Annotated in this window: 49 protein-coding genes, 1 tRNA gene and 1 pseudogene (2 of these 51 running past the window's edge); 29 read left to right on the top strand and 22 right to left on the bottom strand. The window is 72.1% G+C overall.

The genetic code is table 11. The features are described 5' to 3' along the window. Both galK and ABZO31_RS13320 read left to right on the top strand, forming a co-directional pair. Positions 1-995: the 3' portion of a galactokinase gene (gene galK / locus ABZO31_RS13325; protein ID WP_406861386.1), read on the top strand. Its footprint begins 175 nt before the window's first position; only the last 995 of its 1170 coding nucleotides appear in the window; the start codon falls outside the window, past its left edge; it ends in the stop codon at positions 993-995. Between the two features lie 260 nt (positions 996-1255). After that, complete coding sequence (locus ABZO31_RS13320; RefSeq protein WP_406865344.1) at positions 1256-2017, top strand: LuxR C-terminal-related transcriptional regulator; 762 nt, start codon at positions 1256-1258, stop codon at positions 2015-2017. On the opposite strand, the gene ABZO31_RS13315 is transcribed toward ABZO31_RS13320, so the two are convergent. After that, positions 1976-2473: a MarR family winged helix-turn-helix transcriptional regulator gene (locus ABZO31_RS13315; protein WP_406861385.1), complete on the bottom strand. Its 498-nt coding sequence runs from the start codon at positions 2471-2473 to the stop codon at positions 1976-1978. The two genes, ABZO31_RS13320 and ABZO31_RS13315, sit on opposite strands and share 42 nt — an antisense overlap. A gap of 142 nt (positions 2474-2615) precedes the next feature. Here ABZO31_RS13315 and ABZO31_RS13310 point away from each other — a divergent pair, with 142 nt between their 5' ends. Next, complete coding sequence (locus ABZO31_RS13310; protein WP_406861384.1) at positions 2616-3437, top strand: trans-aconitate 2-methyltransferase; 822 nt, start codon at positions 2616-2618, stop codon at positions 3435-3437. Positions 3438-3505: 68 nt separating this feature from the next. Here the strand turns inward: ABZO31_RS13310 and ABZO31_RS13305 are convergent, their stop codons facing one another. Together ABZO31_RS13305 and ABZO31_RS13300 are read right to left on the bottom strand one after the other, a co-directional pair. After that, a complete protein-coding gene (locus ABZO31_RS13305) occupies positions 3506-4174 on the bottom strand; it encodes a TetR family transcriptional regulator (RefSeq protein ID WP_406865343.1) in 669 nt (222 codons plus the stop codon). Continuing rightward, entirely contained in the window at positions 4174-5142 is a 969-nt protein-coding gene (locus ABZO31_RS13300; RefSeq protein ID WP_406861383.1) for an acyl-CoA desaturase, read from the bottom strand. Before ABZO31_RS13300 ends, ABZO31_RS13305 begins: the two co-directional genes overlap by 1 nt. A 240-nt stretch (positions 5143-5382) precedes the next feature. On the opposite strand from ABZO31_RS13300, the gene ppc reads away from it, so the two are divergent. Beyond that, positions 5383-8112, top strand: a complete 2730-nt coding sequence (gene ppc, locus ABZO31_RS13295; RefSeq protein WP_406861382.1) for a phosphoenolpyruvate carboxylase — start codon at positions 5383-5385, stop codon at positions 8110-8112. An 83-nt stretch (positions 8113-8195) separates the two neighbouring features. Here the strand turns inward: ppc and ABZO31_RS13290 are convergent, their stop codons facing one another. From ABZO31_RS13290 to ABZO31_RS13255, 8 genes are all read right to left on the bottom strand, one after another. Continuing rightward, entirely contained in the window at positions 8196-8906 is a 711-nt protein-coding gene (locus ABZO31_RS13290) for an LPXTG cell wall anchor domain-containing protein (RefSeq protein WP_406861381.1), read from the bottom strand. A 166-nt stretch (positions 8907-9072) separates the two neighbouring features. Continuing rightward, positions 9073-9534 (bottom strand): hypothetical protein, encoded by a 462-nt coding sequence (locus ABZO31_RS13285; protein WP_406861380.1) that lies wholly within the window; start codon positions 9532-9534, stop codon positions 9073-9075. A 25-nt stretch (positions 9535-9559) separates the two neighbouring features. Next, complete coding sequence (pth, locus tag ABZO31_RS13280) at positions 9560-10156, bottom strand: aminoacyl-tRNA hydrolase (RefSeq protein WP_406861379.1); 597 nt, start codon at positions 10154-10156, stop codon at positions 9560-9562. A gap of 93 nt (positions 10157-10249) precedes the next feature. Then, positions 10250-10849, bottom strand: coding sequence for a 50S ribosomal protein L25/general stress protein Ctc (locus ABZO31_RS13275; RefSeq protein ID WP_406861378.1), 600 nt, complete (start codon positions 10847-10849; stop codon positions 10250-10252). 304 nt (positions 10850-11153) lie between these two features. Beyond that, a complete protein-coding gene (locus ABZO31_RS13270) occupies positions 11154-12128 on the bottom strand; it encodes a ribose-phosphate diphosphokinase (RefSeq protein WP_406861377.1) in 975 nt (324 codons plus the stop codon). A gap of 122 nt (positions 12129-12250) precedes the next feature. Beyond that, a complete protein-coding gene (gene glmU / locus ABZO31_RS13265; protein ID WP_406861376.1) occupies positions 12251-13681 on the bottom strand; it encodes a bifunctional UDP-N-acetylglucosamine diphosphorylase/glucosamine-1-phosphate N-acetyltransferase GlmU in 1431 nt (476 codons plus the stop codon). Positions 13682-13850: 169 nt separating this feature from the next. Next, a tRNA-Gln gene (locus tag ABZO31_RS13260) sits at positions 13851-13921 on the bottom strand. A 6-nt stretch (positions 13922-13927) separates the two neighbouring features. Next, positions 13928-14800, bottom strand: coding sequence for a hypothetical protein (locus ABZO31_RS13255; RefSeq protein ID WP_406861375.1), 873 nt, complete (start codon positions 14798-14800; stop codon positions 13928-13930). A 115-nt stretch (positions 14801-14915) separates the two neighbouring features. On the opposite strand from ABZO31_RS13255, the gene ABZO31_RS13250 reads away from it, so the two are divergent. Then, entirely contained in the window at positions 14916-16235 is a 1320-nt protein-coding gene (locus ABZO31_RS13250) for a sensor histidine kinase (protein ID WP_406861374.1), read from the top strand. Positions 16236-16283: 48 nt separating this feature from the next. On the opposite strand, the gene ABZO31_RS13245 is transcribed toward ABZO31_RS13250, so the two are convergent. After that, entirely contained in the window at positions 16284-16775 is a 492-nt protein-coding gene (locus ABZO31_RS13245) for an SUKH-3 domain-containing protein (RefSeq protein WP_406861373.1), read from the bottom strand. 10 nt (positions 16776-16785) lie between these two features. Continuing rightward, positions 16786-17301: a YwqJ-related putative deaminase gene (locus tag ABZO31_RS13240; protein ID WP_406861372.1), complete on the bottom strand. Its 516-nt coding sequence runs from the start codon at positions 17299-17301 to the stop codon at positions 16786-16788. A gap of 244 nt (positions 17302-17545) precedes the next feature. Here ABZO31_RS13240 and ABZO31_RS13235 point away from each other — a divergent pair, with 244 nt between their 5' ends. The 3 genes from ABZO31_RS13235 (at position 17546) to ABZO31_RS13225 (ending at position 22002) form a co-directional block, all read left to right on the top strand. Then, positions 17546-18523, top strand: coding sequence for an SMI1/KNR4 family protein (locus tag ABZO31_RS13235; RefSeq protein ID WP_406861371.1), 978 nt, complete (start codon positions 17546-17548; stop codon positions 18521-18523). Between the two features lie 5 nt (positions 18524-18528). Further along, positions 18529-20940 carry an SUKH-4 family immunity protein gene (locus ABZO31_RS13230; protein ID WP_406861370.1) on the top strand — a complete coding sequence of 804 codons (2412 nt, stop codon included), beginning with the start codon at positions 18529-18531 and terminating at the stop codon, positions 20938-20940. A 147-nt stretch (positions 20941-21087) separates the two neighbouring features. After that, complete coding sequence (locus ABZO31_RS13225; protein WP_406861369.1) at positions 21088-22002, top strand: DivIVA domain-containing protein; 915 nt, start codon at positions 21088-21090, stop codon at positions 22000-22002. A gap of 17 nt (positions 22003-22019) precedes the next feature. Here the strand turns inward: ABZO31_RS13225 and ABZO31_RS13220 are convergent, their stop codons facing one another. Beyond that, positions 22020-23594 carry an MFS transporter gene (locus tag ABZO31_RS13220; protein ID WP_406861368.1) on the bottom strand — a complete coding sequence of 525 codons (1575 nt, stop codon included), beginning with the start codon at positions 23592-23594 and terminating at the stop codon, positions 22020-22022. A 371-nt stretch (positions 23595-23965) separates the two neighbouring features. Between ABZO31_RS13220 and ABZO31_RS13215 the strand changes: the two genes are divergently transcribed. The 3 genes from ABZO31_RS13215 to mfd all read left to right on the top strand — a co-directional run bounded on the left by ABZO31_RS13215 (position 23966) and on the right by mfd (position 31055). Next, positions 23966-24754, top strand: a complete 789-nt coding sequence (locus tag ABZO31_RS13215; RefSeq protein ID WP_406861367.1) for an ABC transporter ATP-binding protein — start codon at positions 23966-23968, stop codon at positions 24752-24754. Further along, positions 24751-27321, top strand: a complete 2571-nt coding sequence (locus tag ABZO31_RS13210; RefSeq protein WP_406861366.1) for an ABC transporter permease — start codon at positions 24751-24753, stop codon at positions 27319-27321. The genes ABZO31_RS13215 and ABZO31_RS13210 overlap by 4 nt, the downstream gene beginning before the upstream one ends. 197 nt (positions 27322-27518) lie before the next feature. Next, positions 27519-31055, top strand: a complete 3537-nt coding sequence (gene mfd / locus ABZO31_RS13205) for a transcription-repair coupling factor (protein ID WP_406861365.1) — start codon at positions 27519-27521, stop codon at positions 31053-31055. Positions 31056-31105: 50 nt separating this feature from the next. Here the strand turns inward: mfd and ABZO31_RS13200 are convergent, their stop codons facing one another. From ABZO31_RS13200 to ABZO31_RS13190, 3 genes are all read right to left on the bottom strand, one after another. Further along, complete coding sequence (locus ABZO31_RS13200) at positions 31106-32374, bottom strand: SGNH/GDSL hydrolase family protein (RefSeq protein ID WP_406861364.1); 1269 nt, start codon at positions 32372-32374, stop codon at positions 31106-31108. 84 nt (positions 32375-32458) lie between these two features. Then, a complete protein-coding gene (locus ABZO31_RS13195) occupies positions 32459-32905 on the bottom strand; it encodes a protein-tyrosine phosphatase family protein (RefSeq protein ID WP_406861363.1) in 447 nt (148 codons plus the stop codon). A gap of 210 nt (positions 32906-33115) precedes the next feature. Then, entirely contained in the window at positions 33116-33307 is a 192-nt protein-coding gene (locus ABZO31_RS13190) for an antitoxin (RefSeq protein WP_406861362.1), read from the bottom strand. A gap of 132 nt (positions 33308-33439) precedes the next feature. On the opposite strand from ABZO31_RS13190, the gene ABZO31_RS13185 reads away from it, so the two are divergent. Continuing rightward, on the top strand, positions 33440-34165 hold the full coding sequence (locus tag ABZO31_RS13185) for an HNH endonuclease family protein (protein WP_406861361.1): 726 nt from the start codon (positions 33440-33442) through the stop codon (positions 34163-34165). 69 nt (positions 34166-34234) lie between these two features. After that, positions 34235-34981, top strand: coding sequence for an N-acetyltransferase (locus ABZO31_RS13180; RefSeq protein ID WP_406861360.1), 747 nt, complete (start codon positions 34235-34237; stop codon positions 34979-34981). Positions 34982-35139: 158 nt separating this feature from the next. Here ABZO31_RS13180 and ABZO31_RS13175 read toward each other — a convergent pair whose 3' ends face one another. Beyond that, the gene (locus ABZO31_RS13175; protein ID WP_406861359.1) at positions 35140-35898 is read right to left on the bottom strand and encodes a hypothetical protein; all 759 of its coding nucleotides are present in this window, start codon (positions 35896-35898) and stop codon (positions 35140-35142) included. Between the two features lie 149 nt (positions 35899-36047). Next, the gene (locus tag ABZO31_RS13170; RefSeq protein ID WP_406861357.1) at positions 36048-36830 is read right to left on the bottom strand and encodes a DUF4352 domain-containing protein; all 783 of its coding nucleotides are present in this window, start codon (positions 36828-36830) and stop codon (positions 36048-36050) included. A 241-nt stretch (positions 36831-37071) separates the two neighbouring features. Between ABZO31_RS13170 and ABZO31_RS13165 the strand changes: the two genes are divergently transcribed. From ABZO31_RS13165 to ABZO31_RS13155, 3 genes are all read left to right on the top strand, one after another. Beyond that, the gene (locus ABZO31_RS13165; protein ID WP_406861356.1) at positions 37072-39147 is read left to right on the top strand and encodes an N-6 DNA methylase; all 2076 of its coding nucleotides are present in this window, start codon (positions 37072-37074) and stop codon (positions 39145-39147) included. Between the two features lie 113 nt (positions 39148-39260). Next, positions 39261-39818, top strand: a complete 558-nt coding sequence (locus tag ABZO31_RS13160; protein WP_406861354.1) for a hypothetical protein — start codon at positions 39261-39263, stop codon at positions 39816-39818. Further along, positions 39815-41335, top strand: a complete 1521-nt coding sequence (locus tag ABZO31_RS13155; RefSeq protein WP_406861352.1) for a protein kinase domain-containing protein — start codon at positions 39815-39817, stop codon at positions 41333-41335. The genes ABZO31_RS13160 and ABZO31_RS13155 overlap by 4 nt, the downstream gene beginning before the upstream one ends. A 65-nt stretch (positions 41336-41400) precedes the next feature. Here the strand turns inward: ABZO31_RS13155 and ABZO31_RS13150 are convergent, their stop codons facing one another. Next, the gene (locus ABZO31_RS13150; RefSeq protein ID WP_406865342.1) at positions 41401-41799 is read right to left on the bottom strand and encodes a MarR family winged helix-turn-helix transcriptional regulator; all 399 of its coding nucleotides are present in this window, start codon (positions 41797-41799) and stop codon (positions 41401-41403) included. Between the two features lie 170 nt (positions 41800-41969). On the opposite strand from ABZO31_RS13150, the pseudogene ABZO31_RS13145 reads away from it, so the two are divergent. Continuing rightward, positions 41970-43096 (top strand): annotated as a pseudogene (locus tag ABZO31_RS13145) (NADH:flavin oxidoreductase). Between the two features lie 14 nt (positions 43097-43110). Here the strand turns inward: ABZO31_RS13145 and ABZO31_RS13140 are convergent. Next, positions 43111-43932 carry a class I SAM-dependent methyltransferase gene (locus ABZO31_RS13140; protein WP_406861350.1) on the bottom strand — a complete coding sequence of 274 codons (822 nt, stop codon included), beginning with the start codon at positions 43930-43932 and terminating at the stop codon, positions 43111-43113. A gap of 271 nt (positions 43933-44203) precedes the next feature. Between ABZO31_RS13140 and ABZO31_RS13135 the strand changes: the two genes are divergently transcribed. The 8 genes from ABZO31_RS13135 (at position 44204) to ABZO31_RS13100 (ending at position 49379) form a co-directional block, all read left to right on the top strand. Next, positions 44204-45148 (top strand): hypothetical protein, encoded by a 945-nt coding sequence (locus ABZO31_RS13135; RefSeq protein ID WP_406861348.1) that lies wholly within the window; start codon positions 44204-44206, stop codon positions 45146-45148. A gap of 134 nt (positions 45149-45282) precedes the next feature. Then, on the top strand, positions 45283-45498 hold the full coding sequence (locus ABZO31_RS13130) for a DUF4287 domain-containing protein (protein ID WP_406861346.1): 216 nt from the start codon (positions 45283-45285) through the stop codon (positions 45496-45498). Positions 45499-45661: 163 nt separating this feature from the next. Further along, the gene (locus tag ABZO31_RS13125; RefSeq protein WP_406861344.1) at positions 45662-46621 is read left to right on the top strand and encodes a DUF4331 family protein; all 960 of its coding nucleotides are present in this window, start codon (positions 45662-45664) and stop codon (positions 46619-46621) included. Between the two features lie 81 nt (positions 46622-46702). Further along, positions 46703-47170 carry a GNAT family N-acetyltransferase gene (locus tag ABZO31_RS13120; RefSeq protein WP_406861343.1) on the top strand — a complete coding sequence of 156 codons (468 nt, stop codon included), beginning with the start codon at positions 46703-46705 and terminating at the stop codon, positions 47168-47170. Positions 47171-47709: 539 nt separating this feature from the next. Continuing rightward, entirely contained in the window at positions 47710-48261 is a 552-nt protein-coding gene (locus ABZO31_RS13115; protein WP_406861342.1) for a hypothetical protein, read from the top strand. 14 nt (positions 48262-48275) lie between these two features. Continuing rightward, complete coding sequence (locus ABZO31_RS13110) at positions 48276-48758, top strand: DUF6924 domain-containing protein (protein WP_406861341.1); 483 nt, start codon at positions 48276-48278, stop codon at positions 48756-48758. Further along, entirely contained in the window at positions 48755-49069 is a 315-nt protein-coding gene (locus ABZO31_RS13105) for a hypothetical protein (RefSeq protein WP_406861340.1), read from the top strand. Before ABZO31_RS13110 ends, ABZO31_RS13105 begins: the two co-directional genes overlap by 4 nt. 34 nt (positions 49070-49103) lie before the next feature. Further along, entirely contained in the window at positions 49104-49379 is a 276-nt protein-coding gene (locus tag ABZO31_RS13100) for a hypothetical protein (RefSeq protein ID WP_406861338.1), read from the top strand. Between the two features lie 1084 nt (positions 49380-50463). Here the strand turns inward: ABZO31_RS13100 and ABZO31_RS13095 are convergent. Next, entirely contained in the window at positions 50464-53046 is a 2583-nt protein-coding gene (locus ABZO31_RS13095; RefSeq protein WP_406861337.1) for a YfhO family protein, read from the bottom strand. A 135-nt stretch (positions 53047-53181) separates the two neighbouring features. On the opposite strand from ABZO31_RS13095, the gene ABZO31_RS13090 reads away from it, so the two are divergent. The 4 genes in view from ABZO31_RS13090 to ABZO31_RS13075 are tightly spaced (at most 58 nt apart) and all read left to right on the top strand, a layout consistent with a single transcriptional unit that may run on beyond the window. Further along, positions 53182-54147, top strand: a complete 966-nt coding sequence (locus ABZO31_RS13090; RefSeq protein WP_406861336.1) for a glycosyltransferase family 2 protein — start codon at positions 53182-53184, stop codon at positions 54145-54147. Beyond that, positions 54147-54581 carry a GtrA family protein gene (locus tag ABZO31_RS13085; RefSeq protein ID WP_406861335.1) on the top strand — a complete coding sequence of 145 codons (435 nt, stop codon included), beginning with the start codon at positions 54147-54149 and terminating at the stop codon, positions 54579-54581. The genes ABZO31_RS13090 and ABZO31_RS13085 overlap by 1 nt, the downstream gene beginning before the upstream one ends. Before the next feature lie 58 nt (positions 54582-54639). Beyond that, positions 54640-55308 carry a SurA N-terminal domain-containing protein gene (locus ABZO31_RS13080; RefSeq protein ID WP_406861333.1) on the top strand — a complete coding sequence of 223 codons (669 nt, stop codon included), beginning with the start codon at positions 54640-54642 and terminating at the stop codon, positions 55306-55308. Positions 55309-55328: 20 nt separating this feature from the next. Beyond that, on the top strand, positions 55329-56254 hold the 5' portion of the coding sequence (locus ABZO31_RS13075) for a nucleoside triphosphate pyrophosphohydrolase (RefSeq protein WP_406861332.1). Its footprint extends 70 nt past the window's final position; 926 of the gene's 996 nt are visible here — the first part of the coding sequence; the start codon lies at positions 55329-55331; its stop codon lies beyond the right edge, outside the window.

Genomic DNA, 56254 nt, shown 5'->3' with positions numbered 1-56254 from the left:
CCCGGCGCGACGACGGGGTGCTGCGGCTGCACTCGGAGGACCTGCCCGGCGGGATCGTCCGGCTCGACGCGGCCGCGCTCGTGCCCGGCGCCGACCTGGGCTGGGCCGCGTACCCCGCCGGCGTCGTCTGGGCGCTGCGGCAGGCCGGGCACCCGGTCGGCGGCGCGGACGTCCACCTCGCCTCCACCGTGCCCACGGGCGCGGGCCTGTCCTCGTCCGCCGCCCTGGAGGTCGTCACCGCCCTCGCCCTGGACGAGCTGTACGGACTCGGGCTGAGCCGCCCGGAGCTCGCGCGGTTCGCCCAGCACGCCGAGAACGCCTTCGTCGGCGTGCCCTGCGGGGTGATGGACCAGATGGCCTCCGCCTGCGCCGTCGAAGGGCACGCCCTCTTCCTCGACACCCGCGACCTGTCGTACCGCCAGGTGCCGTTCGACCTCGGCGCGTTCGGGCTGCGGCTGCTCGTCGTGGACACCCGCGTCAAGCACGCCCTCGGCGACGGCGCGTACGCGGAGCGGCGCGCCGGCTGCGAGGCCGGCGCGCGGGCGCTCGGCGTGGCCGGCCTGCGCGACATCCCGCACGCGCATCTGCCCGCCGCCCTCGACCGGTTGGAGGACGAGGCCGTGCGCCGGTACGTGCGGCACGTGGTCTCGGACAACGAGCGGGTGCTCCGCACGATCGCGCTGCTCGACTCGGGTGAGGTCCGCGCGGTCGGCCCGCTGCTCACCGAGGGGCACGTCTCGCTCCGCGACGATCTGCGGGTCTCCTGCCGGGAGTTGGACCTCGCCGTCGAGGCCGCGAACGCGGCGGGGGCGCTGGGCGCGCGGATGACCGGCGGCGGTTTCGGCGGTTCGGCGGTCGTCCTCACGGAGGCGTCGGGCGCGGACGGGGTGGCCGCGGCCGTGGAGAAGGCGTTCGCCCGGGACGGTCTCACCGCGCCCGGGATCTTCGAGGCGCTGCCCTCGGCGGGCGCACGCCGCCTGCGCGCCGTCCTGTGAGCCCCACCGCCCTCAAGTACCACAGCGCGCCACGAGATTGGCCGACTTGAGCGAAACCTTCGCTACGCGTGGCCCCCGCCCGTACTCTGATGCGCAGCACCGGTGGGGGCCGGTGCTGATCAGGGGACGAGAAACCGTCGGGTACGACGCCCGGGGCGGGGTAACAGTCACTGCACGGCGGCGGCCGTGCGCTTCGTGGCGGACCCGCTCCCGGCGTCGTGCCCGCGCCGGTCTTCGTTCCTCGACACTTGGGGGTGTCCGTGGTCCGTATCCGGGTCCTGGTGGTGGACGACCACCGCATCTTCGCCGAGTCGCTCGCCGCGGCCCTCGCGGCGGAGCCCGACGTCGACGTCGCCGCCGCGGGAAGCGGTCCGGCGGCGCTGCGCTGCATGGACCGGGCGGCCGCCGAGGGCCGCCGGTTCGACGTGCTGCTCGTCGACGCCGACCTCGGCGTCACCGCCGCGCCCGCCGTGGCGCGCGCCGTGCCCGACGACGCCGAGGCGGCCGTCGACGGGATCTCGCTGGTCGGCGGGGTGCGCTCGGCGCAGCCCGCGGTGCGCACGGTGGTGCTCGCCGAGAAGGACGATCCGCGCCGGGCCGCGCTCGCGCTGCAGGCCGGGGCCTCCGGCTGGGTCGCCAAGGACTGCTCGCTGCAGCGGCTGCTCGCCGTGATCCGCGGCGTGCTGCGCGACGAGACGCACCTGCCGCCGGCGCTGCTCACCGGCGTGCTGCGGGAGCTGACGGCGGCGCGCAGGCACCGGACGGAGAGCGAGCGTCTGGTGGAGTCGCTGACCCCGCGGGAGCGGGAGGTGCTGCGCTGCATGGTGGCGGGCCTGGGACGCAAGGCGGTCGCCGAGCGGCTGTTCCTGTCCCCGCACACCGTCCGTACCCACATGCAGAACGTGCTGGGCAAGCTGGGCGTGCACTCCACGCTCGCGGCGGTGGCGCTGGCCCGCAGGGCGGGCGTCGGACCGGCCGAGCTAGCCGGGGACGTTGTCGAACGGGGCGGTCAGCTGGCGTAGCAGACCGGCCAGTTCGCCGCGCTGGGTGCGGGAGAGCTGGGCGAGGATCGCGCGCTCCTGGGCCAGCAGTCCGGCCAGGGCCTCGTCGGCCCGGTCACGGCCCTCGGCGGTCAGCCGGACGAGGACGCCGCGCCGGTCGCTGGGGTCCGGGAGCCGCTCGACGAGGCCCTTCTTGGCGAGCCGGTCGATGCGGTTGGTCATCGTGCCCGAGGTGACCAGGGTCTGGGTGAGCAGTTGGCCCGGGGAGAGCTGGTAGGGGGCGCCGGCCCGGCGCAGCGACGTGAGGACGTCGAACTCCCAGGGCTCCAGGTGGTGCTCGGAGAAGGCGAGCCGACGGGCGCGGTCGAGGTGCCGGGCGAGCCGCGAGACGCGGCTGAGCACCTCGAGCGGTTCCACGTCGAGGTCCGGGCGCTCGCGGCGCCATGCAGCGACCAGACGGTCGACCTCGTCCTCCATGACGATCAGTGTAGAGGGTCTGTTGACATAAAGTCTCTTGATATCGAGATACTTTCGCGGGACCATGAGCGAAACCGATGGGCAGGAACCGGCCCGGCGGAACCATCCGCCCGGCACGCCCTGCCGGCCAGGAGGCAGCGCCATGCATTCCGCACCCACGTGGGACCCGCAGCAGTACCTCCGCCACTCCGGGCACCGCACCCGCCCCTTCCTCGACCTGCTCGCCCGCGTCCCCGACCTGCCCGCGGCCGGCCGCCCCGCCCGGATCGCCGACCTCGGCTGCGGCGCCGGCAACGTCACCGCCCTGCTCGCCGACCGCTGGCCCGACGCGCTGATCACCGGCTTCGACAACTCGCCCGAGATGCTCCAGCGCGCCGCCAAGGAGTACGCGGGCCCCACCCCCGGCGGCGGCCGGCTCGACTTCCGGCCCGGCGACCTCGCCGACTGGACGCCCGAGGAGCCGTACGACCTGATCGTCTCCAACGCCGCCCTCCAGTGGGTGCCCGGCCACGCCGACTCCTTCCCCGGCTGGCTCGACGCCCTCGCCCCCGGCGGCGTCCTCGCCTTCCAGGTCCCCGGCAACTTCGTCGCGCCCAGCCACCGCCTGCTCCGCGACCTGTGCACCCGCCCCGAATGGCGGGACCGCCTCGGCGACTACCTGCGCGGCCCCGCGAGCGTCCTCGACCCCGCCGAGTACCTCACCCGCCTTCTCGGCCTCGGCTGCGAGGTCGACGTCTGGGAGACCACCTACTGCCACCTGCTCACCGGCGAGGACCCCGTCCTCGACTGGGTCAAGGGCACCGGTCTGCGGCCCGTGCTCACCGCCCTCGGCGACGACCCCGAGGCCGTCGACGCCTTCCTCGCCCAGTACCGGGACCTGCTCCGCGCCGCCTACCCGCCCGGCCCGCACGGCACCGTCTTCCCGTTCCGCCGCCTGTTCGCCGTCGCCCGGAAGGCCGGCTGACGAGCCCGCCCGCGTACCACGAAGGGGCCGCCGCACCCCATGGTGCGACGGCCCCTCCCGCGTAAGGCTCAGCTCTTGCGGTGACCTATCAGCCGCGGCTTCTGCTCCATGCCGTCCAGGCCGTGCCACGCCAGATTGACCAGATGCGCGGCCACCTCGGCCTTCTTGGGCTTGCGGACGTCCAGCCACCACTGGCCGGTCAGCGCCACCATGCCCACCAGCGCCTGCGCGTACAGCGGCGCCAGCTTCGGATCGAAGCCCCGGGCCTTGAACTCGAGCCCCAGAATGTCCTCCACCTGCGTGGCGATATCGCTGATCAGCGACGCGAACGTGCCCGTCGACTGCGCCACCGGCGAGTCCCGCACCAGGATCCGGAACCCGTCCGTGTACCGCTCGATGTAGTCGAGCAGCGCGAACGCCGCCTGCTCGAGCAGCTCACGCGGATGCCCCGCGGTCAGCGCCCCCGTCACCATGTCGAGGAGCTGACGCATCTCCCGGTCCACCACGACCGCGTACAGGCCCTCCTTGCCGCCGAAGTGCTCGTACACCACCGGCTTGGAGACGCCGGCCTTGGCCGCGATCTCCTCCACCGACGTGCCCTCGAAACCCTTCGCCGCGAACAGGGTGCGCCCGATGTCCAGCAGCTGTTCCCGGCGCTCCGCGCCGGTCATGCGGATCCTGCGCCCCCGCCGGGGCTTGTCGCTGCTGGAACTGCCGTCGATCGCCACATCCTCCATCATGCCGAATCGGCGGCCGCGGCCTGGCGGCGGGCTTCGATGCGGGACTTCGCCGGCCACCGCACGTCGTACGCCCAGCCCAGCTGCTCGAACCAGCGGATCAGCCGCGCACTGGAGTCGACCTGCCCGCGCAGCACCCCGTGCCGCGCCGACGTCGGGTCCGCGTGGTGCAGGTTGTGCCACGACTCGCCGCACGACAGCACCGCCAGCCACCACACGTTGCCCGAACGGTCCCGCGACTTGAACGGCCGCTTGCCCACCGCGTGACAGAACGAGTTGATCGACCAGGTCACGTGGTGCAGCAGCGCCACCCGCACCAGCGAGCCCCAGAAGAACGCGGTGAACGCGCCCCACCACGACATCGTCACCAGGCCGCCCACCACCGGCGGGATCGCCAGCGACAGGACCGTCCACAGCACGAACTGGCGCGAGATCGCGACCAGGGCCGGATCCTTGATCAGGTCGGGGGCGTACTTGTGCTGCGGGGTGCGCTCCTCGTCGAACATCCAGCCGATGTGCGCCCACCACAGGCCCTTCATCAGCGCCGGCAGCGTCTCGCCGAACCGCCACGGCGAGTGCGGGTCGCCCTCGGCGTCCGAGAACTTGTGGTGCTTGCGGTGGTCGGCCACCCAGCGCACCAGGGGCCCCTCCACGGCCAGCGACCCCATGATCGCCAGCGCGATCCGCAGCGGTCGCTTCGCCTTGAACGAACCATGCGTGAAGTAGCGGTGGAAGCCGATCGTGATGCCGTGGCAGCCGATGAAGTACATCGCCGTCATCAGGCCCAGATCGAGCCAGCTCACCCCCCAGCCCCAGGCCAGCGGCACCGCCGCGACCAGGGCCACGAAGGGAACCGTGATGAACAACAGCAGCGCGATCTGCTCGACGGAGCCTTTGCGGTCCCCGCCGAGCGTGGCGGAAGGCAGATCCGGGGCGGGGGTTTCGAGTACCTCGGGGCTAGAGGTCATGGAGAGGTCCCTCTGGGGGGTGAAGGGGAAGAGCCGGACGCCTGGCCACGGCCCTGGCTACGGGTCCGTAACCTACGGCGACGTAAGTATGGCAGCGCCGAGGCGCGCGGCAAGAGGCACAAGCGGGCCCGTGCGCCGCGCGGCGCCACCGCCCACCTATCCTGGGTACGTCGGACAGCGCGGTCCGCAGCCTGTAGGAAACCCTCCAGACGTGCTCAAACAGTGCAAGGAGCCGCACCTGTGAGCAGTGCCGACCAGACCTCCACCGCCCGCGCCGAGCTGCGCGCCGACATCCGCCGACTGGGCGACCTGCTGGGCGAGACACTCGTCCGGCAGGAGGGCCGCGACCTTCTCGACCTCGTCGAGAAGGTCCGCCACCTCACCCGCGAGGACGGCGACGCCGCCGCCGCGCTCCTCGGCGACACCGACCTGGAGACCGCCGCCAAGCTCGTCCGCGCCTTCTCCACCTACTTCCACCTCGCCAACGTCACCGAGCAGGTGCACCGCGGCCGCGAGCTGCGCGAGAAGCGCGCCGGCGAGGGCGGCCTGCTCGCCCGCACCGCCGACATGCTCAAGGACGGCGACCCCGAGCACGTCCGCGCCACCGTCAAGAACCTCAACGTGCGCCCCGTCTTCACCGCGCACCCCACCGAGGCCGCCCGCCGCTCCGTGCTCAACAAGCTGCGCCGGGTCGCCGCCCTCCTCGAGGCCCCCGTCGTCGAGGTCGACCGCCGCCGCCTCGACCAGCGGCTCGCCGAGAACATCGACCTCATCTGGCAGACCGACGAACTCCGCGTCGTCCGCCCCGAGCCCGCCGACGAGGCCCGCAACGCCATCTACTACCTCGACGAGCTGCACGCCGGCGCCGTCGGCGCCGTCCTCGAGGACCTCGCCGCCGAACTGGAGCGCGTCGGCATCGAACTGCCCGCCGGCACCCGCCCGCTCACCTTCGGCACCTGGATCGGCGGCGACCGCGACGGCAACCCCAACGTCACCCCCGCCGTGACCTGGGACGTCCTCATCCTCCAGCACGAGCACGGCATCAGCGACGCCCTCGAACTCATCGACGAACTGCGCGCCCTGCTGTCCAACTCCATCCGCTACACAGGCGCCACCGAGGAACTCCTCGCCTCCCTCCAGGCCGACCTCGACCGCCTCCCCGAGATCAGCCCCCGGTACAAGCGCCTCAACGCCGAAGAGCCCTACCGGCTCAAGGCCACCTGCATCCGGCAGAAGCTCGTCAACACCCGCGACCGGCTCGCCCAGGGCACCCCGCACCAGCCCGGCCGCGACTACCTCGGCACCGCCGAGCTCGTCGCCGACCTCAGCCTGATCCAGGAGTCGCTGCGCGCCCACCGCGGCGGACTGCTCGCCGACGGCCGCCTCGACCGGGTCATCCGCACCCTGTCCGCCTTCGGCCTCCAGCTCGCCACCATGGACGTCCGCGAACACGCCGACGCCCACCACCACGCGCTCGGCCAGCTCTTCGACCGGCTCGGCGAGGAGTCCTGGCGCTACGCCGACATGCCCCGCGAGTACCGGCAGCGGCTGCTCGCCAAGGAGCTGCGGTCCCGCCGCCCGCTCGCGCCGACGCCCGCCCCGCTCGACGCGGCAGGCCAGAAGACCCTCGGCGTCTTCCACACCGTCAAGGAAGCCTTCGAGCGCTTCGGCCCCGAGGTCATCGAGTCCTACATCATCTCGATGTGCCAGGGCGCCGACGACGTCTTCGCCGCCGCCGTCCTCGCCCGCGAGGCCGGACTGATCGACCTGCACGGAGGCTGGGCCAAGATCGGCATCGTGCCGCTCCTGGAGACCACCGACGAGCTCAAGGCCGCCGACGTCATCCTCAACGACATGCTGGCCGACCCCTCCTACCGCCGCCTCGTCTCCCTGCGCGGCGACGTCCAGGAGGTCATGCTCGGCTACTCCGACTCCTCCAAGTTCGGCGGCATCACCACCAGCCAGTGGGAGATCCACCGCGCCCAGCGCCGGCTGCGCGACGTCGCCCACCGGTACGGCGTACGGCTCCGGCTCTTCCACGGCCGAGGCGGCACCGTCGGCCGCGGCGGCGGCCCCTCGCACGACGCGATCCTCGCCCAGCCGTGGGGCACCCTCGAGGGCGAGATCAAGGTGACCGAGCAGGGCGAGGTCATCTCCGACAAGTACCTCATCCCGTCCCTCGCCCGCGAGAACCTCGAACTGACCGTCGCCGCCACCCTGCAGGCCTCCGCCCTGCACACGGCGCCCCGCCAGTCCGACGAGGCCCTCGCCCGCTGGGACGCCGCCATGGACACCGCGTCCGAGGCCGCCCACACCGCGTACCGCACGCTGGTCGAGGACCCCGACCTGCCCGCGTACTTCTTCGCCTCCACCCCCGTCGACCAGCTCGCCGACCTCCACCTCGGTTCGCGCCCCTCGCGCCGCCCCGACTCCGGCGCCGGACTCGACGGACTGCGCGCCATCCCGTGGGTGTTCGGCTGGACCCAGTCCCGGCAGATCGTCCCCGGCTGGTACGGCGTCGGCTCCGGTCTGAAGGCCCTGCGCGAGGCCGGTCTGGACGCCGTGCTCGGCGAGATGTACGAGAAGTGGCACTTCTTCCGCAACTTCCTCTCCAACGTCGAGATGACGCTGGCCAAGACGGACCTGCGGATCGCCCGCCACTACGTCGACACCCTCGTCCCCGACGAGCTGAAGCACGTCTTCCGCACCATCGAGGCCGAGCACGCGCTCACCGTCGAAGAGGTCCTGAAGGTGACGGGTGGTGAGAAGCTGCTCGACTCCAACCCGGTGCTCCAGCAGACCTTCGCCATCCGCGACGCCTACCTCGACCCGATCTCCTACCTCCAGGTCTCGCTGCTCGCCCGCCAGCGCGCCGCCGCCGCACGCGAGGAGGAGCCGGACCCGACGCTGTCCCGCGCGCTGCTGCTGACCGTCAACGGCGTCGCCGCGGGCCTGCGCAACACCGGCTGACCTCGTTGTGACACGCGAAGTGCCCCCACCGGCCCGGCCGGTGGGGGCACTGTCGTCCCACGGGCCGTGCGGCCCTACGGGGTTCAGCCCTGCGCGGCCTTGCGGCGACGCGTCACCAGGAAGCCACCGACGCCCGCCAGGGCCACGGCGACCGCAGCGATGATGCCGACCGGGGCGCTGGAGCCCGTCTCGGCCAGGTTGCCGTCCTCGTCCTTCACGTCACCGTTCCCACCGGTGCTCTGCTCGCCGGCGCCCGGAGCGGTCGGGGAGGGGGACGAACCCGGCTCCTCGCCCGGCTTCGTCGGCTCCTCACCCGGCTTGGTGGGCTCCTCGCCGGGCTTCGTGGGCTCCTCGCCCGGCTTGGTGGGCTCCTCGCCCGGGGCGCACTTGGTCTTGAAGACCTTGTGCTTGGCCTTGCCGTTCTCGTTGTCGAAGTTCCAGAACAGCTTGTACTGGCCGGTCGCGAGGGTCATGTCCTCGGTGCGCTCGTGGCCCGAGCCGTCGAGGGTCAGCGAACCCTCCTTCACCGTGGTGCCCTTGTCGAGGTCGTTGACGGCCCAAGCCTCGATGTGCCAGGTGACCTTCTGGGCGCCGTCGAACTTGAAACTGTCGATGTAGAAGGTGCAGACCTTCGGCTCGTTCTTGTGAAGCTCCTCGCCCGTCTTGGAGTCGTGGATCTTCACGTTGCCGTTGTCGCCCTTGGGCTTACCGGTCGCGGAGGCGGTGGGGGCCAGCAGCACGGTCGCCGACAGAGCGGCGACGACGGCGCAGGCGGGAATGAGGGTACGTCGCATATGGGATGTCCATCTGGAGTGACGAGAGATGCCGTGGGAGGTGGCGGGGGCAGGATATCCGCCTGCTTATGTCACTCTTAACCCAAGGCTTCATAACAATTCTGGCCAGCTGGCCAGAACGGAATCCTGCGGATCACGGAAAACGCTTGCCCGCGGAGCGCTTTGCTCAGAGCGCGAAGAACGTCCCCAGCAACAACGCCCCGCCCAGCGCCGCCGAGGACCACGCCGTACGCGTCATCCGCAGCCCGCCGCCTATCACCAGCGACGCCAGCAACAACGCCCCGCCCAACGGGACCCAGGCGTGCAGACCGCCGCCCCAGCCCGTACGCAGCGCCTCGTCCGTACCCGGCTTCACCACGACCGTCAGCGTCTGGCCCTTCGACACGGCCACCGAACGCTCCATCGTCGCCGTGGTCCGCTTCGAACCCGCGTCCGCCGGCACGTACCGGCCACTGCACGTCTCGTCCGTGCACCCCGTCACCGTCAACGTGCCGTGCTCCCGCCCCTTCGACAGCAGCACATGCTGCGCCGACCCCCACGACGACCACGCCCCCGCCACCACGAGCAGCAAGGCGACCACCGCCATGGCGGTGCGACGGGCGTGCCGGACGAGGACGGTGCGCTTCATGGGGCGCGATCGTACAGCCGTACGCCTACGAGTTGTACGCCGACTGCGCCCGCTCCAGGCCCTCCGCCACCAGGCACTCCACGGAATCCGCGGCCCGGTCCACGAAGTACCCCAGCTCTTTGCGCTCCGTCGACGAGAAGTCCTTCAGAACGAAATCCGCGACCTGCATCCGACCCGGCGGACGACCGATCCCGAACCGCACCCGGTGATACTCCGCCGAGAACGCCTTCGTCATCGACTTCAGGCCGTTGTGCCCGTTGTCCCCGCCGCCCAGCTTCAGCCGCAGCGTCCCGTAGTCGATGTCCAACTCGTCATGGATCGCCACCACATGTGCCACCGGCACCTTGTAGAAGTCCCGCAGCGCCGACACCGGACCACCCGACAGATTCATGTACGACATCGGCTTCGCCAGGATCACCCGCCGGTTCGCCGGCCCCGGCGGACCCATCCGGCCCTCCACGACCTGCGCCTGCGCCTTCTGCGCCCGCTTGAACTTCCCGCCGATGCGCTCCGCCAGCAGATCCACCACCATGAAGCCCACGTTGTGCCGGTTGGCCGCGTACTCAGGCCCCGGATTGCCGAGGCCGACGATCAGCCAGGGGGCGTTCGCGTCGTCCGTCATCTGCGTCTCCGCGTCTCCAGAAGAAAAGGACAGAAAGAAACGGGGTGACCGGCCGTGGCCCGTCACCCCGTCACGTCAGGCAGAGCCTACGGCTCAGGCCTCGGCGCCCTCGGCGGCCTCGCCCTCGGCGGCCTCGGCGGCCGGCTCCTCGGCCTGCGCGGCCAGGACCTGCAGGACGACGGCGTCGGCCTCGGTCACCAGGGTGACGCCCTTGGGCAGGGTGATGTCCTGCGCCAGGACGGAGGCACCGGCCTCCAGGCCCTCGACGGAGACCGTGACGGCCTCGGGGAGGTGGGTGGCCTCGGCCTCGACGGAGAGGGTGTTGAGCACGTGCTCCAGCAGGTTGCCGCCGGCCTTCAGCTCGCCCTCGGCGACGACCGGAACCTCGACGGTGACCTTCTCGCCCTTCTTCACCAGAAGCAGGTCGACGTGCTCCAGGAAGCCCTTCAGCGGGTCGCGCTGCGCGGCCTTCGGGATCGCCAGCTCCTGGCCCTTGCCGTCGATGTCCAGCGTCAGCAGGACGTTCGGGGTACGCAGGGCGAGCTGCAGCTCGTGGCCCGGCAGGTTCAGGTGGATCGGGTCCGAGCCGTGGCCGTACAGGACACCGGGGACCTGGCCGCTGCGACGGATCTTGCGGGCGGCGCCCTTGCCGAACTCGGTGCGGACGGTGACGGCGAGCTTCACGTCGGACATGTGGCACTCCTCGTAGAAGGTGACGGAACGATGGTCACCCGGCCACGACTGGCGATGGCCTGCTACGAAGAGCGCGTCGATAACGGACCGCCGAACCGCGAACGCGGACGGCCTCCCTCGCCGAGCAACCTCAGCAGTCTACCGGGCAGGGCGCGAGGCACCCAATTGGATCACGCGGGGATATGCGGGAAGGGATGCGTAAGGACAGGCGTAAGGACAGGCGTAAGGGCCGCCCCCAGAGGGAGCGGCCCTTACGAACTCACAGCCGGCGGCCGAAATCAATCGGTCAGTGCCGGCAGTGCGGTCAGTGCTCCTCGAACAGGCTCGTCACCGAACCGTCCTCGAACACCTCACGCACCGCACGCGCGATCGTCGGCGCGATCGACAGCACCGTGATCTTGTCGATCTCCAGCGAACCCGGCACCGGCAGCGTGTCCGTGAACACGAACTCGCTCACCTTCGAGTTCTTCAGGCGGTCCGCCGCCGGACCCGACAGGATGCCGTGCGTCGCCGTCACGATGACGTCCTCCGCACCGTGCGCGAACAGCGCCTCCGCCGCCGCGCAGATCGTGCCGCCGGTGTCCACCATGTCGTCGACCAGGACACAGACCCGGCCCTTCACGTCACCGACGACCTCGTGGACCGTCACCTGGTTGGCGACGTCCTTGTCACGACGCTTGTGCACGATCGCCAGCGGCGCGTCCAGACGGTCGCACCAGCGGTCGGCCACCCGCACACGGCCGGCGTCCGGGGACACGATCGTCAGCTTCTCGCGGTCGACCTTGGAGCCCACGTAGTCCGCGAGGACCGGCAGCGCCGACAGGTGGTCCACCGGGCCGTCGAAGAAGCCCTGGATCTGGTCCGTGTGCAGGTCCACGGTCAGGATCCGGTCCGCACCCGCGGTCTTCATCAGGTCCGCGACCAGACGCGCCGAGATCGGCTCACGGCCACGGTGCTTCTTGTCCTGACGGGCATAGCCGTACGACGGGACGATCACGGTGATGCTCCGCGCGGAAGCCCGCTTCAGAGCATCGATCATGATCAGCTGCTCCATGATCCACTTGTTGATCGGAGCCGTGTGGCTCTGGATCAGGAAGCAGTCCGCGCCACGCGCCGACTCCTGGAAGCGGACGTAGATCTCACCGTTCGCGAAGTCGAAGGCCTTGGTCGGAACGAGACCGACACCCAGCTGGTGCGCGACCTCCTCGGCCAGCTCGGGGTGGGCGCGGCCGGAGAAGAGCATCAGCTTCTTCTCGCCGGTCGTCTTGATCCCGGTCACAGCACTGTCTCCTCAGACGTGTTCTCCGGCCGCGATACACGAGCGTCCCTTGCGCGTGAGCGAGCCAGCCGAATTTGTGTGCACGTATCACGGTACGCCGAGTTCGGCGTACCCGTTTCCGGTCAGCTTTCGCCGTCGGACTCCTCCACGGCCGCCTGAGCGGCCTGAGCGGCGGCGCTGCCCGGACGCTTCCGCGCCACCCAACCCTCGATATTCCGCTGCTGGCCACGGGCGACGGCCAGGGCACCCGACGGCACATCCTTCGTGATCACGGACCCGGCAGCGGTGTACGCGCCGTCCCCGACCGTGACAGGAGCCACAAACATGTTGTCCGAACCCGTACGGCAGTGGGAGCCGATCGTCGTGTGGTGCTTCTTCTCGCCGTCGTAGTTCACGAACACGCTCGCGGCGCCGATGTTCGAGTACTCGCCGATCGTCGCGTCACCCACGTACGACAGGTGCGGCACCTTCGTGCCCTCGCCGATCGCCGCGTTCTTCGTCTCGACGTACGTCCCGATCTTGCCCTTGGCACCGAGGTTCGTCCCCGGCCGCAGATAGGCGAACGGACCGACGGAAGCGCGCTCGCCGATCACGGCGGAATCGGCGACGGTGTTGTCCACCCGCGCGCCGGCGCCGACGGTGGTGTCGTGGAGGCGCGTGTTCGGCCCCACCTCGGCGTCCTCGGCGAGGTGGGTGGCACCGGTCAGCTGCGTCCCCGGGTGCACGATCGCATCCCGCCCGAAGGTCACGGTCACGTCGACGAACACGGAGGCGGGGTCGACGACGGTCACGCCGGCGGTCATGGCCGCCTCGAGCACCCGCCGGTTCAGCAGCGCACGCGCCTCGGCGAGCTGCACCCGGTTGTTGATCCCCAGGATCTCCCGGTGATCACCGGCGACGGACGCGCCGACGCGGTGCCCGGCCTCGCGCAGGATCGACAGCACGTCGGTGAGGTACTCCTCGCCCTGGCTGTTGTCCGTCCGCACCTTGCCGAGCGCGTCGGCGAGCAGTGGCCCGTCGAAGGCGAACACGCCGGAGTTGATCTCGCTGATCGCCCGCTGCTCGTCCGAGGCGTCCTTGTGCTCCACGATCGCGGTGACGGCGCCGGAGGCGTCGCGCACGATCCGCCCGTAGCCGGTCGAGTCCGGCACCTCGGCGGTCAGCACGGTGACGGCGTTGCCGTCGGCGGCGTGCGTCGCGGCGAGGGCCCGCAGGGTCTCGCCGGACAGCAGCGGGGTGTCGCCGCACACGACGACGACGGTCCCGTCGGGCGCCTGCCCCAGCTCTTCGAGCGCCATGCGGACGGCGTGCCCGGTGCCGTTCTGCTCGTACTGCACGGCGGTACGGGTGCCGGCGTAGTGTGCGTCCAGATGCGCGGTGACCTGCTCGCGGGCATGCCCCACGACGACGACGAGGTTCTCGGGGTCCAGCTCCCGAGCTGCGGAGACGACGTGTCCGACGAGCGAGCGCCCGCAGATCTCGTGGAGGACCTTGGGAGTCTTCGACTTCATGCGGGTGCCCTCACCCGCTGCGAGTACGACGACGGCGGCCAAGGGGGTCCTCCCTGTTCGAGCGGAGCCGAGAACTTGGGGGAGGTTGGCGCTCACGGGTGTGCCCTTCGGCTTCGGGTGGTGGACATCCGAAGGATACCGGGGGGTACCGGAGCGGAAATGAGTGCGGGTCCCGACCTGGGGAGGTAGGGACCCGAACCGAGCATGTGGGCTCCCGGGGGAGGACTCGAACCCCCATGATCAGAACCAAAATCTGACGTCTTGCCCTTAGACGACCCGGGATTACCGCTATGCCCGATTCTGATGATCGGGCGCGGATGCAGCCCCTACTATGCCGCACCACGCCCCCTCGATGCGACGGTAGAGGTCTGCGCTGTTGCGAACTCTCACCACGAGGCAACCCCGGTAGTCCTCGCCGACGTTCTTGCGAACAGTCTTGGGGTTGTGGCGCTTCAGCGTCGTCTTGCCCAGCTCGGAGACGTCGATGCTGACGAGGTCGGCCCAGTGCTGTTCGGCGGCGCGGACGTCCGCGTTCTCGTGGACCATCACGTAGAACGTGCGTCGTTCCGGCTCGATGCCGACGAGGTCGAGCCAGCGGACGAAGGTGCGGATCATGGTCGGGTCGCTGTTCACGAACGTCACCCGCTCGCGGCGGGCGTGCGGTTTGTCCTTCGTGCCCTCTGCCCAGTACAGGCAGACGCCGGCGATCATGAGCTCCCGGTCGGACAACTCGCCGATCTGGGCGGCGGCTGCTTCCTTCGCATTGCGGCGCTCTTCCTCGCGTCGGCGCAGGGTGGGTTCCCAGCCGCGCTTCGCGATCTCGGACGCCCGCTCGCGCGTGCGGCGCGGCGGTTTCGGCAGATCCCGTACCCACAGGGATATCGAGCTCTTCGAGCAGCCCAGCTCCAGCTGGATCTGGTCGTAGGTGAGGCCCTGGAGGCGCAGCTCGCGCGCCTTCGTGCGGAGGTCGTCCTTCGCGTTCGGGCGCTTCGTCCAGGCCGGCGGGGGTTCGCCCTTCACGAGGCGGTGGAGGAGGTCGTTGTTGAAGACTTTCAGGCGGTCGTGGATCTGGCGCAGGCTGAGGCCCTCGCGGCGGAGGGCGACGGCCTGCTCGCGCAGGGCGTCGAAGTCGGCGGCGTACCGACTTGTCTCGGTGCTCATGCGGACACCTTCGTCCGGAATGCGGACGTCCGGGTCGAAAACGTGGGCGATTCACCAGTTCGAGTGGGTGGCGAGTCCCGGAAAACCGCTGGCCCGCCCCCGTACGCTGGGTGGCATGACCGCAATGGGGGCACACCAGGACGCGGCGGGCGGGTCCGCGCGGGGCTGGTTGTGGTGGGGGAGACGTCGGAGTGCGGTGCTGGACGTCGGGCTGGGCCTGGTGTCGGCGCTGGAGTGCGGGCTCGAGGGGGTCGGGTTCGCGGGGGACGCGGGGCTGCCCGTGCCGGTGGGGGTGTTGTTCGGGCTGGTCGCCGGGTCCGTGCTGACCCTGCGGCGGCGGTGGCCGATCGTCGTGGTGCTGGTGTCGATCGCGACGACGCCCGCCGAGATGGGCTTCCTGATGGGGCTCGTCGGGCTGTACACGCTCGCCGCGTCCGAGGTGCCGCGGCGGATCACGGCGCTGCTCGCGGGGATGTCGTCGGCCGCGGTGTTCCTGGTGACCGTGGTGCGGATGCGGCAGGAGATGCAGCAGGCGGAGGGCTTCGATCCGAGCGGCTGGTACATCCTGCTGCTGTCGCTCGTCCTCACGCTGGGGCTGAACGCCCCGCCATTGTTGCTGGGTCTGTACGTCGGTGCGCGGCGCCGCCTCATGGAGTCGCTGCGGGAGCGGGCGGACAGCCTGGAGCAGGAGCTGTCGCTGCTCGCGGACCGGGCCGAGGAGCGGGCGCAGTGGGCGCGCCAGGAGGAGCGGACGCGGATCGCCCGCGAGATGCACGACGTCGTGGCGCACCGCGTCTCGCTGATGGTCGTGCACGCGGCGGCGTTGCAGGCGGTGGCGTTGAAGGATCCGCAGAAGGCCGTCAGGAACGCCGCTCTGGTGGGTGACATGGGCCGGCAGGCGCTGACGGAGCTGCGCGGGATGCTGGGCGTGCTGCGGGAGGAGGCTCCCGCGGAGGGGCCCGAGCCCGTACCGCTGGCGGCGGTGGGCCGGGCGGCCGCGGCGGCGGCCGCGGAGGCGGCGTCGGAGGACGGGCCGTGTCTGGACGCCCTGGAGGAGCTGGTGGAGCAGTCCCGGCTGGCCGGGGTGGTCGTGGAGCTGGCGGTGCTCGGCGAGTCGCGCCGGTACGCGGCGGAGGTGGAGCGGACGGCGTACCGGGTCGTCCAGGAGGCGTTGACGAACGTGCACAAGCATGCGGCGGGTGCGCGGGTCGTGGTGCGGCTGGCGCATCGGGAGGCCGAGGTCGCCATGCAGGTGGAGAACGGTCCGTCGGACGCGGGGGCGGCGGACGCGCAGTTGCCGAGCGGCGGGAACGGCCTGGTGGGGATGCGGGAGCGGGTGAACCGGCTGGGCGGGGTGTTCGTGTCGGGGCCGACGGACGCGGGCGGCTTCCGGGTGTCGGCGGTGCTGCCGACGGTGCGGGAGGCGGTGGCGTAGGACGGGGGGCCGACACTGTGCGGGCCGGCACCGTGCGGGCCGCGGTACTCAGCCGCTCGTCGTCAGTCGTGTCGGCTGGGTGCCGGTGATCAGCCCCGTCAGGGCGGTGTCGATGTCCCGGCCGAGGTACCAGTCGCCGGTGTGGTCGAGGCTGTAGACGCGGCCCTCGCTGTCGATGGCCAGCACCGCCCGGTGTTCGCCCTCCTCGCCGAGCGGGGCCAGTTCCGTCTCGAGGGCGCGGCCGAGGTCGCCGAGGGTGCGGGCGAGGTGGAGGCCGGCGAGGGGGTCGAGGTGGACGGCGCCGGGGGCGATGTGCCGGCCGGGTCCGGGGCCGGTGATCCGGAGGCCGCCGAATTCCGCCCAGGCTTCGACGGCGGCCGGGAAGACGGCGTGCCGGTGACCGGCCGGGGAGACGTGGGCGCGCAGGGCGTCGGCCCATTCCTCGGCCTGCTTGATGTCCCATCGGCCGGGTTGCCAGCCCGCGTCGCGGAGGGCCGCGTCGACGTTGACGGGGAAGCGGGTCGTGTTCAGGTCGGGCATGCGGTGCGGGTCAGCCGTTCTGGGCGGTGGGGTCGACGGGGCGTACGCCGAAGTGGGCGAGCATCGCCGTGCAGGAGCGGCAGGGGGCCGCGTAGCTGCCGTGCAGCGGGTCGCCGTCCTCGCGGATGCGGCGGGCGGTGAGTTTGGCCTGCTTCAGTGAGCGCCTGGCTTCTCCCTGGGTGAGGGGTTTGCGCTGGGCGCGTCTGGAGCGGCCGTTCTCGGCGGAGGTGAGGTGGCGGGAGAGCAGGATGGCTTCGGGGCAGCGGCCGGTGAAGCGTTCCCGCTGGCCGCTGGTGAGGGTGTCGAGGAAGTCCTGGACGAGCGGGTGGAGGGCGGGTGCCTGGTCGCCGCGTCCGGCGGTACATGTCAGGGTCTCGCCGCGGACCGAGAGCGCGGCGCCGACGGTGGGCAGGATGCCGTCGCGGCGGTGTCGCAGTACGGGAGCGCGGGTGGTGTCGCTGGCGCTCCAGCTGAGGCGTGGGTCACCCTGCGTGGGCACCGTGGCCGGTGGTCGTGCTGTCTGCATCGTGCTCGTCTTCCCCTCCTGCAATCCCCCGAGTTGCGTGAACAGCCTGCCAAATGGGTTGCCGGGTGTGGAAGCTGGGTGGACGAAAGCACCCTTCGGCGTGTCGCACTCATGACGCCTGTGTCATGCCGTCGTGACACTTGGTCACGACGGGGTCCGGTGGTGTTCCGGCCGGGGCGGCGGCCTGGTGGCACCGCATAGGCTGTGCCAAATCAGCCAGCAGCCAGCGCAGGGGGCAACCGCCATGACGACAGGTCGGCTCGGGCAGGACGCCGCGCCACCGAACGCGGCCTACGCCGGGCAGGTCGTGCATTTCCCGGATCCGGTCCGGGCCTCCCGGCATCCTCGTGGGGTGCGGGTGGACGAGCACGGCTACCCGGTTTTCTCTCCGTACGCCCGTGCGGCCGCGGAGATCGCGGAGCCGCCGGAGGGCTTCGGCGTGGACGAGCTGCGGCTGACGGACTACGTGTCCGCGAACGCGGCGCTGGCGGCGTCGGGGCATGAGCTGTGGGACACGATCCCGGCGGTGGCGACGCCGCACGGCTGGACGTGGCATCACGTGGCGGGCAGCCGGCGGATGGAGCTGGTGCCGGTCGAGGTGAAGGCGCTGCTGCGGCACCACGGCGGTGTGGCGACGGCGGCGGTGGACCACGACAAGCGGGGCACGCGGCCGCTGCAGGAGACCCGGCCGGCGCACTTCGGGCTGCCGAAGGCGCGGATGTCGGTGTCGGAGCAGCAGTTGCAGGGTGTGGAGGAGGACCTGGGGTACCGCCTGCCGGGCGCGTACCGGTCGTTCCTGAAGGCCGCGGGCGGGTGTGCGCCGGTGGGCGCGGCGCTGGACGCGGAGCTGGGTCTGCTGGTGGACCAGCCGTTCTTCACGGTGCGTGAGGAGGCGGGGGTCAACGACCTGGTGTACGTCAACAAGTGTCTGCGGGACCATCTGACGAAGGACTTTCTGGGCGTCGCGTTCGTCCAGGGCGGTCTGCTCGCGGTGAAGGTGCGCGGTGAGGGCGTCGGTTCGGTCTGGTTCTGTGCGTACGACGACGCCCGGGACCGGGACGGTCTGAGTGTGCAGGACCGGGCGGAGCGGCTGCTGCTGCCGTGCGGCACGGATTTCGACGACTTCCTGGCGCGGCTCGCGGGCAATCCGCCGGAGCTGGAGACGGTGGCGAACCTGATGGTCGACGGCGGCTTCGCGCAGGTCGTCGCGGTGGGGGAGTGAGCTCGATGGTGACGTTCGCGCAGGCGCAGGAGCGCGCCGAGGAGTGGATCAACGGCGACCTGCCCGCGTATCAGCACCGCGAGGTGCGGGTGCGGGAGTTCGAGCTGGGGTTCGTGGTGTGGGCGGAGGACCGTGAGGACGGTCCGACGTCGGACGGCGGCCGGCAGCGGCTGGTGATCGCCCGGGACAGCGGTGAGGCGACGCTGTGGCCGGGGCTGCCGGTGGGTGAGGTGATCCGCCGGTACGAGGAGGAGTACGGCGCGTCGGCCGCGGCGCGCGCGGAGGCGCCGGCGCCGCCGCAGCGGGTGGATCTGAACCAGACGTCGTTCCTGCTGACGCCGCCGGAGTGGCTGCAGGAGGCGGCGGACCGGGCGGGGATTCCGGACGGGCGGAGTGCGGACGGCGGTGCGTCGTCGCCGTCGCCGACTCCTGCGCCGGCTCCTGCGCCCGTGGCCGGTACGCCGCCTCCGGCGCCGATGCCGGCTTCGGCGACGCCGCCGCCCGCTCCGTCCGCGCCGTCCGCCGGCGGCAGCGGTGCGTGGGCGGACGTGAGCCCGTCCGGCGGCGACGACGTGTCGGTGCCGCTGCCGGCGACGGTGTTCGCGCCGCCGCTGTCGGGTGCGGACGACGACGACACCCCGCCGCCGGTGACCGGAGCGGACGCGCCGACGGCGCTGATGTCGGGCGGCAGCCAGCTGCCGAGGACGCAGATCGCCCAGCAGGCGCTGCAGCCGGACGGGATGCCGCCGGGTGTCCCGCAGGCCGGTCCGCCTGGGGGTCCCCAGGGTGGTCCGCAGGCCGGTTCGATCCCGCCGCCTCCGCCCGGTGCGCCGGGCGTTCCTGGTGCGCCGGGAGCCGACGCGTACGTACCGACGCAGCTGGTGTCGCAGCTGGGCCCCAACGGCCCGACGCCGCCCGGCGCTCCGGGTACGCCTCCGCCGCCGGCGCCTCCGGGTGCCCCGGGCGGTGGCGCGACCCCGGCGCAGCCGGTGCACCACGCCGCGACGATGCTGGCGCATCCGAACCAGAGCATGGGCGGGGCCACCCCGCCTCCGCCGCCGGGTCCGCCCGGTGTTCCGGGTCAGCCGGGTACGCCTCCGCCGCCGGCGCCTCCGGGTGTCCCGGGCGGTGGCGCGACTCCGCCGCAGCCGGTGCATCATGCGGCGACGATGCTGGCGAGCCCGAGCCAGGGCGGTCCTGGTACGCCTCCGCCGCCGGGTCCGCCCGGTGTTCCGGGTCAGCCGGGTACGCCTCCGCCGCCGGCGCCTCCGGGTGTCCCGGGTGGCGGTGCGACTCCGCCGCAGCCGGTGCATCACGCCGCCACCATGCTGGCGAGCCCCAGCCAGGGCGGTCCCGGTACGCCTCCGCCGCCCAGCCCGCCGCCGGGTGCTCCCGGCATGCCCGGGCCCGCCGGCGCCGCGCCGTTCCCGCCGCAGCCGACCGGTCAGCCGACCGTCGGCCCCGGCTACCAGGCGGTGCTGCGCTACCGCGCGCCCGACGGCTCGGAGGCGCAGATCATCCGGCGTTCCGCGCCCGGCACCCCGCACCCGGAGTGGCAGATCCTGCACGAGCTGCGGGCGATGAACGTGCCGCCGCAGCAGGTCCTGGAGCTGCACACGGAGCTGGAGTCCTGCGAGCTGCCCGGCGGTTACTGCGCGCGGATGATCCGGGAGACCTGGCCGCAGGCGCGGATCACCAACATCGCCCCGTACGGCCGGGACCACGCGGGCAGGCAGCAGGGCATGCAGCAACTGCTGACCCATCAGGGCGAGTTGCACCAGGTGGCGGACGGTCCGGCGCGCCCCGCGCCGGTGCGCGCGCCGCTGCCGCAGGTGCCGCCGGCGCCGCCGGTCCCGCCGGAGGGCGTGGCGCAGGAGCTGGCGGGCGCGTTCGGGCCGGCGATCTGCCGGTTCGACCAGCGGGCGGTGTCCCGGCAGGGCGTGCCCGAGGTGGTGGCGGTGACGCTGGTGTGGGCGGGTCTGCCGGCGGACTTCGGTCCGTTCTTCTGGGCGCAGCCGGCCCAGCCGGTGGTGCCGACGCTGGCGGAGCTGGCGGCGCAGCGGCAGATCCAGCCGCCGTCGGACGCGGGCTCGTACCTGGTGCTCGGTTCGGACTTCGGCAAGGCGATCTGCGTCCAGTACGGCACGGCGCACATCGTGGCGGTGCCGGTGGAGCCGGGTCCGGACGGGCGGTGCCTGCCGCCGCAGTTCGTGAACACGGGGCTGCCGGAGTTCACCCGCTGCATGGCGCTGCTGGGGCGGATGTGGCGGCTGCGGTTCGGGCTGACGCCGGAGCAGGCGGGCCGGTGGACGGTCGACTTCCAGGCGCAGCTGGCGATGCTGGACCCGGCGGCGCTGGCGTCGCCGGAGAACTGGTGGTCGGTGCTGCTTGAGCAGATGTGGGACGGGCTCCTCTGAGTCCACCCGTTGGGAGTACGCCGAAGGGCCCGGTCCGGGGTACGGATCGGGCCCTTCGGCGTACCGGTCGTGTCGGGGCCGGGGACGTCCCGGTGTGATCCCGCAAGATCGGAGGAGGGGGTTCCGCGTACGAGAGGGGCTCCGCCGATGAGGAAGCCGCATGCCTTCGCCGTCGCACGACGTGGCTATCGCCCGGGTCAGGTGGACCGTTTCCTCGCCGGGCTCTGCGACGACCGGGACGCCGCCTGGGAGCGGGCCGCCCGGCTGACAGTGCTGGCGCGGGAGATGGAGGAGGAGGCGGCGCGGCTGCGCGAGCGCGTCGACGGGCTGGGGGAGCAGCGGTACGAGGCGCTGGGCGAACGGGCCCGGCTGCTGCTGGCGTTCGCGGAGCAGGAGGCGGCCGAGCTGGTCGCGGCGGCGACCGAGGAGGCGCGGGCGCTGCGGGACGAGGCCGGGGCGGCGGCTGAGCGGTGCGCGGACACGGTCCGCGAGGAGGCGGACGACGCGGTCGCGGCGGCGGAACGGGCGGCGGAGGAGCTGCTGCGGGTCGCACGCGGCGAGGCGGAGGCGGTACGGGCGGGGGCCCGCGGCGACCTGGTCGCGCTGCGGGAGGAGGCGCGTACGGCCGTCGGGGACGCGCGGCTGCGGGCGGCGGCGCTGGTGGACGCCCGCGAGCAGGAGCAGGCGGGCCGGCGGGACGAGGAGGAGCGGGCGGCGGCCGCGCGCGAGGAGGAGCGGGAGGCCCGGCACACGGAGCGGGTCGCGGCGGCGCAGGCCGAACTTGCGGAGGCGGAACGGGCCTTCGCGGAGGCGGAGGAGAGCGCGCGGCGCCGCCAGGAGGCGGCGGAGGCCCGCGCCGCGGAACTCCTGGTGGGCGCGCGGGCGACGAGCGAGCGGATGGAGCAGGAGACGGACCGCATCCTCGCCGAGCACGCCACCGCCTCCGAGGCCACCCGCGCCCACATGACCCATGTCCGCAACAGTCTGGCGTCCTTGACGGGCCGGGCGGCGAGGGACGCGGAGGAAGCCGCGGGAGAGGCTGCGGAGGCGCCGGAGGAGTAGGAGTAGGGGGCGGGCGGCTACTTCGGGGACTGCTCGGGGCTCTCGGTCCCCTCCGGGTTCAGGACCGGGAAGCGGCGCGGGGCCAGGGTGAGGAGGGCCAGCAGGGACAGGGCGGCGGCGACGGCGGCGCCGATGTGGACGTAGTCGACCGCGGCGTCGACCGCGCGCCGCAGGTGGTCCGCCGCGGAGGCGGTGAGCGCGCCGGGGGTGTCGAGCGCGCGGGCGAGGGAGTCGAGGTCGCCGGCGCTGCCGAGACGGGCGGCGAGGACCGCGTTGGCGATCGCGCCGAACAGGGCCGCGCCCACGCTCTGCCCGACCTGGCGGCAGAACAGTACGGACGCGGTGGTCGTGCCGCGCTCCTCGTACGGGACGGTGGACTGCACGCCCACGATCAGCGGCAGCTGGAAGAAGCCGAGGGACGCGCCGAGCAGCAGCATCAGCAGCGCGGGCTGCCAGGGCTCGCCGGGGAACGGCAGCATCGGGAACGCGAGCAGCACGAGCAGCGCGGACGTCATGCCGAGGACGGCGGTGAGCCGGAAGCCGATCCGGCTGTAGACGCGGTTGGCGAAGGCGGCGGTGACCGGCCAGCTCAGGGTCATCGCGGAGAGCACGAACCCGGCGGCGATCGGGCCGAGGCCGAGGACGGCCTGGGCGTACGTGGGCAGGAAGACGGTCGGCGCGACCATCAGCAGCCCGAGCGCGCCGAGCGCGAGGTTGACCGCGGCGATGGTGCGCCGGCGCCACACCCAGCCGGGGATGATCGGCTCGGCGGCGCGCCGTTCGACGACGACGGTGACCGCGCCGAGGACCAGCGCGCCGGCGAACAGGGCGAGGGACGGCGTGGAGAGCCACGGCCAGGCGACGCCGCCCTGGACGAGCGCGGTGATCAGCAGCGCGCCGGTGGCGAAGACGGCGAGGGCGCCGGGCCAGTCGACGACGGTCCGGCCGGGGCCGGTCGCTGTGGGGCGGGCGGGTTCGACGAGGTGGCGGGCGACGAGCCAGAGCGCGACGAGCCCGACGGGGATGTTGACGAGGAAGATCCACCGCCAGTCGGCGTACCCGGCGAGCAGGCCGCCGGCGGCCGGTCCGGCGACGGAGGAGGTCGCCCAGACGGTGGAGAGCTTCGCCTGGATCCTGGGGCGTTCCTTCAGCGGGTACAGGTCGGCCGCGATCGTCTGGACGGTCCCCTGGAGCGCCCCGCCGCCGAGGCCCTGCACGATGCGGAAGGCGATGAGGGAGGCCATGTTCCAGGCGGCCGCGCAGAGCAGGGAGCCGAGGAGGAAGAGGACGATGCCGGTGATGAGGACCGGCTTGCGGCCGAAGGTGTCGGAGAGCTTGCCGTAGACCGGCAGGGTGACGGTGACGGCGAGCAGGTAGCCGGAGAACAGCCAGGAGAACACGGAGAGTCCGCCCAGGTCGCCGACGATCTGCGGGACGGCGGTGGCGACGACGGTGCCGTCGAGGGCGGCCAGCCCCATGCCGAGCATGAGCGCGGCGACGACGGGGCCGCGGCCGCGGGGGGCGGCGGTGGTGGTCGCGGGCGTGGTCGCGGGCGTGGTCGCGCCGGCGGTCGTGGGCGTCGGCTCGGCCAACGGAAGATCCCCCTTTGCATTCCCTATGCATCTATCTCGTCGGGGGACACCCTCTCACTTGCACCTGACGCTGCGGGAGGGGGCAGAGTCGGGTCGTCCGCCCCCGAGACGGTCTCCGCCCACGGGCGGAGAACCCCTAGGGGCGACTCCGCCCTTGCGCCCAGGGGGTGTTCGTCCCGGCGGATGAGGTGCCGGGGGCGGCCTGGTTCTTAACTGGTTCTTACGGGGGCGACCTGAGGAAAACCGCAGGGCGAGTGTGCGGGGAACCCCAGCGCGCCGGGGGCGGGCGCTCGACAGACTCGAATCAGCGCTGAGTTATGTACGCCACTGACTGAAACATGTGCGCGACTCACTGAAATAGGAGACATACCGTGACTTCGGCTGTGACGATCCCCAGGCACGGGGGTACTGGAGAGAAAACGGCCGTGGCCGCGCGGGCGCGGCAGGTCGTCAAGGCGTACGGGCAGGGGGAGACCCGGGTAATCGCGCTGGACGAGGTCGACGTGGACATCCACCGGGGGCAGTTCACCGCGATCATGGGCCCGTCGGGGTCCGGCAAGTCGACGCTGATGCACTGCCTGGCCGGTCTGGACACGGTGACGAGCGGGCGGATCTTCCTCGACGAGACCGAGATCACCGGTCTGAAGGAGAAGAAGCTGACACAGCTGCGGCGGGACCGGATCGGCTTCATCTTCCAGGCGTTCAACCTGCTGCCGACCCTGGACGCGCTGGAGAACATCACGCTGCCGATGGACATAGCGGGCCGCCGGCCGGACCGGGAGTGGCTGGACCGGGTGGTCTCCACGGTGGGGCTCGCCGGGCGGCTCAAGCACCGGCCGAACCAGCTCTCCGGCGGTCAGCAGCAGCGCGTCGCCGTGGCGCGGGCGCTCGCGGCCCGCCCGGAGATCATCTTCGGTGACGAGCCGACCGGAAACCTCGACTCGCGGGCGGGCGCGGAGGTACTGGGCTTCCTGCGGCAGTCGGTCGACGAGCTGGGGCAGACGATCGTCATGGTCACCCACGACCCGGTGGCCGCCTCGTACGCGGACCGGGTGCTGTATCTCGCGGACGGCCGGCTCGTCGACGAGATGCTCAAGCCCACCGCGGACGCCGTCCTGGACCGGATGAAGGACTTCGACGCCCGGGGGCGTACGTCATGACCGTCCTGAAGACGTCCCTGCGCAACTTCTTCGCGCACAAGGGCCGTATGGCGCTCTCCGCCGTCGCCGTCCTGCTGTCCGTGGCGTTCGTCAGCGGCACGCTGGTGTTCACGGACACCATGAACACCACCTTCGACAAGCTGTTCGCCTCGACCGCCTCCGACGTCACCCTCAGCGCCAAGGCCGCGAGCCCCGACGAGATTCCCGGTGCCGGCCGGCCCGAGGGCTTCCCGGCCTCGCTGGTGGACCGGGTGCGTCGGGCCGAGGGTGTGCGGGAGGCGACGGGCTCGGTGGTCTCGCTGAGCGTCACCGTCGTCGACGCGAAGAACAAGAACCTGGGCCCGACCAGCGGCGCGCCGACCATCGCCGTCAGCTGGAACCAGAACGAGCTGCGATCGGTCGGGCTCACCTCCGGGCGGGTGCCGAGCGGCCCCGGCGACGTGCTGATCGACGGCACGACGGCGGAGAAGCACAAGCTGAAGCTCGGTGACGAGCTGCGCACGATCGCCGCAACCGGCGACTTCCGGGCGCGGATCTCGGGCATCGTCGACTTCAAGGTCACCAACCCGGGCGCGACCGTCGTCTACTTCGACCCGGCCACCGCACAGCGTGAACTCCTCGGCAAGGAGGGTCTGTTCACGCAGATCGCCGCCGAGGCGAAGCCCGGTGTCCCGGACGAGCAGCTGAAGCGGAACATCGCGGCGGCCGTCGGTGACGGGTACAAGCTGCAGACCGCGGCCGAGGCCGCCGACGAGGGCCGCAAGGAGGTCTCCGGGTTCCTCGACGTGATGAAGTACGCGATGCTCGGCTTCGCCGGGGTCGCCTTCCTCGTCGGCATCTTCCTCATCGTCAACACCTTCTCGATGCTGGTCGCCCAGCGCACCCGCGAGATCGGTCTGATGCGGGCCATCGGCGCCGGCCGCAAGCAGGTCAACCGGTCCGTGCTCGTCGAGGCGCTGCTGCTCGGCGTCGTGGGTTCGGCCGCCGGTGTCGGCGCGGGCGTGGGGCTGGCCGTGGGGCTGATGGAACTCATGTCCTCCATGGGGATGAACCTGTCCACGCAGGACCTGACGGTGAAGTGGACCACCCCGGCGGTGGGCCTGGTTCTCGGCATCGTGGTCACCGTCCTCGCCGCGTACATACCGGCGCGGCGGGCCGGCAAGGTCTCCCCGATGGCGGCCCTGCGGGACGCGGGCACCCCCGCCGACGGGCGGACCGGAACGCTCCGCGGGGTGCTGGGGCTGCTGCTGACCGCGGGCGGCGGAGCCGCGCTCTGGGCGGCGACGCAGGCCGACAAGGCCGGTACGGGGTCGCTGTGGCTGGGCGTGGGGATCGTGCTCTCGCTGATCGGCTTCATCGTGGTGGGGCCGCTGCTGGCCGGCGGGGTCGTGCGGGCGATCAGCGTGGTCGTGCTGCGGGCCTTCGGGCCGGTGGGGCGGATGGCCGAGCGCAACGCGCTGCGCAATCCGCGCCGTACCGGAGCGACGGGCGCGGCCCTGATGATCGGCCTGGCGCTGGTGGCCTGTCTGTCCGTGGTCGGCTCCTCGATGGTCGCCTCGGCGACCGACGAGCTGGACCGCTCGGTGGGCGCCGACTTCATCGTCCAGTCCCCGACCGGGCAGCGGGTGGTGCCGCAGGTGCAGGCCGCCCTGGAGAAGGTTCCGGGCCTGGGGCACGTCACCGAGTACAAGACGGTCCCGGCGGTGATCACCGGACCGGACGGGAAGAAGCTCGACAAGCGGGTGGTCGCCGCCGACCCGACCTACGCGCAGGACGTGCGCCGTGAGGTCACCGCGGGACGGCTCGCGGACGCCTACCGCGCGGACTCCCTGTCCGTCGGCAGCCACTACGCGGCCGAGCACGGCGTGAAGGTCGGCGACGTGCTGACCGTGGCCTTCAAGGGCGGGAAGACCGCGAAGCTGAAGGTCGCCGCGATCACCTCGGACTCCGGGAACGTCGACAAGGGCGCGATGTACACGGGCATAGCCACCGCGTCCCGGTATCTGCCGGCCGACCGGCTGCCGCAGAACCTGATCGTGTTCGCGACGGCGCAGGACGGCAAGGAGACCGAGGCGTACACGGCGCTGAAGGCCGCGCTCGCGGAGTATCCGCAGTACAAGGTGAGCAACCAGGCCGACTACAAGAAGGACCTGCAGGACCAGGTCGGCCAGCTGCTGAACATCGTCTACGGGCTGCTCGCCCTGGCGATCATCGTGGCGATCCTCGGCGTGGTGAACACCCTCGCCCTCTCGGTGGTCGAGCGGACCCGGGAGATCGGTCTGATGCGGGCCATCGGGCTCTCCCGCCGCCAGCTGCGCCGCATGATCCGCCTGGAGTCCGTGGTGATCGCCCTCTTCGGCGCGCTGCTCGGGCTCGGGCTGGGCATGGGCTGGGGCACGGCGGCGCAGAAGCTGCTCGCCCTGGAGGGCCTGGGCGTCCTGGAGATCCCGTGGCCGACGATCCTGACGGTGTTCGTCGGCTCGGCGTTCGTGGGCCTGTTCGCGGCGCTGGTCCCGGCCTTCCGGGCCGGCCGGATGAACGTGCTGAACGCCATTGCCAGTGAGTAGCGGGTAGTCCCGTTGCGGCCGGGGCGGGGCCGCTAGGTTGGACTGCGACGGTCCCGGTGGATGTCCTCCATCCCACCGGGACCGTGCGCGGCTGTGGGTATCGGACCCACGTCGTAGTCTGGAACCCCCGGCCCGTGAGACGTGTCGGGCTGTTCGCGTTGCCCGCCCCCGTAGTCCAACCGGGATGGAACCTCCTGATGAGCCTGCACGGTCTGCTCGACGCCGTCGTACGAGACGCGGCCCTCGCCGAAGCGGTGAAGGCCGCCCAGGACGGCAACCGCATGCACGTGGACCTGGTCGGCCCGCCCGCCGCGCGGCCCTTCGCGGTGGCCGCGCTGGCCCGCGAGGCCGCCCGGCCCGTGCTCGCCGTCACCGCCACCGGCCGGGAGGCCGAGGACCTGGCGGCCGCGCTGCGCAGCCTCCTCGACCCGGACACGGTCGTCGACTACCCCTCCTGGGAGACGCTGCCGCACGAGCGGCTCTCGCCCCGCTCCGACACCGTCGGCCGCCGCCTCGCCGTGCTGCGCCGGCTCGCCCACCCCTCGCCCGACGACCCGGCCACCGGAAAGGTGTCCGTGGTCGTCGCCCCCATCCGCTCGGTGCTCCAGCCGCAGGTCAAGGGCCTCGGCGACCTGGAGCCGGTCAGCTTGCGGACCGGGCAGCAGGCGGACCTGAACGAGGTCGTGGAGGGGCTGTCGGCGGCCGCGTACGCACGCGTGGAGCTGGTGGAGAAGCGCGGCGAGTTCGCCGTCCGCGGCGGCATCCTGGACGTCTTCCCGCCCACCGAGGAGCACCCGCTCCGCGTCGAGTTCTGGGGCGACGACGTCGAGGAGATCCGGTACTTCAAGGTCGCCGACCAGCGGTCCCTGGAGGTGGCCGAGCACGGACTGTGGGCCCCGCCCTGCCGCGAGCTGCTGCTCACCGGCGAGGTCCGGCAGCGGGCCGCCGCCCTCGCCGAGCAGCACCCGGAGCTCGGCGAACTGCTCGGCAAGATCGCCGAGGGCATCGCGGTGGAGGGCATGGAGTCCCTCGCCCCGGTCCTCGTCGACGACATGGAGCTGCTGATCGACGTGCTGCCCGCCGGCAGCATGGCCGTGGTCTGCGACCCGGAGCGGGTCCGCACCCGCGCCGCCGACCTGGTGGCCACCTCGCAGGAGTTCCTGCAGGCGTCCTGGGCGGCCACGGCCGGCGGCGGGGAGGCGCCGATCGACGTCGGCGCGGCCTCGCTGTGGGGGATCGCCGACGTACGGGACCGGGCGCGCGAGCTCGGCATGATGTGGTGGTCGGTGTCCCCGTTCGCCGCCGACACGACCGCCGACGACACGGACTCGGACACCCTCAAGCTGGGCATGCACGCCCCGGAGACGTACCGCGGCGACACCGCCCGCGCGCTCGCCGACACCAAGGGCTGGCTGGCCGACGGATGGCGCACCGTGTACGTGACGGAGGCGCACGGCCCGGCGTCCCGTACGGCCGAGGTGCTCGGCGGCGAGGGCATCGCCGCCCGCCTCGACGCCGACCTCGCCGAGATCTCGCCGTCCGTGGTCCACGTGGCCTGCGGGTCCATCGACTACGGCTTCGTCGACCCGGCGCTGAAGCTGGCGGTGCTGACCGAGACGGACCTGTCCGGACAGAAGGCGGCCGGCAAGGACGGCCAGCGGATGCCCGCCAAGCGCCGCAAGACGATCGACCCGCTGACCCTGGAGGTCGGCGACTACATCGTGCACGAGCAGCACGGCGTCGGCCGGTACATCGAGATGGTGCAGCGCACGGTGCAGGGCGCGACCCGCGAGTACCTGCTCGTCGAGTACGCGCCGGCCAAGCGCGGCCAGCCCGGCGACCGGCTGTACATCCCGACCGACCAGCTGGAGCAGGTGACCAAGTACGTCGGCGGCGAGGCCCCCACGCTGCACCGGCTCGGCGGCGCGGACTGGACGAAGACGAAGGCGCGCGCGAAGAAGGCGGTCAAGGAGATCGCCGCCGACCTGATCAAGCTGTACAGCGCGCGGATGGCGGCCCCCGGCCACGCCTTCGGCTCGGACACGCCCTGGCAGCGGGAGCTGGAGGACGCCTTCCCGTACGCGGAGACGCCCGACCAGCTGTCCACCATCGCCGAGGTCAAGGAGGACATGGAGAAGAGCATCCCCATGGACCGCCTGATCTGCGGCGACGTCGGCTACGGCAAGACGGAGATCGCGGTCCGGGCGGCGTTCAAGGCGGTCCAGGACGGCAAGCAGGTCGCCGTCCTCGTGCCGACGACGCTGCTGGTGCAGCAGCACTTCGGCACGTTCACCGAGCGGTACTCGCAGTTCCCCGTCGTCACCCGGGCGCTCAGCCGCTTCCAGTCGGAGACGGAGTCCAAGGCGACGCTGGAGGGTCTGAAGGACGGCGCGGTCGACATCGTCATCGGCACCCACCGGCTGTTCTCCTCCGAGACGAAGTTCAAGGACCTCGGCCTGGTCATCGTCGACGAGGAGCAGCGGTTCGGCGTCGAGCACAAGGAGCAGCTGAAGAAGCTGCGTGCCAACGTGGACGTGCTGACCATGTCCGCCACCCCGATCCCCCGGACGCTCGAGATGGCGGTCACCGGCATCCGCGAGATGTCGACGATCACCACCCCGCCGGAGGAGCGGCACCCGGTGCTGACCTTCGTCGGCCCGTACGAGGAGAAGCAGATCGGCGCGGCGATCCGCCGTGAGCTGCTGCGCGAGGGCCAGGTCTTCTACATCCACAACCGGGTCGAGTCGATCGACCGGGCCGCGGCCCGGCTGCGCGAGATCGTCCCGGAGGCGCGGATCGCGACGGCGCACGGCCAGATGTCCGAGTCGGCGCTGGAGCAGGTCGTCGTCGACTTCTGGGAGAAGAAGTTCGACGTGCTGGTGTCGACGACGATCGTCGAGTCCGGCATCGACATCTCCAACGCCAACACCCTGATCGTGGAGCGCGGCGACAACTTCGGCCTCTCGCAGCTGCACCAGCTGCGCGGCCGCGTCGGCCGCGGCCGCGAGCGCGGCTACGCGTACTTCCTGTACCCGCCGGAGAAGCCGCTGACCGAGACCGCGCACGAACGCCTGGCGACCATCGCCCAGCACACGGAGATGGGCGCGGGCATGTACGTGGCGATGAAGGACCTGGAGATCCGCGGCGCGGGCAACCTGCTCGGCGGCGAGCAGTCGGGTCACATCGCGGGCGTCGGCTTCGACCTGTACGTGCGGATGGTCGGTGAGGCCGTCGCGGACTACCGGGCGTCCCTGGAGGGCGGGGCGGAGGAGGAGCCGCCGCTGGAGGTCAAGATCGAGCTGCCGGTCGACGCGCACGTCCCGCACGACTACGCGCCCGGCGAGCGGCTGCGCCTGCAGGCGTACCGCGCGATCGCCTCGGCGAACTCGGAGGAGGACGTCAAGGCCGTACGCGAGGAGCTGACCGACCGCTACGGCAAGCTGCCCGAGCCGGTCGAGAACCTGCTGCTCGTGGCGGGGCTGCGGATGCTGGCGCGGGCCTGCGGCGTCGGCGAGATCGTGCTCCAGGGCTCGAACATCCGCTTCGCGCCGGTGGAGTTGCGCGAGTCGCAGGAGCTGCGGCTCAAGCGGCTGTACCCGCGGACGGTCATCAAGGCCCCGACGCAGCAGATCCTGGTGCCGCGTCCCACCACCGGCACGATCGGCGGCAAGCCGGTCGTCGGCCGCGAACTGCTCGCGTGGACCGGGGAGTTCCTGACGTCGATCCTGGGCTGACGGCCGAGGCCGGTGGGGGCGGGCGCACACGCGCCCGCCCCCACCGCTGCTCACAGCTCGTCGAGGTCGAGCGCCGCGGCCATCGCGCGGTAGCCGGCGTCGTTCGGGTGGATGTGGTCCTCCGAGTCGTACGCGGGCAGGATCCGGTCGGGGTCCTGCGGGTCGCGGACGACACGGTCGAAGTCGATCACGGCGTCGTACGCGCCCGAGGTGCGGACCCAGGCGTTGAAGGCGTCCCGCTTGGCCTCGTTCACCTTCTTCGCGTCGTCGTAGAAGGAGCCCTTGATCGGGGTGAGCGTCGCGCCGACCACCTTGATGCCCTTGGCGTGCGCCTGCCGGATCAGCGCCCGGTGGCCGGCGATGAGCTGCTCGACCGAGACCTCCGGGGTCGGCTGGCCGGGCGTGTTCCCGCCGCTGCCGCCGAAGTCGTTGATGCCTTCGAGGAGGATGACGGTGCCCACGTTCGGCTCGCTCAGCACGTCCTCGGCGAACCGCTTCACGCCCTTCTCGCCCGCCCAGGACCAGTCGTTGGTGACCTGGTTGCCGGCGATGCCGTGGTTGAGGACGCTGCGCGGCCGGCCGGCGGCGGCGAAGCGCTCGGCCAGCTCGTCGGGGTAGCGGTTGTCGGCGTTCACGGCGGAACCCACGCCGTCGGTGATGGAGTCGCCGAAGGCGACGATGCCGTCCCTGCGGGCGGGCGCGCCACCGGAGACCTCGACGCCGGTGAGGAAGTACCAGGAGTCGTTCGACTCGGTGAACGCCGTCCCGTTCCGGTCGGCGCGGTGGTCGCCGGCCGCGCGGTAGCTGGTGGCGGAGGCGAACTGGTGGAAGGTGGCCGGGCCGGTCGGGCCGGCCAGGTAGAGGGTGACGGTCAGCGACTGCAGCGCGCGGACCTTGAACGGCACGCCGTCGCTGCGGAGCGCGCCGCCGGCCGGGATCGTCGCGGAGCGGCCCTTGCCGAAGGTGAGGTGGCGGACCGTGCCGGCCTTCACCGACGCGCCCTGGTCGGTCAGGGCGACCGTCGCGCCGGTGATCCGCAGCGGGCCGGTGCCGTACCGGTTGGAGAGCTCGATCCGGGCTCTGGTGCCGCCGGTGGTGACCCGGACGACCTGGCGGACGGTGTGGTTCTCGAAGCCCGGCTGCGACCAGTTGGAACCGAAGGGCGCCGCCGGCTGCTGCGGCGAGGTGGCCCAACCGCCACGCCAGGGGCCACCGTTGTGGCCGGCTTCGGTCGCGGTGGCCGCGTGGGGGAGGGCCGCGAGGGTGAGGCCGGCGACGAGGGCAATACCGGTGCGCTGCAAGGTGCTTGAGGTGCTCATGAGTGTCCGCCCGTTCTGACGTTCCGTTGTCGGACGGCTCAAGCGGAGGTGCCCTACGGAAATTCCCCCGGAACGCGGAATCCGTCAGAGACTGGCCGGAAAACGCCGGACGTAGCGCCTCTGCCAGGGCGTCTCGACCGCACCCCGCCGATAGTGCTCGCGCACGTACTGCACGGCCTCGTCGGCCGGGACGCCGTCGAGCACGGCGACGCAGGCCAGAGCCGTCCCCGTACGGCCGCGGCCGCCGCCGCAGGCGAGTTCGACGCGCTCGGTCGCGGACCGGTCCCAGACCTCCGCGAGCGCGGTCCGGGCCGCGGTGTGACTGGCCGGCAGCCAGAAGTCGGACCAGCGGACCCAGAGGGACTCCCACGGCGTCTCCGGCGGCCGCCGGCCCAGCAGATAGACACCGAACTCGGGGACGTCGCCCGGCGGGAGCGGATCGCGCAGCCCACGGCCGCGGACCAGCCGGCCGGAGGGGAGTCGCAGGACACCGGGGGCCGCCGGGTCCCAGGAGTGCTCTCGCGTCGTCATGGCTCCAGCGTACGGAGCGGAGTTCTGCGGCGTACGGCGCAAATCCCTCCAGGGTGCGGCGCAAAGCCCGCCGGTGTACGGCGCGGAGCTCTCCGCCGTACCGCGCACAGCTCCGGCGCCCGTACCGCACAGCTCCGGCCGCGGGGTGCTCGAAGCACTCCGCGGCCGGGGTCGTCGGGGCTGCGCGCGGCAGCCGTGCGTCGCGGGAGATCAGGTCGGCGGCTGCTCCGGCCGGTCCGACATGCCGAGCGAGCCCTCCGCCCTCCGTTGGGCCTGGTCGGCCTGGGAGGTGTACTTGTCGCCGGTCCGCTCGTTGACCTTCTTCTCCGCGGTGTCGGACACCTGGCGGGCCTTGTCCTCGTGCTGCCCGATCAGGCCCTTCAGCTTGTCCATGATCCCCATGCGGGACTCCTTAGGAAGGGGACATACAGCGCAAACGACGCTACCCCCGCCCGCCCCGATGCGCGCGCCGAGCGCTTCGAGTCCCGCCCCCCGCCGGGTTTCCCGCCCGGGTGCCCCGCCTAGGATCCGGGCGTGCGCACCCACCGGAAGCCCCTGACCGCCGCGGCCCTCGCCGCCGCCCTGCTCCTGACCACCGCCTGCACCGGGGACGGTGACGGGCGCGGGGACAGGGACCGGGACTCCGGGCGGGACCGCCCCGGGCGGTCGCAGCAGTCCGAGCGGTCGGAGCACGGCGCCGGCGGCCCCGCCCTCGCCGCCGTCGGCGAACTCGCCGTCAAGGGCCGCGCGCCGAAGAACGGGTACGAGCGCGCCGCCTTCGGCCGCGCCTGGGCCGACGTCGACCGCAACGGCTGCGGGACCCGCGACGACATACTCAAGCGCGACCTCACCGGGGTCGCGTTCAAGGACGGCGACTGCAAGGTCGCCTCCGGCGCCCTCGTCGACGACCCCTACACCGGCCACCGCGTCGCGTTCGTGCGCGGCCGCAGCAAGGTCGACATCGACCATGTGGTCGCGCTCTCCGACGCCTGGCAGAAGGGCGCGCAGAAGTGGGACCGCGGCAAGCGCCTCCGGTTCGCCAACGACCCGCTCAACCTGCTGGCCGTCGACGCCGCGACCAACCGCCGCAAGGGCGACGGCGACACCGCGACCTGGCTGCCGCCGAACAAGGAGTACCGCTGCGCCTATGTCGCCCGGCAGGTCGCGGTGAAGCGGAAGTACGGGCTCTGGGTCACCCGCGGCGAGCAGGACGCCATGCGCCGGGTCCTCGGCCGCTGCCCGGAACAGCGGCTTCCCTAGGGGCGGTCGCGCCGGTGGCCTGCAAAAACGATTGGTCCCGTCCCTGGACGCGTGGCTAGTCTGCGCCGCATGGAACTCACGATCACGACCCTCGCCGAACGCCCCGAACTCGAGGGGCCGATGTGGCAGATGAAGGACCTGTGGCCGGAGTTCATGATGTACGACCCGGTCGGCTGGGCGAACATGGCCCGCATCGTCCGCGAACTGCCCGAGTACGTCCTCGTCGCCACCGACGACGACGGCAAGGTCGTCGCCCGTGCTTTCAGCGTGCCGTTCCGGTTGCACACCGAAGGTCGCGGCGAACTGCCCGACACCGGCTGGGACCAGATGCTGCTCTGGGCCTTCTCCGACCTGCGGCACGGCCACAAGCCCGACACCGTCAGCGCCATCGAGGTCACCGTGGACACCGGCGCGCTCGGCCGGGGCCTGTCCGCCACCATGCTCGGTGCGATGCGGGACAACGCCCGCCGGCTCGGCTACTCCGAGGTCGTCGCCCCGGTCCGCCCCAACGGCAAGCACCTGGAGGCGGCGAGTTCCATCCACGAGTACGCCTTCCGCACCCGCGAGTCCGACGGCCTGCCGCACGACCCCTGGCTGCGGGTCCACGTCCGGGCGGGCGCGGTGATCGAGAAGGTCGCCCCGGCCTCCATGACGATCGCGTCCTCCGTGGAGCGCTGGCGCGAGTGGACCGGGCTCCCGTTCGACGCGGACGGCCCGGTCGAGGTCGAGGGCGCGCTGGTACCGGTGCACTGCGAGGTCTCGCGCGGGTACGCGGTGTACGTGGAGCCCAACGTCTGGGTCCGCCACGCGCTGTAGGCGCGTACGCCCCACGACGCCCCACGACGCCCCACGACGCCCCACGACGCCCCACGACGACATGCGAACGGGCCGGTGAGCCGCCCCCCTCCGGCGGCCCTCCGGCCCGTTCGCCTGTGCGCGATCCGCGGTCTGCGGATCGCCGTTCGCGGTCCGCGTCAGTCCTCCATCTCGATGACGTCCTTCGCGGCGGGCTTCTGCGCGGGAACCGGCTTGTCGTACGAGGAGAGGGAGATCGTCCCCGGCTCCTCGCCCCCCTTGGTGACGATCTTCAGCAGGTGCGGGGCGCCCTCGGTGGCCACGTACAGCGTGGTGCTCTCCTTGCCGTCGCCCTCGGTGAGCCGCAGCGCCTTCCGGCCGTTCACGGTCGTCTCCCCGCCGGCGGTGGCGAAGTTGACGCCCTGCTCGAGCGGGGCGAGCAGCGCGTCCAGATCGCACAGCTCCAGGCTGTCCTTCGCCTCCGGGTCGGAGGCGTCGGTCCTGACCCACTTGCCCTTGAGCTCCTTCAGGACCGCCGCCTGCTGCGCGGCCGACTCGCCCTTGCCCTGTTCCCGCAGGAACGCCTCGTCGAAGCGCAGGTACGCGTCGTCGCCGCTCTTGATGATCTCCGCGGTGCCGATCGCACCGAGGGTCATGGTGCCGGCGCATCTGCCCTGCCGGTCGACGGCCAGATAGGCCTTCGTCGGGCCGTCGGCGGCGGAGGTGACGGCCAGGTCGAGCGTCAGGGACTTCGCCGTCTTGGTGGCGGCTATGGACTTGTTGAGTATCTGAGGCCCGGTCATGCCCTTGAAGGGGCCCGCCTCCTGCTCCGCGAAGGGCCCGCAGGCCGTGCCGCCGAGTGCGACGGCGGTGACCAGGAGGGTGGCGAGGGCGGCGCGGCGGCGGGGGGACGAGTGGCGGCGGCCGAGGGCAGACATGGGTCTCTCCGGGGTGGGACAGGCGCGGTCGGGGGGTGCGCCGGGGTTCGGGGGGAGGGGCGGCCGCCCGGGGGTGGCGGCCAGGGGTGGTGCTCGGTGGTGGTGCTCGGTGGTGCTTGCGAGGAGTGGTGCTCAGGCCGTACCGGGGGTCAGAGCTTCAGCTCCCACTGGGAGGCCTCGTGCTCCAGGCCCGGGCTCACCTCGACGGTGAGGTTCTTCGCGTCGGCGGGGGTGTCGAAGCCGTAGACGACCGTGGCCTTCTTGCCGGGCAGGATCGAGCCGGAGAAGCCGGTGCCGACCTTGTCGTCGAAGATCTGCTCGGCGGTGACGCCGTCCTTTCCGGCGCGGGCGTCCACCGTGACCAGCGCGGCGTCGAACTTCTTCGTGCCGCCGTTCTCGACGACCACGGTGACCTGGTAGCCCTTGTTGCCCTCGGTGTGCCCGACGGCGAACTCGCCCGGCTTGAACGCCTTCGGCTCGGAGACGGTGACCTTCAGCTCGTCGTCGTAGACGGAGCTGTCACCGGCGGCCAGACCTTTCCCCTTGGCGGCACCGCCCTTGCCCTTGTCGGCGCCGGGCGTCTTCGGGGCGGTCTGCTGGAGCTCCTTGTCGATCTCCTTCACCGCGTCGCTGACCGCCGTGAACGTGATGTACGCGCCGACGGCCGAGAGGATCATCGCCACCAGGCCGAGGACCGCACCGGTCGTCGTCACGCCCTTGTTCCCCGCCTCGCCGCGCTTGACCCGGCCGCGGCCGGCGAGGCCCAGGATCAGCGCGATCAGGCCGAGCAGGCCGGCCAGCCAGAACATGAGCGGGATCAGCCCGGACAGCGTGCCGATGATGCCGAGGATCAGCGCGGCGGTGCCGAGGCCGTTGCGCAGGGCGCGCGGGGCGGGGGTCTGCGGCGCGTACTGGTGCGTGTCGTGCGACATGGAAATGCCCTCCTGGACATGGACGTGACGCGATAGGCAACCGGCTGTGCAACCGGCTCCCACGGAGTTCCGTGGAGCGATGAATCAATAAGAGCAGAGGCTGTGAACCGAGTCAACACGGTTCACAGAATTTCGATCAGTCCACAGTGTGAAGTGGTGTCGGAGGTGTTCGTCGGTAAGATCGGGCACACAGCGGACGACACACGAGCGAACGCAGCAGGGCGTGAAGGGAGTCAGCCAGGTGCCGGAGAGCGCAGCAGAGGTGACCGCGGCCGGGATCGCCCGGCTGGCAGGAGTCGGACGGGCCGCCGTGAGCAACTGGCGCCGCCGGCACGCCGACTTCCCCAAGCCCGTCGGCGGCACGGAGACCAGCCCCTCCTTCGCCCTCGCCGACATCGAGTCCTGGCTGCGCGCCCAGGGCAAGCTCGCCGAGGTCCCGCTGCGCGAGCGCGTCTGGCAGCAGATCGCCGGCCACCCCGCCGGCGCCGTCACCGCCCTCGTCCAGTGCGGCAGCGTCCTGCTCCTCGTGCACGAGCGGCCCGCCGCCTGGCCCGCCCTCGCCGCCGTCTCCGACGAGCGGTTCGCCGAGGTCCTGCCCGTCGCCCTCGAAGAGGTCCTCACCGAGCGCTACGGGCTCGAGCGCGCCGTCCGCACCCCCGCCCCCGCCGAACTCGCCGGAGCCGCACCCCTGTTGAGGTCCGTCGCCGACCTCGCCTCCGAGCTCGGCGCGCGCCAGGCCTTCGAGTTCCTGCTCGGCCGTCACCTCGACGCCAACCCGCGCCAGTACACGCTCACCCCGCCCGGCCCGGCCGCCCTGATGGCCGCCCTCGCCACCGGCTCGGGCACCGGTGCGCGCACCGCCGGCACCGTGCTCGACCCCGCCTCCGGCACCGGCACCCTGCTCCGCGCCGTCGACCGCCCCGCCGCCCTGTACGGCCAGGACACCGACCCCGACCTCGCCGCGCTCACCGCGCTCCGCCTCGCCCTCGCCGACGGCGCCGAGATCCGGGTACGCCCAGGCGACAGCCTGCGCGCCGACGCCTTCCCGCAGCTGGCCGCCGACGCCGTGCTCTGCCACCCGCCGTTCAACGAGCGCAACTGGGGCCACGACGAACTCGCCTACGACCCGCGCTGGGAGTACGGCTTCCCCGCCCGCACCGAGTCCGAGCTGGCCTGGGTCCAGCACGCCCTGGCCCGGCTCCGCCCCGGCGGCACCGCCGTCCTGCTCATGCCGCCCGCCGCCGCCTCCCGCCGCTCCGGCCGCCGCATCCGCGCCGACCTGCTGCGCAAGGGCGCGCTGCGGGCCGTCGTCGCCCTGCCCGCCGGCGCGGCCCCGCCGTACGGCATCCCGCTCCACCTGTGGGTCCTGCGCAGGCCCGCGCCCGGCGTCCCCGCCTCCCCGGAACTGCTGCTCGTCGACACCGCCGAACAGGCCGCCGCCCCGGCCGGCGGCGGCGCGGGCGGCGGCCGCGACAAACTCGACTGGCAGGCCGTGCACACCGCCGTCCTCGACGCCTGGCTGCCCTTCGACAAGCACGGCACCGTCGAGGAGACCCCCGGCGCCAGCCGCAGCGTCCCCGTCATCGAACTCCTCGACGACGACGTCGACCTGGCCCCCGCCCGCCATCTGCCGCCCCCCGCGGCCGCCGCCGGCGCGGCCGCGCTCGAGGACGTCCGCGCACGGCTCACCGACACCCTGCGCCGCACCGCCGCCCTCACCCCGCCCGCCGAACGCCTCGCCGCCCCCGCCGGCCCCCCCGCCCGGCTGCCCGTGGTCACCGTCGGCGAACTCGCCCGCACCGGCGCCCTGGAGCTGCGCGCCGGCGGCACCGGCACCGGCTCCGCCCCGGTCCTCACCGACCTCGACGTCCTCACCGGCCAGGCCCCCTCCGGCACCCTGCCCGACGGCCCGGCCGAGGAGCCGGTGGTCGTCGCCGCCGGCGACGTCGTCGTCCCCGTCCTCGGCGGCGGCTCCGTCGCCCGCGTCGTCGACGAGGCCACCGCCGGCGCCGCCCTCGGCCGCAACCTCCAGCTGCTGCGCCCCGATCCGGCCGCCCTCGACCCCTGGTTCCTCGCCGGCTTCCTGCGCGGCACCGCCAACAACCGCCAGGCCAGCAGCTACGCCTCCACCGCGACCCGGCTCGACGTGCGCCGCCTCCAGCTCCCGCGCCTGCCGCTCGCCGAACAACAGCGGTACGGGACACGGTTCCGCACGCTCGCCGAGTTCGAGGACGCGCTGCGCCTCGCGGGCCGCCTCGGCGAGGCCCTCGTCCAGGGCCTGTACGACGGACTGACGGACGGCACGGTGTCTCCGTGACACCGTGATCGGTTCGACAACGGATCCGTACAACCCCGGGGCCGTTGTCCGAGTCGGTGTATACGCTCGTCCTCGGGAATCTCGGGGTATCGACTCGTCTGCCAGGAGCAGGAATGTACGGCCACGGCCATCCGCAGCAGCAGCGTCCCGGGCAGGGGGCGCTGATCGGCCTGCGCGTCCTGTTCGTCGCCATGCCCGTGCTCACGTGCGGCTTCCTGGCGTGGGCGCCACTGCTGCGGCTCGCGATCCTCACGCGCAGGACGCGGGACTGGGTGGTGTTCGGCCTGTCCGTGCTCCTCGACATCACCCTCATCGCAGGTTTGGCGTGGGTGGGGGAGCAGAAGGAGCCCAGCGACCTGTCGGTGGTCCTGTTCCTCATCAACGCGCTGCTGCTGTTCTGCGGCTCCATCTCGTACTACCTGGTGGCCGAGATCCAGCACTTCGCGGCCCCGGCCGGTCCGGCCGCCGTGACCGGTGGCGGTTACGGCTACCCGTCCACGGCGGCCACCGTCCCCTCGCCCGGCTACGCGCAGCCCCGTCCGGTGCCGCAGCCCGCGCCCCCGCAGCCCCAGCCGCCGGTCCAGGCCCCGCAGCCGCCGCAGCGCATCGACCAGGTGCGAGCCGAGCTCGACGAGCTCAGCGATCTCCTCCGCAAGGAAGAGGGGAAGTGAACGGCCGAGTCATCGGCGGGCGTTACGAGCTGGCCGGGCTCATCGGGCAGGGCGGCATGGGCCAGGTCTGGACGGCGTACGACGGACGCCTCGACCGGCGCGTGGCGGTCAAGCTGCTCCGCCCCGACCACATGGCCGACCCCACCGCCGCGAACGAGATCCGCCGCCGGTTCGTCCGCGAGTGCCGGGTCACCGCCCAGGTCGACCACCCCGGCCTGGTCACCGTCCACGACGCGGGCGGCGACGGCGACGACCTGTACCTGGTCATGCAGTACGTCGAGGGCGCCGACCTCGCCGATCACCTCGCCGAGCACGACCCGTACCCCTGGCAGTGGGCCGTCGGCGTGGCTGCGCAGCTGTGCGCCGTGCTCGCCGCCGTGCACGCCGTCCCGATCGTGCACCGCGACCTCAAGCCGCGGAACGTGATGGTGAAGCCGGACGGCACGGTCACCGTCCTCGACCTCGGCGTCGCCTCCGTCCTGGACACCGACACCACCCGCCTCACCCACACCGGCTCGCCCATCGGCAGCCCCGCCTACATGGCGCCCGAGCAGGCCATGGGCGGCGCAGTCGGCCCGGCGACCGACCTGTACGCGCTGGGCGTGCTGATGCACGAACTCCTCAGCGGCAACGTGCCGTTCGCCGGCTCCACCGCGCTCGGTGTCCTCCACCGCCACCTGTACGAGCCGCCGCTGCCGGTCCGGCAGACCCGCCCCGAGGTCCCCGAGCCGCTGGAGGCCCTCGTGCTGCGGCTGCTCGCCAAGGACCCGCGGCACCGGCCGTCCGGCGCCCAGGAGGTGTACGAGCACCTGGTCCCGCTGCTGCCCGCGCGTGGCGTCCCGGCGGGCCCGCTCGACCCGACCCGCCCGTTCCTGCGCCCGCACGCCCCCTGGCCCGACCGGGCCTCCGCCCCGGCGCCCCCGCCCGTACCGCCGACCGCTCCGCCCACCGTCGGCCGGCCCGACGTGGCCGCCGCCGTCGAGGAGGTGAAGCGGCTGCTCGGGGAGGGCGGCATCACGCAGGCCGTCGACATCCTCGGCGGCATCCTGCCCGCCGCCGCGGCCGAGCACGGCGAGCAGTCGCCGGTGGTGCGGATCCTGCGCAAGCAGTACGCGGCGACCCTGATGGACGACGGCCAGTACCGTCGCGCCCTGCCCGAGCTGCGCCGGCTCGCCGACGACCGCGCGGCCGAGTCCGGCCCGGCCGACCCGCAGACGCTGCAGTACCGCTACGACGCGGCCCAGTGCCTGGAGCAGCTCGGCGAGACCGCGGCCGCGCTGGCGGAGTACCGCGCGCTGCTGCCGTACTACGAGCCCACGGCCGCCGGGGACCCGGCGCGCGCCTTCGACATCCGCCACCGCATCGGCCAGCTGCTCCTGGCGATGGGCGACCACGCGGCGGCCCGGCAGCACCTGCAGGCCCTGCTGTACGACGTGGAGCTGAAGTACGGCCCGTACCACCCGCTGGCGGCGGACCTGCGGCGCGCGCTGGACCGGCAGCAGCGGATGGGGCGTTAGACGGCGGATCGTCAGGCGGCGGGGCGTCAGGGGCCGGGCTGTGGGAAGTCGGGCGTCAGGCGGCGCTACTCGCGCTCGGTGTCGACGAAGACCCGCTCCAGCAGGGCGTACAGCGTGGCGCGGTCCTCGTCGCCGAGCCCGTCCAGGCCGTCCTGCGTGGCGTGCATCCTCGCGCGGATCGTGTCGGCGACCCGCTCGCCCTCGGCCGTGAGGACGACGTTCTTGACGCGCCGGTCGGAGGCGCTGGGCTCGCGGCGCACCAGGCCGCGCTTCTCGAGCCGGTCGATGATCCCGGTGACGTTGGACGCGTCGCAGGTCAGGGTCTCGGCGAGGGCGCGCATCGCGGCCGGCCCGCGGCGCAGCACGGTCAGGGCCCGGCCCTGGCTCGCGGTGAGGTTCTCGCTCGCCGCCGCGACGGTGAAGTCGCCGTAGTAGGCGCCGAGCGACACCGAGAGCAGCTCCATGAGCTGGGCCTTGTCGACGCGGGGCGTATCCGTGCGGGGAGCTTCTGTCATGCGTACCACTTTACCCAGTGAAACTTGACTACCTCAAATATCGACCTCTACCGTCTTTCTCATTGCATGAAGTTCTCAAGCGTCGAGATTGTCAAGCAGCAGCTATGAGGAGCGTCCCCGTGACCGTCACCGCCTCCCCCGCCTCCCGCGCGGCCGAGATCCTGTCCCGGCCCCTTGCGCTGAACGGTCTGACCGTTCCGAACCGCATCGCGATGGCGCCGATGACGCGCATGTTCTCCCCCGGCGGCGTTCCCGGTGAGGACGTGCTGTCGTACTACTCCCGCCGTGCCGCCGCCGGTGTGGGCCTGATCGTCACCGAGGGGACCTACGTCGGCCACGACTCGGCCGGACAGAGCGACCGGGTGCCCCGGTTCCACGGCGAGGAGCAGCTCGCGGGGTGGGCGAAGGTCGCTGCGGCCGTGCACGAGGCCGGCGGCACGATCGTGCCGCAGCTGTGGCACATCGGCATGGTGCGCAAGCAGGGCCAGGCGCCCTACGCCGACGCGCCCGCCGTGGGCCCCTCCGGCATCCGCGTCGACGGCACCGAGGGCACCGGCCAGGCGATGACCCGGAGCGACCTCGACGACGTCATCGGCGCCTTCGCCGAGGCCGCCGCGGCCGCCGAGCGCATCGGCTTCGACGGTGTCGAGCTGCACGGCGCCCACGGCTACCTGCTCGACCAGTTCCTGTGGGAGCGGACGAACCGCCGTACCGACGCCTACGGCGGCGACGCCGTGGCCCGGACGAAGTTCGCGGCCGAGATCGTGGCCGCGGTCCGCGCGGTCGTCTCGCCCGACTTCCCGGTGATCTTCCGCTACTCGCAGTGGAAGCAGGAGGCCTACGACGCGCGCCTCGCCGAGACCCCGCAGGAGCTGGAGGCGATCCTGGCCCCGCTCGCCGCGGCCGGCGTCGACGCCTTCCACGCCTCCACCCGACGCTACTGGCTCCCGGAGTTCGACGGCTCGGACCTGAACCTGGCCGGGTGGACCAAGAAGCTCACCGGCAAGCCCACCATCACCGTCGGTTCGGTCGGCCTCGACGGCGACTTCATCCACGCGTTCATGGGCAAGGGCGCCGAGCTCGGCAGCATCGACAACCTCCTCGACCGCCTGGAGCGCGACGAGTTCGACATGGTCGCCGTCGGCCGCGCCCTGCTGCAGGACCCGGAGTGGCGGCCAAGGTCCTGAGCGGCCGGACCGACGAGCTGAAGCCGTACGACGCGGAGGCGCTGAAGACGCTGAGCTAGGGCTCCTTGCCGGCTCAGGCCGCGCGGAGGTAGCGGGTCTGGGCGATGCGGCCGGCCGAGGCCAGGGCCTCGGTGCGGGAGCGGTCGGCGTCGGGGACGAGGACCAGTGCGCCCGGGGCGGCCAGCGCGGCCGCCTCGGCCACGTCGTACGGGGCGCGGTCCTGCGGGGAGTTGACGACCACGATGCCGTAGCGGCGCTCGCCCAGTTCGGTACGGACGCCGGGGTCGGCGAAGTCGCCCTGTACGAGGCGGGCGGCGCGCGTACCGTCCGCGCCGCCGAGCGCCAGGTTGCCGCGGATCAGCTCGGCGCGGGTGGGCGCGTCGGCCAGCGGGTCGACGACGGTCAGCCGGGCCTCGACCCCGCCGCGGTGCAGCATGCGCTGCAGGGCCGCGGCGAACAGCCCGTGCCGGGTGCCGATCACCAGGACCTCGCCGTTCGGCGGGGCCAGCAGCGGCAGCGCGGCGAGCCGGCCGCACACGTCGGACAGCGTGCCCGCGAGCCCTCCGGTGCCCAGCGCCTCGACGGCGACGAGGTGGCGGTACGCCACGGTGACCTCGCGGCGCGCGTGCTCCTTGTCCCGGCCGGTCACCGCGGCGACCTCGCGGACCAGGGTGTCGATCTGGGTGGCCGTCGGCATCCGGTCGCCGTCACGGCCGGCCTGGTCGAGCAGGAGCGACAGCCCGTACTGCCGGCGGCGCAGGTCGGCGACCTCATGGTGGAGCGCGTCGAGGTCGTGCTGGAACGCCGTGGTGATGCGGTCCACGCGCTGCTCGACCAGGTGGAACGCCGGACGCAGCACCCGCTGTGCGAGCCGGTTGCTCAGAAGGGAGGGCATGGCGGGCAAGGTACGCCGCGGCGCGGGGCCACGGGGCGACGACACGTTGCCCTTCGGGTGAACGTCGAGTGGCTCTTGGGGGGTGGGGTGCGGCGGGGAGGGTCGCGAGCTGCGGCGGGGCGGGTGGGGAGCTGCGGCGCGGCGGGCGGTGAACCTCGGCGTGGAGGGTGGCGAACCTCGGCGTGGCGGGCGGTGAACAGCGGCGTGGAGGGTGGTGAACCGCGCGTGTGATCATGAACGCGTCGCATTCCTTCGCCCGCGAGGTGATCTTTTGACGAAGGTGGCACTGCGTTCCTACGCACTGTTGCCTCGGCAGTACGACGAGCGGAAGGTACTGGCCTCCACGATCGATCCGTGGGGCCGCGCTCTCTGGCTGATCTGCCTCGATGCCCGCTTTCCCCGCAGGTGGGCCGGCCGGGACGTCCCGGCGCCCGTGAGTCTTCCGTTCGACGCCGTCGTCGTGATCAGCGACGGGGGTGAGGTCCGGGAGCGGACCCTGCACGAAGTGGCCGTGGATCCGGCCGCCTTCGACGCCCTTCCGGGTGGTGGGTTCGTCGTCTCCACCAACGGATGGCCGAACGCCCGGTCCGGGCAGATCTTCGGCGCGGACGGCCGCTCCCGGCGCCGGTTCGCGCTGGGCACCCACCTCACGCACCTGGTCGCGGACCGCCGGACCGGCTTCTGGACCGGGTACGCCGACGAAGGCGTGTACAGCGGGGACCCCGTCAGCGCGGGCGGGCTGGTCCGCTGGGACGGCAGGGGCAATCGGGTGAGGGACCTGTGGCCCCCGGAGCCGCACCATCACGCGGCGGCGATCAGTACGGTCAACGTCTCCGACTCCGACTTCGGCTCCGACTCCGCGGTCCACGCCGTGTACTGGCCCGGCGCCCCGCTCGTCGCAACCGGGCCTGGCGCGATGCGCCGCATCCGCACCCTGCCGGTCTCGGACCCGCTCGGCCTCGCCATCCGCGACGACCGGCTGCTCCTGCTCGGCGGGACCGAGCGGGGCAGCGGCAGCGTGGCGGCGGCACGGAGCGGTGCCGTCCACCGCCTGCGGCTGACGGATGAGGGAGCCGAGGTCGTGGGGCGCGAGGACCTGGTCTTCCCGAACGGGGACCCGGTCAGGCGCTATGCCCGTCCTGTGTGCCGCGGGCCGCACGTCTTCCTGCGCACGTTGCGCACGTTGCGGCAGTGGTGGGTGCTGACATTGTCGTAATGGGTGCTGACGTTGTCGTAAAAGGATCGCCTCGGGCCGATGAGTTCCGCGGGATGTGCCGGTCTTCATGGATGTAACACCGACTACCGACTACCCACTACCGACGCGGACAGCACCCCGAAGGGCGTAACGACATGACGAACCAGCAGCCGGTCAAGGGCCCCGCCAGCTACTTCCCCTCCATCGAGAAGAAGTACGGCCGTCCGATCGAGGAGTGGAAGGACCTCATCCGCACCTCGCCGCTGACGAAGCACATGGAACTCGTCGCCTGGCTGAAGACCGAGCACGGCCTGGGCCACGGCCACGCCAACGCGCTGGTCGCGCACACGCTGGCGGAGAAAGCGGCGTAGGGGTTGCGCGCTCCTTCGGGACGACGTACGCGGCTGTCGCCGGGCCCGGGCAGACCCATCGAGCAACGGCCTGTCGCCGGGTTCCGGCGGCAGGCCCTGTGGTTTTCTGGTCCTGCTCGCGAGGCGTCAGGGGGGCCGCTCGCTCACCGAAAGGCCAGCCACCGTGTCGCACCATCTCAGCGGACCCAACCTGCGTTCCCCCAAGGACGATGCCCGCCTCGACCTGACGGACCTGTTCGTCTTCCCCGCTGCGCAGGACGGACGCACCGTCCTGATCATGAACGTCAACCCGTTCGCGCCCACCCAGGGCGAGGCGTTCCACCCCGACGCCGTGTACCGGCTCAATGTGGACACCGACGGCGACGACATCGCCGACCTCGCCTACAGCTTCGTCTTCTCCGCCCACGAGAACGGCAGGCAGACGGTCACCGTCCATCGGGCGACCGGCGATCAGGCACGCGAGCACGAGGCCGGCGGGCAGGCCGTCGTCTCGGACGCGACGGTCGCGTTCGGGGCCGAGCCGAACATCGTGAACAGCGGCGACCTCCGCTTCTCCGCCGGCCTGCGCAGCGACCCGTTCTTCGCCGATCTGGACGGCATCGTCAACGACTTCAAGTGGACCGGCAACGACTTCGGCATCGACAAGAACGTCTTCGGCATCGTGCTGGAAGTCCCGGACAGCGAACTGGGCGACGGCCCGATCGGCGTCTGGGCGCGGGTCAGCCTCCGGCAGAACGGCCGACTGGTCTCCGTCGACCGCGGCGCCCACCCGTCCCTCACCGCGTACTTCAACGCCGAGGACGTCAAGGAGAAGTACAACGCGGGCGAACCCGCCGACGACTGGGACACCTACCGCGAGGCATGGAGCGCGGTCCTCGCCCACACTGGTGGGTACGGCACCGAGGCTGCCGAGGAGGCTCTTCGTACGGTGCTGCCGGACGTCCTCCGCTTCGACCGCACCCGGCCGGTCGCCTACCCCAACGGCCGCACGCTCACCGACGACGTCACCTCCGCCCGGCTCGCCATGGTCTCCGGCGGCAAGATCACGGACGACCACATCGGCCCGCACACCGACCTGCTCGACGAGTTCCCCTACCTCGGCCATCCTCACCCGGTCTCCTGAACCCCGCGCGGGCGTGCCAGTGCCTGGGGATTGGTTCTGGCGCGGTGAGCGACGAGGCGGTCAGGATCTGTGGCCATGGCCATGAGAGCAGTTGTCGGGACGACGGTGATCGAGACCGGTGCGTTGCGCGAGGAGGATCGCGTCGCCTGGGAGGTACTGGCACGCGGTTACAAGGCGTTCTATCGGACGGAAGTGCCTGCCGAGGGGTACGAGGCGACGTGGCACGGGATACGGCACGACCCGGAGCTGCAGGGCATCGGTGCCTGGTCGGACGGGAAGCTCGTCGGTATCGCCCACTATCTGTTCCACCGGACGTTCTGGCTCGACGACAGCTGCTACCTCCAGGACCTCTTCGTCGCCGAGTCGGCGCGCGGCCAGGGGGTGGCACGGATGCTGATCGAGACGGTGGCCGAGGCGGCGCGGGAGCGGGGGGCCGCCCGCCTGTACTGGACCACCCAGGAGGGAAACGCCACCGCCCGCGCCCTGTACGACAAGGTGGCGAGCTTCAACGGGTTCCTGCGCTACGACTATCCGGTGACAGGAGGGTAGTTGGGGGGAGGGGGGTGCTGGGGGCGGGGGTGTCTGGTGGGCTTCTGGTGCGGCCGCCCTCTTTCCGAGTGTGGCCCCTGGAGGCGCCGGGTCAAGGGCGCTCCTATCGTCGCGTCGCTTCGCGATTCCGCTAAAGCTCCACCCTTGACCCGGCACCTCCAGGGGCCTTTTCACACTCGGAGGGCGGCCGGGGGTGAGGGTCCGCGCGTAACCCTGCGATAGTGCCTGGCCGCCGTGGGCGGCCGGCGGGTGGGTGCGCGGTCGTTGAGTGGGGTGCCCAGTGCCGTCTCGGCGGCATGCGGTGGTCGTCAGGTGCCGTCCATGCCCGGCTGGTCATTGTCCGTGGGGAGGGGGACAGGCGGGGGGACGGGGGAGGCGGACTCTGCCCTTTCGCGCCACTGAAGCGGCCCTCGACACCTCCCAAGTCACACCAACCCCATCCCGTCACCCCCGAACCGTCCTGGTGCGTGGGGAGCACCCGAAAGACATTCGAGGCGGCCGGGGCGGTCGGTGAAGGCCCGACCCGTAGGCTGTCGGGCATGTTGCTGATCCACGACGGGACGACGGCTGCTGACGCGGCTGTGCCGCGCACTGGTGGCGTCCCGCTCGTTCCGGACGGTTTTGTCTGGCCCGTGTGTCGCGAGTGTGGTGGGGCCATGCAGTTTCTCGCGCATCTGCCGCTGCCGTCCGGGGTGGTGGCGGTGTTCCTCTGCCAGAACGACCCCGGTATGTGCGACGACTGGGATGCCGCTGGCGGAGCCAACGCCGCTTTCGTCTTCAGCGGTGAACTCTCTCCGGCCACCGTTCCGGCCGAGGGCGAGACGCAACTCGACGCGGTGACCGCACTGCGACTGCACCCGGAGCTCACTCCCACTGATGCGCCGGTACTGGGACGGTGGGGCGGCGAACCCGACTGGGTCCAGGGAGACGAGACCCCGATCTGCCCGTCCTGCACCGTCCCGATGGGCTTCACCGCGGAACTGGAGGAGGGCTACGACTTCGCCACCTCGGCGAACTTCGGTGGCGGAGGGCGTGGCTATGTCTTCAGCTGCCGGCCGTGTGGCGGTGCCGCGTTTCTCTGGCAGCGCTGACGATGGCGGGGCGAGTGCTCCCTGAGTGGAGCGGACGGGACGAGTTCGACGCGCTCGTCATCAGGACCGACTTCAGCGACGACGAGTCGTGGAGTGCGGTGGTCGGGGAGCTGCGGCGGCCTGGGGGGCCGTCCGACGAGTTTCCCGCGACGGTGCAGGTGGTCGATGCGCCCGCCTGGTCCGGGGCGACAGCCGAGGAGGTCCTGGCCGTGGTGGACGGGGACGACCATGTGAGTGTCGTCTTCCTCGCCGACCGCCACACGATGGACTCGCCGGTGCGGGCCTTGCTGGCTCTGACGACGAGCTGGGAGGACGTGAGCGAGCTCGATCCCGTCTACTACCAAGAGCTCATCGACTCGCCGGAGCCACGGGAGTTCCGTGCCGTCCCCACCGCGGTGCACGACGTCCACGTGAACCTGACGCTCGGCAACATGGGCTTCGCCGAGTTCGCGCAAGCCGCCGCTGAAGAGCCCGACCAGGTCCTGAGGCCGACATGACCGAGCCGATCAGCGGATGGATCATGGGTCGCAACCTGCGGACCTTCTTCGAGCTGCTGTCTCACTACGCCGGGTACTCCTTCGACGGAACCGACTGGGAAACCGTCGATGCCGGCGTGCAGCACACCGACGACGAGGCCCCGGGCGGCTGGTACTCCTATCCGCTGGTCGGCGTGAACGCCGTCCTCGAGGTCGCCGTCGCCCGGGCGGTCGGCGGGGAGGAGGTGTCCGTCACGGTCACGGGCGCCGAGACGACCGTGCTTGCGCTCCGCGCCGATACGCTCCTGGCCGCCTTCTCCGGCCCCGCCTGAAGCGTGGGCACGGGCCGGTGCCTCGGCTGACCGCATGTCGTCGCCGTCCTCCCACCCCGTCGTGCGTCCGGCTCTCCCCGAGGACCTCGCGGTCCTCCAGGAACTCGCCCGCCCCACGATCGACGCGCGCTACCGCCCGTTCCTCGGCAACGAGAACGTCGACTGGTTCATCAACTCCGGCGCCTCGGACGAGCACGTCGACAGCCACTTCCGCCAGGGGCACATCCACTGCATGGAAGCTGCCCGGGTTGGATGGGCGTCGCCCTTGTCGTTTCGGTGCTCCCTACGCACCAGGACGGTTCGGGGGTGACGGGATGGGGTTGGTGTGACTTGGGAGGTGTCGAGGGTCGCTTCAGTGGCGCGAAAGGGCAGAGTCCGCCTCCCCTGTCCCCCGCCTGTCTCCATCCCCACGGACAATGACCAGCCGGGCATGGACGGCACCTGACGACCACCGCATGCCGCCGAGACGGCACTGGGCACCCCACTCAACGACCGCGCACCCACCCGCCGGCCGCCCACGGCGGCCAGGCACTATCGCAGGGTTACGCGCGGACCCTCACCCCCGGCCGCCCTCCGAGTGTGAAAAGGCCCCTGGAGGTGCCGGGTCAAGGGTGGAGCTTTAGCGGAATCGCGAAGCGACGCGACGATAGGAGCGCCCTTGACCCGGTGCCTCCAGGGGCCACACTCGGAAAGAGGGCGGCCGCACCAGAAGCCCACCGGAAACCCCCGCCCCCAGCACCTCTCCCTACGCCCCGCCGATCACTGCGCGTTCTCTGCCGCGTCGGGTACGTCCGACGTACCCGACGCGTCGGAGGCGTCCGACGCGCTACCTCGCAGGCGGGAGGTCATGCTGCGGACCTCGGAGAGGACTGCCGTGCAGGACTCGATGTACTGGATGGCAGCCGCTCGGGTGACCCCTGTGTTCTGGTAGCGCACCTGGTCGCCCAGGTCGAGGAGTCGCTGCGCGAGAGAGAGGGTCCGTGCCGACACCCCGATCTGTCCCAGCGTGGCGATCAGCGAGGAATCGGTGGTGGACGCGCCGCCGTTCATGTTGCGCTGGAACAGGTAGATGAAGGACTCCATGCGGGCATGTGCCGTGACGATCGCCGTGGCGGGAAGGTTCTCGACCATCCGGAAGGCGTCGTCGAGGAGTGGGTCGATCCTGCGGTCTCCCGCCAGGTCTTCGTCGGATATGCGATCGGGGACGAGGCGGTGCAGCGTCTCCGTCCCCCCGCTGCCGGGAGCGTCCGGCGTCCGTGGGGCGGTCACCGGGGGCGTCAGGCGGAGCGCCCGGTTCGGTGCGATGCCGCGGTGGCTGCTCTCCTGTACTTCCTCGGCGATGTCGGCCACCTCGCGCACCAGGGCCTCGAACTCGGCGGCGCCTCCCAGCGTTTCTATCCGTCGCATCCGGGAGAAGAGGTCCCGCAACTGTCTGCGGAAGGCGAGCACGCATCCCAGCACCACGCCGGGCCACACGAGCGTCTGTAAATACTTGAGCACCAGCTCCGCGATCTCCATCTCGGCATGATGCACGGACGGTCACGCCGTGAGTAGGGGAGAGCCGGACATCTCATGCGACGTCGCGACGTCGCATGAGATGTCCGGCGCCCGACGCCCCTCCCCGCAGCCATCCCCACCATCCCCACCATCCTCACCATCACGCACACCCCCGCCACCCCGAGCCCACCCCTCAACCCCGGGGGGCGGAAGGTGCAGTCGACGGTCGTCGTCCGGTCAGCAGCGAGCGGGCGGATCGACAGGAGGCCGCCGTACGACTGCACCTGCCCGCCCTCGCAGCGCCAGCCGGCGATGTGGGGGGTCGCGATCACCACCGTTCCCCGGGTGCCGGGGCGGAGTCGGGCGTGTACCCCGTCGCCCGTGAGCTTGATCGAGAGGGGGGCCGTCGCCCTCAGCCTGCTCACTGCCGCCCGCAGCCGCCCCCTGTCCAGGCAGCCCACCCCCGCCGCCCCGCCACCTCCGCCCTTGCCGCTCAGGGTCACCCTCCCGCCCGGCATCCCCTGCACGCCCAACGAGGTCAGTGCCGCGCGGCGTTTCGGGGCTCCGCCCTTCAGGTCCACCGGCGGGCCGCTCTCGCCCAGTCTCGCCGTGCCCGTGAAGTCGGGGGCCCAGACGAACACCTCCGTGCCCACCCGGCACACCCCGTCCGCCGGGGTCTCGTACACCCGCGCCCCGAGCAGCGCCTCCTGGTTACGGAAGGGGGAGTTCCCGTAACGAACCCCGCCCCCGCCCCCGCCCCCGGCCGCCCCCGAACCCGCACCCTCCCCCCGTACCGTCACCAGCGGCAGCACCGCACCCGAGCGCACCACCTTCCCGTCCCGCCACCTCGCCCCCACCCCGAACAGCGCGTCCGTCACCGGGTTGTCCAGGCTCTGCAGGTTGCGGCCGCGGGAGGTCCAGCCCGCGCCGAGGGATGTCCACATCCGGGTCAGCGCGTCCGGCGTGTGGCTGCTGTAGTAGCCCGCGCCCTGCCCGCCGACCAGCAGCGGGTCGTTACCGGTGAGCTGGGGGCGACCGGGGTCCGTGCGGTACTCGGGCCAGCCGTCGGCCTCCGCCACCGCCGCCGCCCGCGCCTCGTGCTCCGCGCCCCACGCCGGGTAGTCGTCGAGCCGGGCCCGCTTCTCCCGGTCCGCGTAGGCCGTCGTCGCCGCGGCCTGCCCGACCAGCACCCCCGCGACCAGGACGACAGCCACGACGGCTCGCCGCCGCGCCAGGACCAGCCCCGCCACCGTCGCCGCGGCACCCGCCGCGAAGACCGGGTACGTCCACACCGACACCAGGCCACTGGCCGCCCCGCCCGCCGCCAGTACCGTCACCACGGCCCCGCCGCCCAGCAGCGCCCGCCGGTCCGGCAGGCCGTGCGCGAGGCCCGTCCACGCCGCCAGCACCAGCACCCCGGCCAGGACGAACGTCTGCCGGTACGGGCTGCCGTTCGGCGTGGCGAACACATGCCACACCAGGTGCGTCGGTTCCCACTGCAGCGACAGCGCCACCCCGGCCGCGAACCCCGTCCACAGCCACCGTTCCCGCTGCGGCACGTCCCGGCGGAACGGCAGCGCGCAGCCCAGCAGCAGCGCCCCCGTGCCGAGGAACAGGGCCGGCGAGTAGAAGCCGTACGTCGCCGGAAGCACCCGCGCCAGCGCGTCCGGCACCGATGCCGCCGCGAACTCCCGCGTCCAGCCCGGGTACGCGTGCCGTGAGCCCAGGAACACCGGCAGCAGCACCGGCGCGGCGAGCCCGACCCCGAGCGCCACTGTCCCCACGGCCCGCGTCACGACCCCCGGTCGCAGTTCCCGCGCCGCCGCGAGCCGCACCAGCAGCACCAGCGCCGCGGCCAGCGTCGCCATGTACGCGGTGTAGAAGTTGGCCACCCACGCCAGGGCCACCATCACCGGCGCGAGCCACGGGTGCCGCCTCGTCCGTACCCACTCGCCCACCAGCACGAGCAGCGGGAACGCGATCAGGCCGTCGAGCCACATCGGGTTGTAGTCCGCCTCGATCACCGACCAGCCGCACAGGCCGTACGAGGCCCCGAGGACCGCCGCGCCCCACCACACGCCGGGGCGCAGGGCGAGGAGCGCGCACGCCATGACCGCCGCCGCGGTCGCGGTCTTCGCCACCGTGATCACGTACACCGCCAGGTCCACGTCCGCGCGCGGGAACAACCCGACGAGCAGGGCGAACGGGCTGGACAGGTACGTGCCCAGGTCGGGCAGGAAGCTCGTCCCGAAGCCCGACCGCCAGTTCAGCAGCAGGCCGCCGTCGGCCTTCCCGTGCAGCAGGTCCCACAGGTGCGCGTGGTACGGGACGAACTGGTTGCCCAGGTCGTTGACCGCGCGGGTGCGGGGGCCGAAGGGGAAGGTGCGGCCGGCCGCGTCCCCCAGACACAGGGCGAGGGCGGTGATCAGCCCGCCCAGGGCGGCCGAGCAGGCACGAGGCGATGGTGACAGTCTGCGCATGACGTTTCGAATATGACAGCGAAGATCGTGAAATGGTCCGGGAAAGAGGGCGGTTCATGCAATCGTCGTCTGCTCGTCCGGCCTCCGCCATGTGTCGAATCCGCCCGCGACACACCCGTGCACTGTCGTTTCCCCGTGCTGATCTCGATTGTGGTCCCGTGCTTCAACGAAGAGGAGATCATCGGTCGATTCCACGATCACGTGACCGCGGAACTCTCCACCCTCGACGGAGAATTCGAGCTGGTCTACGTGGACGACGGAAGTCACGACCGGACGCTCCCGATCCTCGAGGAGATAGCGGCGACCGACCCGCGCGCCCGCTACGTCTCCTTCAGCCGTAACTTCGGCAAGGAGGCCGCCATGCTGGCCGGCCTCCAGCACGCGGACGGCGACGCCGTCGTGATCATGGACGCCGATCTCCAGCACCCGCCGGAGCTCGTGCACCGCATGCTCGCGCTGTACGCCGAGGGATACGACCAGGTCATCGCCAAGCGCACCCGTACCGGCGACCGGGTCACCCGCACCCTCACCGCCCGCGCCTACTACTGGCTGATCAACCGGCTGGTGGACGTGGAGCTGGTCGACGGCGTCGGCGACTTCCGGCTGCTGTCCCGGCGCACGGTCGACGCGATCCTGGAGCTGACCGAGTACAACCGCTTCTCCAAGGGGCTTTTCGCCTGGGTCGGATTCCGTTCCACGACCTTCGAGTACGAGAATGCGGTGCGCGAGCAGGGCCGCTCCAAATGGAGCTTCGGAAAGCTGCTCAACTACGGCCTGGACGGGTTGCTCTCGTTCAACAACAAGCCGCTCCGGGCCGCCGTCTATCTCGGTCTGATCCTTGTTTCCGTGGCTTTGGCGTATGCCGCCTGGATCGTCGGTGTCGCCTTGGTGAACGGAGTCGACACCCCCGGTTATGTGACCCTGCTCGTCACCGTCACCGCGCTCGCCGGAGTGCAGATGGTGATGCTGGGGCTGGTCGGCGAGTACGTCGGACGTATCTACTACGAGGTGAAGCGCCGGCCGCACTTCCTGGTGAAGGCGACGAACACCGGCCGCGCGGTGCCCGCCCAGCACCAGGCCCGACAGGAGCTCGTACGGTGATGAGCGCGCCCGGCACCTCCCGCACCACCTGGCAGGTCGTCCGGTTCGCGCTCGTCGGCGCGGTGAACACGGGCACGTACTACGGGCTGTACCTGCTGTTCGGGCTGTGGCTGCCCTACCTCGCCGCCCATGTGCTCGCGTTCGGGCTGTCCATGGTCGGGTCGTTCTTCCTGACCTCGTACTTCACGTACCGCACCCGGCCGACCTGGCGGAAGTTCCTGCTCTTCCCGCTCACCAACGCGGCGAACTTCGTGATCACGACCGCGGGTGTGTACGTGCTCGTGGACCTGGCGGGCTTCTCCGCCACGTACGCGCCGCTCGTCGCCGCGGCGGCAGCCGTGCCCGTGACGTTTCTGCTCTCTCGGACGATCATGCTGGGACCCGACACCACCCGAACGCGCGAGTCGTTGGTCGAGACAGTCGCGACGAAGTAGTGGCCCGGGCCACGGCGACTGCCTAACATCGATCACCGCAAGGTCGAAATTCGTATCGATGACGAACGACCCACGCCGGGAGGCTCCTTTGCACCGCCGCACTGCGCTCTCCGTCACCGCCGCGCTCCTCGCCGCGGCCCCGCTCCTCACCGCCTGCGGCGCCGACGCGCGCCCAGGCGCGGCGGCCGTCGTCGGGGGCCAGCGGATCGAGGTCGCCAGCCTCCAGGCGCAGGTGCGCGAAGTGCGGACCGCCCAGCAGGCCTCGCCGCAGGCGGCGCAGTTGCTGCAGGCCACCGGTGACCTCAGCCGCGAGAAGCTCAACAGCATGATCTTCGACCGGATCGTGGAGCAGGTGGCGAAGGACCACGGCGTGACCGCGAGCCGGGCCGAGATCCAGCGGACCCGCGCCCAGGCGGCCGCCCAGTCCGGCGGCGTGGAGCAGTTCGAGACGAGGCTGCTCCAGCAGCAGGGCATCGCGCCGGACGAGATCGACGCGGCGGTGCGCCGCGAGATCCTGATGACCAAGGTCGCGGAGAAGCTCGGCGCGACGAACACCCCCGAGGGCGACAAGAAGCTGACGGAGGTGTTCACGGCGGCGTCGAAGGCGCTCTCGATCGACGTGAACCCGCGCTACGGGACCTGGGACGACGCCAAGATCCAGCTCGGTGCGTACGACGCACCGTGGATCCGCCAGCTCACGCAGGACGCCCCGGCGATCCAGTCCTGAGCGCGCGGTAGGTTCGAGGGGTGAACGCTGATCGCCCCGGCCGCATCGTCCTGCTCACCGCCAGCCACCGCGTGGCGCCCGGACTGCTGTCCTGGCCCGCGTGGCAGACGCTGCACGCCGCGGACCGGGTGCTGTGCGCGGACGAGCGGCACGCCCAGCTGCCGTATCTGCGCGAGGCCGGGGTCGACGTCGAGCACGCCCGCCCGTCCGCGCAGGAGCTGGTCGACGCCTGTGCCGGCGGTCGTACCGTCGTCGTGCTCGCCTCCGGCGAGGGCGACCAGCCGCTGACCGACGGGCTCGCCCGGCTCGCGGGCTCCGGCCGGGTCGCGATGCCCGACCTGGAGCTGCTGCCCGGCTCGTACGACCTGCCGGGTGCCCGGCTGCTCGACCTGGTGCAGGTGATGGACCGGATCAGGCGCGAGTGCCCGTGGTCCTCGCGGCAGACGCACAAGGGCCTCGCGAAGTACGGCATCGAGGAGGCGTACGAACTCGTCGAGGCGATCGAGGACGGGGACCGGGACGAGCTGCGCGAGGAGCTCGGCGACGTACTGCTCCAGGTCGTCTTCCACGCGCGGATCGCGGAGGAGTACGAGGAGGGGGAGGACGGCGACGACGACGGTGACGGCGCCGGCGGGGCGTTCTCCATCGACGACGTCGCCGGGACGATCGTCGAGAAGCTCATCCACCGGCATCCGCACGTCTTCGGCGACGCGCACGCGGAGACGCCGGAGGACGTCAAGGAGCACTGGCTTCGGACGAAGGCGATCGAGAAGCAGCGCGATTCGGTGACGGACGGCGTCCCCCTGGGCCAGCCGGGTCTGGCCCTCGCCGCCAAGCTGGCGGGCCGGGTCCGTACGGCCGGCCTGGATGTCCCTCTGCCGTCCGGCGACGGCATCGGCTACGACCTCCTGGCCCTCGCGGTCCGCGCCGAGGCGGAGGGCGTCGA

It is taken from the genome of Streptomyces solicamelliae, assembly GCF_045348655.1.
GTDB classification, from domain to species: Bacteria; Actinomycetota; Actinomycetes; order Streptomycetales; family Streptomycetaceae; genus Streptomyces; species Streptomyces solicamelliae.
The sequence above is the reverse complement of the archived record's forward strand: the minus strand, read 5'-3'. Positions and strand labels throughout refer to the sequence as shown.

What these genes read in the sequence shown, in the direction of transcription:
- mfd (WP_406861365.1), top strand. Translation starts at nt 27,519, where the DNA reads ATGAGCCTGCACGGTCTGCTCGACGCCGTCGTACGAGACGCGGCCCTC.
- ABZO31_RS13275 (WP_406861378.1), bottom strand. Translation starts at nt 10,849, where the DNA reads ATGTCCGACGTGAAGCTCGCCGTCACCGTCCGCACCGAGTTCGGCAAG.
- ABZO31_RS13300 (WP_406861383.1), bottom strand. Translation starts at nt 5,142, where the DNA reads ATGACCTCTAGCCCCGAGGTACTCGAAACCCCCGCCCCGGATCTGCCT.
- ABZO31_RS13285 (WP_406861380.1), bottom strand. Translation starts at nt 9,534, where the DNA reads ATGAAGCGCACCGTCCTCGTCCGGCACGCCCGTCGCACCGCCATGGCG.
- ABZO31_RS13085 (WP_406861335.1), top strand. Translation starts at nt 54,147, where the DNA reads ATGAGCGCGCCCGGCACCTCCCGCACCACCTGGCAGGTCGTCCGGTTC.
- ABZO31_RS13315 (WP_406861385.1), bottom strand. Translation starts at nt 2,473, where the DNA reads ATGGAGGACGAGGTCGACCGTCTGGTCGCTGCATGGCGCCGCGAGCGC.
- ABZO31_RS13255 (WP_406861375.1), bottom strand. Translation starts at nt 14,800, where the DNA reads ATGAGCACCGAGACAAGTCGGTACGCCGCCGACTTCGACGCCCTGCGC.
- ABZO31_RS13225 (WP_406861369.1), top strand. Translation starts at nt 21,088, where the DNA reads ATGAGGAAGCCGCATGCCTTCGCCGTCGCACGACGTGGCTATCGCCCG.
- ABZO31_RS13240 (WP_406861372.1), bottom strand. Translation starts at nt 17,301, where the DNA reads ATGCAGACAGCACGACCACCGGCCACGGTGCCCACGCAGGGTGACCCA.
- ABZO31_RS13180 (WP_406861360.1), top strand. Translation starts at nt 34,235, where the DNA reads ATGGAACTCACGATCACGACCCTCGCCGAACGCCCCGAACTCGAGGGG.
- ABZO31_RS13120 (WP_406861343.1), top strand. Translation starts at nt 46,703, where the DNA reads ATGAGAGCAGTTGTCGGGACGACGGTGATCGAGACCGGTGCGTTGCGC.
- ABZO31_RS13150 (WP_406865342.1), bottom strand. Translation starts at nt 41,799, where the DNA reads ATGGAGCTGCTCTCGGTGTCGCTCGGCGCCTACTACGGCGACTTCACC.
- pth (WP_406861379.1), bottom strand. Translation starts at nt 10,156, where the DNA reads ATGACGGACGACGCGAACGCCCCCTGGCTGATCGTCGGCCTCGGCAAT.
- ABZO31_RS13130 (WP_406861346.1), top strand. Translation starts at nt 45,283, where the DNA reads ATGACGAACCAGCAGCCGGTCAAGGGCCCCGCCAGCTACTTCCCCTCC.
- ABZO31_RS13100 (WP_406861338.1), top strand. Translation starts at nt 49,104, where the DNA reads ATGTCGTCGCCGTCCTCCCACCCCGTCGTGCGTCCGGCTCTCCCCGAG.
- ABZO31_RS13305 (WP_406865343.1), bottom strand. Translation starts at nt 4,174, where the DNA reads ATGGAGGATGTGGCGATCGACGGCAGTTCCAGCAGCGACAAGCCCCGG.
- ABZO31_RS13310 (WP_406861384.1), top strand. Translation starts at nt 2,616, where the DNA reads ATGCATTCCGCACCCACGTGGGACCCGCAGCAGTACCTCCGCCACTCC.
- ABZO31_RS13140 (WP_406861350.1), bottom strand. Translation starts at nt 43,932, where the DNA reads ATGCCCTCCCTTCTGAGCAACCGGCTCGCACAGCGGGTGCTGCGTCCG.
- ABZO31_RS13290 (WP_406861381.1), bottom strand. Translation starts at nt 8,906, where the DNA reads ATGCGACGTACCCTCATTCCCGCCTGCGCCGTCGTCGCCGCTCTGTCG.
- ABZO31_RS13210 (WP_406861366.1), top strand. Translation starts at nt 24,751, where the DNA reads ATGACCGTCCTGAAGACGTCCCTGCGCAACTTCTTCGCGCACAAGGGC.
- ABZO31_RS13080 (WP_406861333.1), top strand. Translation starts at nt 54,640, where the DNA reads ATGACGAACGACCCACGCCGGGAGGCTCCTTTGCACCGCCGCACTGCG.
- ABZO31_RS13170 (WP_406861357.1), bottom strand. Translation starts at nt 36,830, where the DNA reads ATGTCGCACGACACGCACCAGTACGCGCCGCAGACCCCCGCCCCGCGC.
- ABZO31_RS13190 (WP_406861362.1), bottom strand. Translation starts at nt 33,307, where the DNA reads ATGGGGATCATGGACAAGCTGAAGGGCCTGATCGGGCAGCACGAGGAC.
- ABZO31_RS13115 (WP_406861342.1), top strand. Translation starts at nt 47,710, where the DNA reads ATGTTGCTGATCCACGACGGGACGACGGCTGCTGACGCGGCTGTGCCG.
- ABZO31_RS13245 (WP_406861373.1), bottom strand. Translation starts at nt 16,775, where the DNA reads ATGCCCGACCTGAACACGACCCGCTTCCCCGTCAACGTCGACGCGGCC.
- ABZO31_RS13105 (WP_406861340.1), top strand. Translation starts at nt 48,755, where the DNA reads ATGACCGAGCCGATCAGCGGATGGATCATGGGTCGCAACCTGCGGACC.
- ABZO31_RS13160 (WP_406861354.1), top strand. Translation starts at nt 39,261, where the DNA reads ATGTACGGCCACGGCCATCCGCAGCAGCAGCGTCCCGGGCAGGGGGCG.
- ABZO31_RS13200 (WP_406861364.1), bottom strand. Translation starts at nt 32,374, where the DNA reads ATGAGCACCTCAAGCACCTTGCAGCGCACCGGTATTGCCCTCGTCGCC.
- ABZO31_RS13195 (WP_406861363.1), bottom strand. Translation starts at nt 32,905, where the DNA reads ATGACGACGCGAGAGCACTCCTGGGACCCGGCGGCCCCCGGTGTCCTG.
- ABZO31_RS13230 (WP_406861370.1), top strand. Translation starts at nt 18,529, where the DNA reads ATGGTGACGTTCGCGCAGGCGCAGGAGCGCGCCGAGGAGTGGATCAAC.
- ABZO31_RS13095 (WP_406861337.1), bottom strand. Translation starts at nt 53,046, where the DNA reads ATGCGCAGACTGTCACCATCGCCTCGTGCCTGCTCGGCCGCCCTGGGC.
- ABZO31_RS13175 (WP_406861359.1), bottom strand. Translation starts at nt 35,898, where the DNA reads ATGTCTGCCCTCGGCCGCCGCCACTCGTCCCCCCGCCGCCGCGCCGCC.
- ABZO31_RS13250 (WP_406861374.1), top strand. Translation starts at nt 14,916, where the DNA reads ATGACCGCAATGGGGGCACACCAGGACGCGGCGGGCGGGTCCGCGCGG.
- ABZO31_RS13235 (WP_406861371.1), top strand. Translation starts at nt 17,546, where the DNA reads ATGACGACAGGTCGGCTCGGGCAGGACGCCGCGCCACCGAACGCGGCC.